The 57,373-nt window shown below is 54.3% G+C and carries 54 protein-coding genes and 1 riboswitch (1 of these 55 cut by a window edge); of the genes, 35 read left to right on the top strand and 19 right to left on the bottom strand.

Features of this window, described 5'->3' with window-relative positions; all coding sequences use genetic code 11:
* The 5 genes from pflB to ACLTX1_RS03250 form a co-directional block, all read right to left on the bottom strand.
* On the bottom strand, positions 1-1,731 hold the 5' portion of the coding sequence (gene pflB, locus ACLTX1_RS03270) for a formate C-acetyltransferase (RefSeq protein ID WP_176820839.1). Its footprint begins 498 nt before the window's first position; only the first 1,731 of its 2,229 coding nucleotides appear in the window; it begins with the start codon at positions 1,729-1,731; its stop codon lies beyond the left edge, outside the window.
* Between the two features lie 84 nt (positions 1,732-1,815).
* Positions 1,816-1,900: riboswitch (ZMP/ZTP riboswitch) on the bottom strand.
* 39 nt (positions 1,901-1,939) lie between these two features.
* Positions 1,940-2,740 carry an ABC transporter ATP-binding protein gene (locus ACLTX1_RS03265; protein WP_308448657.1) on the bottom strand — a complete coding sequence of 267 codons (801 nt, stop codon included), beginning with the start codon at positions 2,738-2,740 and terminating at the stop codon, positions 1,940-1,942.
* Positions 2,737-3,720 carry a FecCD family ABC transporter permease gene (locus ACLTX1_RS03260; protein WP_412266519.1) on the bottom strand — a complete coding sequence of 328 codons (984 nt, stop codon included), beginning with the start codon at positions 3,718-3,720 and terminating at the stop codon, positions 2,737-2,739. Before ACLTX1_RS03260 ends, ACLTX1_RS03265 begins: the two co-directional genes overlap by 4 nt.
* The gene (locus ACLTX1_RS03255) at positions 3,713-4,696 is read right to left on the bottom strand and encodes an ABC transporter substrate-binding protein (protein WP_412330458.1); all 984 of its coding nucleotides are present in this window, start codon (positions 4,694-4,696) and stop codon (positions 3,713-3,715) included. Before ACLTX1_RS03255 ends, ACLTX1_RS03260 begins: the two co-directional genes overlap by 8 nt.
* A gap of 17 nt (positions 4,697-4,713) precedes the next feature.
* On the bottom strand, positions 4,714-5,622 hold the full coding sequence (locus ACLTX1_RS03250; protein ID WP_316519514.1) for a (4Fe-4S)-binding protein: 909 nt from the start codon (positions 5,620-5,622) through the stop codon (positions 4,714-4,716).
* 220 nt (positions 5,623-5,842) lie between these two features.
* Here ACLTX1_RS03250 and ACLTX1_RS03245 point away from each other — a divergent pair, with 220 nt between their 5' ends.
* The 3 genes from ACLTX1_RS03245 to ACLTX1_RS03235 are packed head-to-tail and all read left to right on the top strand — an operon-like array spanning position 5,843 to position 7,797.
* Complete coding sequence (locus ACLTX1_RS03245) at positions 5,843-6,478, top strand: SH3 domain-containing protein (protein ID WP_412330457.1); 636 nt, start codon at positions 5,843-5,845, stop codon at positions 6,476-6,478.
* 8 nt (positions 6,479-6,486) lie between these two features.
* Complete coding sequence (locus tag ACLTX1_RS03240) at positions 6,487-7,107, top strand: potassium channel family protein (RefSeq protein ID WP_412330456.1); 621 nt, start codon at positions 6,487-6,489, stop codon at positions 7,105-7,107.
* Positions 7,108-7,119: 12 nt separating this feature from the next.
* Positions 7,120-7,797: a potassium channel family protein gene (locus ACLTX1_RS03235; RefSeq protein WP_308448663.1), complete on the top strand. Its 678-nt coding sequence runs from the start codon at positions 7,120-7,122 to the stop codon at positions 7,795-7,797.
* Positions 7,798-8,073: 276 nt separating this feature from the next.
* Here the strand turns inward: ACLTX1_RS03235 and ACLTX1_RS03230 are convergent, their stop codons facing one another.
* Complete coding sequence (locus ACLTX1_RS03230) at positions 8,074-10,251, bottom strand: alpha-galactosidase (RefSeq protein ID WP_412330455.1); 2,178 nt, start codon at positions 10,249-10,251, stop codon at positions 8,074-8,076.
* A gap of 339 nt (positions 10,252-10,590) precedes the next feature.
* On the opposite strand from ACLTX1_RS03230, the gene ACLTX1_RS03225 reads away from it, so the two are divergent.
* The 4 genes from ACLTX1_RS03225 (at position 10,591) to ACLTX1_RS03210 (ending at position 14,788) form a co-directional block, all read left to right on the top strand.
* Positions 10,591-11,589 carry a glycoside hydrolase family 130 protein gene (locus ACLTX1_RS03225; protein ID WP_176820830.1) on the top strand — a complete coding sequence of 333 codons (999 nt, stop codon included), beginning with the start codon at positions 10,591-10,593 and terminating at the stop codon, positions 11,587-11,589.
* Between the two features lie 199 nt (positions 11,590-11,788).
* Positions 11,789-12,397 carry a carbohydrate-binding family 9-like protein gene (locus tag ACLTX1_RS03220; RefSeq protein ID WP_176820829.1) on the top strand — a complete coding sequence of 203 codons (609 nt, stop codon included), beginning with the start codon at positions 11,789-11,791 and terminating at the stop codon, positions 12,395-12,397.
* 218 nt (positions 12,398-12,615) lie between these two features.
* Positions 12,616-13,275, top strand: coding sequence for a class I SAM-dependent methyltransferase (locus ACLTX1_RS03215; protein WP_176820828.1), 660 nt, complete (start codon positions 12,616-12,618; stop codon positions 13,273-13,275).
* 121 nt (positions 13,276-13,396) lie between these two features.
* Positions 13,397-14,788: an MATE family efflux transporter gene (locus tag ACLTX1_RS03210; RefSeq protein ID WP_308448667.1), complete on the top strand. Its 1,392-nt coding sequence runs from the start codon at positions 13,397-13,399 to the stop codon at positions 14,786-14,788.
* A 320-nt stretch (positions 14,789-15,108) separates the two neighbouring features.
* Here ACLTX1_RS03210 and ACLTX1_RS03205 read toward each other — a convergent pair whose 3' ends face one another.
* The 4 genes from ACLTX1_RS03205 to ACLTX1_RS03190 all read right to left on the bottom strand — a co-directional run bounded on the left by ACLTX1_RS03205 (position 15,109) and on the right by ACLTX1_RS03190 (position 19,533).
* Entirely contained in the window at positions 15,109-16,443 is a 1,335-nt protein-coding gene (locus ACLTX1_RS03205) for an aminotransferase class V-fold PLP-dependent enzyme (protein WP_308448668.1), read from the bottom strand.
* Positions 16,440-17,825 (bottom strand): thioether cross-link-forming SCIFF peptide maturase, encoded by a 1,386-nt coding sequence (scfB, locus tag ACLTX1_RS03200; RefSeq protein ID WP_412330454.1) that lies wholly within the window; start codon positions 17,823-17,825, stop codon positions 16,440-16,442. The genes ACLTX1_RS03205 and scfB overlap by 4 nt, the downstream gene beginning before the upstream one ends.
* Before the next feature lie 70 nt (positions 17,826-17,895).
* Positions 17,896-18,051 carry a six-cysteine ranthipeptide SCIFF gene (gene scfA / locus ACLTX1_RS03195; RefSeq protein WP_176820824.1) on the bottom strand — a complete coding sequence of 52 codons (156 nt, stop codon included), beginning with the start codon at positions 18,049-18,051 and terminating at the stop codon, positions 17,896-17,898.
* Positions 18,052-18,240: 189 nt separating this feature from the next.
* A complete protein-coding gene (locus ACLTX1_RS03190; RefSeq protein ID WP_412264110.1) occupies positions 18,241-19,533 on the bottom strand; it encodes an O-acetylhomoserine aminocarboxypropyltransferase/cysteine synthase family protein in 1,293 nt (430 codons plus the stop codon).
* Between the two features lie 587 nt (positions 19,534-20,120).
* Here ACLTX1_RS03190 and cysK point away from each other — a divergent pair.
* Positions 20,121-21,050 carry a cysteine synthase A gene (gene cysK, locus ACLTX1_RS03185; RefSeq protein WP_395506766.1) on the top strand — a complete coding sequence of 310 codons (930 nt, stop codon included), beginning with the start codon at positions 20,121-20,123 and terminating at the stop codon, positions 21,048-21,050.
* A gap of 257 nt (positions 21,051-21,307) precedes the next feature.
* Positions 21,308-21,745 (top strand): Rrf2 family transcriptional regulator, encoded by a 438-nt coding sequence (locus ACLTX1_RS03180; RefSeq protein ID WP_308448671.1) that lies wholly within the window; start codon positions 21,308-21,310, stop codon positions 21,743-21,745.
* Positions 21,746-21,805: 60 nt separating this feature from the next.
* On the opposite strand, the gene ACLTX1_RS03175 is transcribed toward ACLTX1_RS03180, so the two are convergent.
* From ACLTX1_RS03175 to ACLTX1_RS03140, 8 genes are all read right to left on the bottom strand, one after another.
* Positions 21,806-23,005 carry a DNA recombination protein RmuC gene (locus ACLTX1_RS03175; protein WP_308448698.1) on the bottom strand — a complete coding sequence of 400 codons (1,200 nt, stop codon included), beginning with the start codon at positions 23,003-23,005 and terminating at the stop codon, positions 21,806-21,808.
* 330 nt (positions 23,006-23,335) lie between these two features.
* Entirely contained in the window at positions 23,336-23,521 is a 186-nt protein-coding gene (locus ACLTX1_RS03170) for a DUF6472 family protein (protein ID WP_308448672.1), read from the bottom strand.
* A gap of 9 nt (positions 23,522-23,530) precedes the next feature.
* On the bottom strand, positions 23,531-24,289 hold the full coding sequence (locus ACLTX1_RS03165; protein WP_308448673.1) for an amino acid ABC transporter ATP-binding protein: 759 nt from the start codon (positions 24,287-24,289) through the stop codon (positions 23,531-23,533).
* Positions 24,290-24,303: 14 nt separating this feature from the next.
* The gene (locus ACLTX1_RS03160) at positions 24,304-24,963 is read right to left on the bottom strand and encodes an amino acid ABC transporter permease (protein WP_176820818.1); all 660 of its coding nucleotides are present in this window, start codon (positions 24,961-24,963) and stop codon (positions 24,304-24,306) included.
* An 82-nt stretch (positions 24,964-25,045) separates the two neighbouring features.
* Positions 25,046-25,879 carry a transporter substrate-binding domain-containing protein gene (locus tag ACLTX1_RS03155; RefSeq protein ID WP_316519502.1) on the bottom strand — a complete coding sequence of 278 codons (834 nt, stop codon included), beginning with the start codon at positions 25,877-25,879 and terminating at the stop codon, positions 25,046-25,048.
* 189 nt (positions 25,880-26,068) lie between these two features.
* Positions 26,069-26,896 carry a transporter substrate-binding domain-containing protein gene (locus ACLTX1_RS03150; protein WP_412330453.1) on the bottom strand — a complete coding sequence of 276 codons (828 nt, stop codon included), beginning with the start codon at positions 26,894-26,896 and terminating at the stop codon, positions 26,069-26,071.
* Positions 26,897-27,114: 218 nt separating this feature from the next.
* Entirely contained in the window at positions 27,115-28,830 is a 1,716-nt protein-coding gene (ilvD, locus tag ACLTX1_RS03145; RefSeq protein ID WP_412330515.1) for a dihydroxy-acid dehydratase, read from the bottom strand.
* A 28-nt stretch (positions 28,831-28,858) separates the two neighbouring features.
* A complete protein-coding gene (locus tag ACLTX1_RS03140) occupies positions 28,859-29,626 on the bottom strand; it encodes a hypothetical protein (RefSeq protein WP_412330452.1) in 768 nt (255 codons plus the stop codon).
* Between the two features lie 166 nt (positions 29,627-29,792).
* On the opposite strand from ACLTX1_RS03140, the gene aroD reads away from it, so the two are divergent.
* Positions 29,793-30,527: a type I 3-dehydroquinate dehydratase gene (gene aroD, locus ACLTX1_RS03135; RefSeq protein WP_308448678.1), complete on the top strand. Its 735-nt coding sequence runs from the start codon at positions 29,793-29,795 to the stop codon at positions 30,525-30,527.
* A 3-nt stretch (positions 30,528-30,530) separates the two neighbouring features.
* On the opposite strand, the gene ACLTX1_RS03130 is transcribed toward aroD, so the two are convergent.
* Positions 30,531-31,544 (bottom strand): asparaginase, encoded by a 1,014-nt coding sequence (locus ACLTX1_RS03130; protein ID WP_412330451.1) that lies wholly within the window; start codon positions 31,542-31,544, stop codon positions 30,531-30,533.
* Positions 31,545-31,719: 175 nt separating this feature from the next.
* Between ACLTX1_RS03130 and ACLTX1_RS03125 the strand changes: the two genes are divergently transcribed.
* The 25 genes from ACLTX1_RS03125 to purM form a co-directional block, all read left to right on the top strand.
* On the top strand, positions 31,720-32,493 hold the full coding sequence (locus ACLTX1_RS03125; protein ID WP_308448680.1) for a copper homeostasis protein CutC: 774 nt from the start codon (positions 31,720-31,722) through the stop codon (positions 32,491-32,493).
* Positions 32,494-32,520: 27 nt separating this feature from the next.
* Positions 32,521-34,608, top strand: coding sequence for an AAA family ATPase (locus ACLTX1_RS03120; protein ID WP_412330450.1), 2,088 nt, complete (start codon positions 32,521-32,523; stop codon positions 34,606-34,608).
* A gap of 290 nt (positions 34,609-34,898) precedes the next feature.
* Positions 34,899-36,083, top strand: coding sequence for a GTP-binding protein (locus tag ACLTX1_RS03115; RefSeq protein ID WP_412330449.1), 1,185 nt, complete (start codon positions 34,899-34,901; stop codon positions 36,081-36,083).
* A 34-nt stretch (positions 36,084-36,117) separates the two neighbouring features.
* Entirely contained in the window at positions 36,118-37,062 is a 945-nt protein-coding gene (locus ACLTX1_RS03110; RefSeq protein ID WP_308448683.1) for a GTP-binding protein, read from the top strand.
* Between the two features lie 128 nt (positions 37,063-37,190).
* Positions 37,191-38,324: a THUMP domain-containing protein gene (locus ACLTX1_RS03105; RefSeq protein ID WP_176820807.1), complete on the top strand. Its 1,134-nt coding sequence runs from the start codon at positions 37,191-37,193 to the stop codon at positions 38,322-38,324.
* A gap of 24 nt (positions 38,325-38,348) precedes the next feature.
* Entirely contained in the window at positions 38,349-39,299 is a 951-nt protein-coding gene (locus ACLTX1_RS03100; RefSeq protein ID WP_412330448.1) for a diacylglycerol/lipid kinase family protein, read from the top strand.
* The gene (locus ACLTX1_RS03095; RefSeq protein ID WP_412330447.1) at positions 39,289-39,870 is read left to right on the top strand and encodes a GNAT family N-acetyltransferase; all 582 of its coding nucleotides are present in this window, start codon (positions 39,289-39,291) and stop codon (positions 39,868-39,870) included. The genes ACLTX1_RS03100 and ACLTX1_RS03095 overlap by 11 nt, the downstream gene beginning before the upstream one ends.
* A 178-nt stretch (positions 39,871-40,048) precedes the next feature.
* Positions 40,049-41,395, top strand: a complete 1,347-nt coding sequence (rsxC, locus tag ACLTX1_RS03090) for an electron transport complex subunit RsxC (protein WP_412266558.1) — start codon at positions 40,049-40,051, stop codon at positions 41,393-41,395.
* Positions 41,392-42,348, top strand: coding sequence for an RnfABCDGE type electron transport complex subunit D (locus tag ACLTX1_RS03085; protein ID WP_176820803.1), 957 nt, complete (start codon positions 41,392-41,394; stop codon positions 42,346-42,348). The genes rsxC and ACLTX1_RS03085 overlap by 4 nt, the downstream gene beginning before the upstream one ends.
* On the top strand, positions 42,345-42,893 hold the full coding sequence (locus tag ACLTX1_RS03080; RefSeq protein WP_308448687.1) for an RnfABCDGE type electron transport complex subunit G: 549 nt from the start codon (positions 42,345-42,347) through the stop codon (positions 42,891-42,893). Before ACLTX1_RS03085 ends, ACLTX1_RS03080 begins: the two co-directional genes overlap by 4 nt.
* A 1-nt stretch (position 42,894) precedes the next feature.
* Positions 42,895-43,584, top strand: a complete 690-nt coding sequence (gene rsxE, locus ACLTX1_RS03075) for an electron transport complex subunit RsxE (protein ID WP_176820801.1) — start codon at positions 42,895-42,897, stop codon at positions 43,582-43,584.
* Complete coding sequence (locus tag ACLTX1_RS03070) at positions 43,581-44,192, top strand: electron transport complex protein RnfA (protein ID WP_176820800.1); 612 nt, start codon at positions 43,581-43,583, stop codon at positions 44,190-44,192. Before rsxE ends, ACLTX1_RS03070 begins: the two co-directional genes overlap by 4 nt.
* Before the next feature lie 22 nt (positions 44,193-44,214).
* Positions 44,215-45,009 carry an RnfABCDGE type electron transport complex subunit B gene (locus ACLTX1_RS03065; RefSeq protein ID WP_176820799.1) on the top strand — a complete coding sequence of 265 codons (795 nt, stop codon included), beginning with the start codon at positions 44,215-44,217 and terminating at the stop codon, positions 45,007-45,009.
* Positions 45,010-45,308: 299 nt separating this feature from the next.
* Positions 45,309-45,584, top strand: coding sequence for a TM1266 family iron-only hydrogenase system putative regulator (locus tag ACLTX1_RS03060; RefSeq protein ID WP_176820798.1), 276 nt, complete (start codon positions 45,309-45,311; stop codon positions 45,582-45,584).
* A gap of 58 nt (positions 45,585-45,642) precedes the next feature.
* A complete protein-coding gene (gene hydG, locus ACLTX1_RS03055) occupies positions 45,643-47,058 on the top strand; it encodes a [FeFe] hydrogenase H-cluster radical SAM maturase HydG (RefSeq protein ID WP_308448690.1) in 1,416 nt (471 codons plus the stop codon).
* A gap of 36 nt (positions 47,059-47,094) precedes the next feature.
* Positions 47,095-48,294 (top strand): [FeFe] hydrogenase H-cluster maturation GTPase HydF, encoded by a 1,200-nt coding sequence (gene hydF, locus ACLTX1_RS03050; RefSeq protein ID WP_308448691.1) that lies wholly within the window; start codon positions 47,095-47,097, stop codon positions 48,292-48,294.
* Positions 48,295-48,672: 378 nt separating this feature from the next.
* On the top strand, positions 48,673-48,957 hold the full coding sequence (gene groES / locus ACLTX1_RS03045) for a co-chaperone GroES (protein ID WP_176820795.1): 285 nt from the start codon (positions 48,673-48,675) through the stop codon (positions 48,955-48,957).
* Positions 48,958-49,008: 51 nt separating this feature from the next.
* Positions 49,009-50,637, top strand: a complete 1,629-nt coding sequence (gene groL / locus ACLTX1_RS03040) for a chaperonin GroEL (protein ID WP_308448692.1) — start codon at positions 49,009-49,011, stop codon at positions 50,635-50,637.
* 138 nt (positions 50,638-50,775) lie between these two features.
* A complete protein-coding gene (locus tag ACLTX1_RS03035; RefSeq protein WP_395507467.1) occupies positions 50,776-51,063 on the top strand; it encodes an imidazolonepropionase in 288 nt (95 codons plus the stop codon).
* On the top strand, positions 51,060-51,911 hold the full coding sequence (locus ACLTX1_RS03030; RefSeq protein ID WP_395507468.1) for an IS3 family transposase: 852 nt from the start codon (positions 51,060-51,062) through the stop codon (positions 51,909-51,911). Before ACLTX1_RS03035 ends, ACLTX1_RS03030 begins: the two co-directional genes overlap by 4 nt.
* Before the next feature lie 551 nt (positions 51,912-52,462).
* Complete coding sequence (locus ACLTX1_RS03025; RefSeq protein ID WP_308449026.1) at positions 52,463-52,885, top strand: NfeD family protein; 423 nt, start codon at positions 52,463-52,465, stop codon at positions 52,883-52,885.
* 21 nt (positions 52,886-52,906) lie between these two features.
* Entirely contained in the window at positions 52,907-53,833 is a 927-nt protein-coding gene (locus ACLTX1_RS03020) for an SPFH domain-containing protein (protein ID WP_343284924.1), read from the top strand.
* A gap of 794 nt (positions 53,834-54,627) precedes the next feature.
* Positions 54,628-55,128, top strand: a complete 501-nt coding sequence (purE, locus tag ACLTX1_RS03015) for a 5-(carboxyamino)imidazole ribonucleotide mutase (RefSeq protein WP_176820790.1) — start codon at positions 54,628-54,630, stop codon at positions 55,126-55,128.
* 17 nt (positions 55,129-55,145) lie between these two features.
* Positions 55,146-56,384 (top strand): aminopeptidase, encoded by a 1,239-nt coding sequence (locus ACLTX1_RS03010; protein WP_412330446.1) that lies wholly within the window; start codon positions 55,146-55,148, stop codon positions 56,382-56,384.
* Positions 56,385-56,425: 41 nt separating this feature from the next.
* The coding region (gene purM / locus ACLTX1_RS03005) for a phosphoribosylformylglycinamidine cyclo-ligase (RefSeq protein WP_412330445.1) at positions 56,426-57,373 on the top strand (948 nt) is incomplete at its 3' end.

Raw genomic sequence — 57,373 nt, 5'->3', positions numbered from 1 at the left:
GCGCAGGGCATCGTAGAAGCGGCGCACCTGCTCGCAGGCGATGGAATCGACACGCGGGTCGTCATTGCCAAAGCACGGGAACTCACCCTCGGTCTCGAAGTCGGTGACGAGGCCGGTCTCGGGGTCGCGGATGCAGCGCACCTTGGCGTATTTAATGGCGGAAAGGGAGTCTGCCATGCAGCTCATGCCGGCGATGCCGAACGCCATCAAACGGCGGACGTTCGTATCGTGCAGCGCCATCTGGCTCTTTTCGTAGGCGTATTTGTCGTGCATGTAGTGGATGGTGTTCATGGCATCGACGTAAGTTTTTGCGAGCCAATCGCGGTAGAAATCGAGGCGGTTGAGGAGGCCGTCGAAATCGACGTATTCGTCCGGCCAGACAGGCATTTCAGGCGCGACGCGGGTCTTTTTCACTTCGTCCATGCCGCCGTTGATGGCGAGCAGGACGAGCTTTGCAAGGTTTGCGCGCGCACCGAAGAACTGCATATCTTTGCCGACGCGCATGGCGGAGACACAGCAGGCAATGGCGTAATCATCACCGAATGCGGGGCGCATAACGGTGTCGCTCTCGTACTGGATGGCATCGGTATCGCAGGAGACCTTCGCGACGAAGCGCTTCCAGTTTTCCGGCAGGTGCTTCGACCACAGCACGGTGAGGTTCGGCTCCGGGGACGGGTGGAGGTTATAGAGCGTATGGAGCATGCGGTAAGAGTTTTTGGTGACGAGCGTGCGGCCGTCCTCGCCGGTGCCGCCGAGGGACTCGGTGATCCACATGGGGTCGCCGCCGAAAAGCTCGTTGTATTCAGGTGTGCGCAGGTGGCGCGCCATGCGGAGCTTTAAGACGAAATCGTCCATGATCTCCTGTGCGCCGGATTCATCGAGTACGCCTTCTTTGAGGTCACGTTCAAAATAAATGTCAAGGAATGTGGAGGTGCGGCCGAGGCTCATGGCGGCACCGTTCTGCTCTTTGATGGCGGCGAGATATGCGAAATAGAGCCACTGCACAGCCTCGCGGGCGTTTTCTGCCGGGCGGGTGATGTCGTAACCGTACATGGCGGCCATTTTCACCATGTCCTTGAGCGCGGTGATCTGGTCGGTGACTTCTTCGGAAAGGCGAATGGTATCGGCCGTGAGGGGATTTTTGCCGAGATCGGCTTTATCTTTCTGCTTTTGGAGAATCAAACGGTTTACGCCGTAGAGCGGAACGCGGCGGTAATCGCCGATGATGCGGCCGCGGCCGTAGGCATCCGGCAGGCCGGTGATGATGCCGGCGTGGCGTGCGGCGCGCACGTCATCCGTATAGGCAGAGAACACGCCGTCGTTGTGGGTCTTGTGGTATTTAAACTCCTCTTCAATTTTATCGGAGACCTTGTAGCCGTAGGCTTCGCAGGCGGAGCGCACCATACGCATGCCGCCGAACGGGTTGCAAGCGCGCTTTAACGGCTCATCGGTCTGGAGGCCGACGATGATCTCGTTTTCCTTATCAAGGTAGCCGGGGCCGAAAGACGTGGCGGTGATGACGGTTTCGGTATCGATGTTCAAAACGCCGCCGTTTTGCTGCTCGGCGCGGCAGAGAGCCTCGTACTTTTCGAGCATTTTTTCGGTGCGAGCGGTCGGGGGCTGCAAAAAGCTTTCGTCGCCCGTGTAGGGGGTGTAGTTTTTCTGGATGAAGTCGCGGACATCGATGCGATCCTGCCACTTACCGCCTTTAAAATCTCTCCAAGCGTTCATAGTTTCCCATTCCTTTCCGGCGTTTTGCCGTGCAAATTTCCTTGTTTTGGAAGCTGCTGACATAAAAACAGGGCAGTGCTTTCAAAACACTGCCCAGACGGTCGGCTCATTTTCATACTTTTGCTCCACGATGTCCCCATCTTGTATTCCGTCAGTTACAAAAGTACTTTAACTTGTGGTCTTATTGTACACGCAAAAGTGCGAAATGTCAACTGTGAATTTTACGTTCGATGTACTCCACCTCTTTGTCGAGCATAACGGGGGTGAGGGAAACGCCGAACAGGTGCTCGATAAGGCCGGTTTTTAATAGCTCCTCCGGCGTGCCGCTTTGCATGATTTGGCCGTTTTTCATGAGAAGCAGGCGGTCACAGAACTTGAACGCGAGGGGGAGCTCGTGCAGGACGATACCGACGGCTTTGTTTTGCACTTTGAGCGTAGAGAGGAGCGCCATGAGCTCGAATTTATGGTGCGCATCAAGGTAAGTAGTGGGCTCATCGAGCAGGACGACGTCGGTGTTTTGCGCTAAAAGCATGGCGAGGAACACGCGCTGGCGCTCGCCGCCCGAAAGCATGGGCAGGCGGCGGTCGGCAAAGGCCGACACACCGGCAGTTTTAAGCGCGTTTTGAATGACGGTGCGGTCTTTATTGGACAGCGTGCGCGAAAAGCCGAGATAGGGATAGCGCCCATGGGAGACGAGCGTTTTGGCGGTGATATCCGGCACGGCCCTTTGCTGCGGCAGGAACGAGACGCGCCGCGCGAGAGCTTTGGGGGCAAGGGCGGCAATGTCGGTTTCCGCGGTACCGCCGCACAGGGTGATGCTGCCGGAATCCGCTTTAATAAGGCGGCAGAGCGCGCGGAGCAGCGTCGTTTTGCCGCAGCCGTTTGGGCCGAGGATGCCGGTGACTTCGCCGCGGCGGAGTTCGCCCGAGACTCCGCGGAGAATTTCGGCGTGATTTAACGTGACGCAAAGGTCAGCGAATTTTAAGGCGGTGGAAAGGTTTCGGTTCATTCGAGTTTTCCTCCTTTTTTGCGCACGATGAGGAAAAGGAAGAACGGGCCGCCGAGCAGCGACAGTACGATGCCGACGGGAATCTCATACGGGGAAAACAGCGTGCGGCTGAGGGTATCGCACAATAAGACGAACGACGCGCCGAAGAGGGCCGAAAGCGGCACTAAGATGCGGTGGCGCGCGCCGATGAAGTGGCGCAGGATGTGCGGTACGATGAGCCCCACGAAGCCGAGAAGCCCCGAAAAGCTGACTGCGCCGCCAGCAAGCAGGCTGGCCGTCATGAGCAGGAGAAAGCGTGTTCCTTGCACACGCATGCCGAGCGACTGCGCGGTCTCATCGCCGAGGGAGAGAACGTCCATTTCGCCGGAAAACAGCACAGCAAGGAGCAGACCAAGCAGGATGGCAATCCACGCGGGGGTGAGATTTTTGTACGCGATGCCGGAAAATCCGCCGATGAAAAAGGAGCTGGAATTATAGATGGTATCCGGGAAAAAGGTCTTTATGGCGTTGCTGCCGGCGGTGAAAACACTGCTTAAGGCCACGCCCGCGAGGGTGATCGTTGTGCGGGAAGCACCGCTTTTTGCTGCGACGGCATAAATGAGCAGCGACGCGAAAAGAGCGCCAAGGAATGCTGCAAACGGCAAAAACGCGGTGGCTGTGGGGAAGACGGCGAGCAAAAACAGCACGGCAAAGCCCGCCCCGGCGTTGACACCGATGATGTTCGGTGCGGCAAGGGCGTTATTTAAGACATTCTGCAAGAGCACACCGGAGACCGCAAGTGCTGCGCCCGAGAGCACGGCGGCAAGGGCGCGCGGCAGGCGCACGTAGAACAGGATGCGGCTGTCGGGCGTTAAACTGCCGTTTTGCAGGGCAGAGACAGCTTCGCGAATAGAAATTTGTGCCGAGCCGACACAGAGGCTCAGCACAAAGGAGAAAACGAGCAGCAAAAGCGCTGCGGGAAATAAAATTTTCTTACGCATCTTCGTTCAAAAGGAGCTTTGCAATGTATGCGTAGCTCTCGTCCCAGCGGTTTAAGGGCTTATAGTGGAAAAGGTCTTTCGGCAGATAGATGTAGCGGCCGTTTTTCACGGCGGAGAGTTCGCTCCACGCGGGGTTATTTTCGATGTTCTCTGCCATGTAGGTCTTGGCGTTTTCTTCGCTGCCCATCGTCATGACGAGGATGTAGTCCGGGTCGGCTTCGATGACGGATTCCAAGCTGAGGTCTTCGAGCAGGCTTTCGTTATCGTCTGCGATGTTGTGCGCACCGAGCTCTTTTAAAATGGCGCCCGCAACGGTGTCTTCGCCTTTGGCCTTGACGCTGGTGGAATAAGCGCGCAAAAGCAGGACGGTGGGAGCTTTCTGTCCGGAGAGCTTTTCGGCTGTCTCCTGCTTTATAGATTCAATGCGCTTTAAAACCTGCGTGACGTTTTCGTCGTATTTTTCACCGTCCGGGTCGTTGACGGCGCAGAAATTCAGCATGATCTTTGCATAATCCATGACGTTATCCATGTGAAAATAGCCGTGGGGAATCTGCATATCGGTGAGGGCGGAATCGAGCTCCGCGTGGGCGGGCAGGTCGGCGGATAAAATCACGTAATCCGGGGAGAGTGCCGCGACGCTCTCAAGATTCGGCTCCGTGACGGTGCCGACGAGCGCGGTGCCGTCATCGATTTCGATGCCGTGCTCGTCTACGGCATCTTCGGTAATACCGGCGAGCTTACCGCTGGAGAGCAGCCAACATTCGGCAAACGAGCCGTAAAGGGAGACGACGCACGGATCATCGGGGAGCTCCGTTTTGGTGCCGTAGGAATCCGTAATGACGCGCTCAGAGACGGCGGTCGTTTCGGAAGCGGCGGAGGAGCTTTCAGGGGTGGTTTCGTTTTGCGCCGGGGCGGCGCAGCCGGAAAGGAGCAGCACGGCGGAAAGCGCGAGCGCTGCGAGGGACTTGAGTTTCATAGGGTATCCTTTCGGAATTATTTTGCGAGGATCTCCTCACGGCGGTTCAGAAGATCATCAGAGAAGACGTCGTGCTCGAATTTTTCGATGCCAAGACGGTCAATAGCTTTGCCGAGGCGTTCTTTGGGCATGGCGTTTTCCTTGAACCAGAGCATGGTCTTCTCGAGCAGAGGCTCAATCTCCGCGCGGGTGACGAAGCGGCTGAGCGGCGTGCCCATGCGTGTTTGCTTGCCCCACGTGCCGCCGACATAAATGCGGTAAACGACCGGGCTTTCGTGGCGGACAGCCTTAAACGGACATTTGCCGGTGCAGACGCCGCAGGCGAGGCACTTTTCATCGATATGTAATTTGCCGTTTTCGACGTGTGCAGCTTTGGAGGGACATGACTTTTCTACCATGCAGACCTTGCAGCCGCGGCAGGTGTCTTCGTCGAAGATCGGCACGCGGTGGCCCTCGATGCCGAAATCGTTTAGAGAAGGCTTCATGCAGCTATTCGGGCAGCCGCCGATGCCGATTTTGAACTTGTGCGGCAGTTTGACATTTGCCCAGCCGACGTAGTATTTTTCGTGCAGCTCTTTGGCGAGCGCCTGTGTATCGTAATTGCCGTAGACGCACGTGGTGCCCTTACATGCGGTGACGGGACGTATTTTAGCGCCGGTGCCGCCGAAGTAGAGGCCACGCTCGGCAGCGTAATCGCAGGCGGCGTCAATCTGCTCGAAGGGGATGCCGACGATCTCGGCGGACAGGCGGGAGGTGAACGTCACCTTGCCGCTGCCGAATTTTTCGGCAATCTCGGAGATGGTGCGCAGGTCGGCGGCGGTGAAGACCGCGCCGGCGCAGACGAGACGGCCGGAGAAGCACTCTGTGCCGCGATTGATGAGGAAGCCGCGGCCCTTGACGGACGCGATCTGTTCGGGTTTTAACATGATGAACACTCCAATATCCAAGCAAAATATTCCCTGTAATTATAGCCCCTTTTCGGAGTAATGGCAAGAAATGCGGGTGATTTTTGCAAAAGAAATGAAAAAACCGGGCGAAGTATTGGATTTTCCTTTAAACTGTGTTAGAATAGCTAATAACAAATCATCTTCTGTTCCGGCGGCGTTTTGAATGCGCGCCGAAAAAAGAAAGGCGAAGTGAGCTTTTATGAAACGAAGCATCCATTATAAAAACATTTTGAAAACGGCGGTCACGGCGGCACTGTGCGCCATGATAATCCTTGGCACCGCGGCGTGCGGCAATGGCAGCGCCAAGGCGAAGCCCTCCCCCTCCCCGAGCGTGGAGCCTACCGCAACGCCCGTGCCGGTCGAAAAAGTGAAGGTGGCGACCATCAACGACATCGACGATTCATTGAATGTGCGCAGCGAGGCTTCGACGGATTCCGAAATTCTCGGCACGGCAGAGGCCGGCGAGGTGTTCGAGGTTGTGGCACAGGACGATACCTCCGAGTGGGTGGAAATCTCTTACTTTGGACAGAATGCGTATGTGTTCGCGGAATTTGTGACGATCAGTGAGAAAGAGAAGACCGCACTTGCGACCGCGATGCCCTCGCCGACCCCGAATGCGGAAGACGGCACGACCGATGACAACGGGGACAGCGGTGACGCGCAAAATGGCAGCGAGGCATCGCCGACACCCGCTCCCACCGCAGAGCCGACGCCGAATGCGAATAATCCTATCATCGTAAACGGCGGTAACCGAGAGAATACGAGCTCCGGCAGCACATCAGACGGCATGACGGCAGAGACCATTCGCGATACGGAAGATCCGGAGCGACGCTGAGGTAAACTATGAATGTGTTAGTTATAGGCTGCGGCCTGCTTGGGCGAAAAATCGCCCGCACCATGGACGAAATGGGTTGGGACGTTTCTGTTTTAAGCAACATTGAAAGCGACTTGGAGCTTTTGGAAAACGATTTCGAGGGCGTGACATTCCGCGGGTTCCCGATGGATATTCGCAACCTGCGCGAAGCGGGCATTGAAAGCTGCGACGCGGTGGCGGTGACAACGGCGGACGATAACCTCAATATCACGGTGGCGCAGATTGCGCGCGATTACTTCGGTATCCAAAACGTGGTGGCGCGTGTATCCGACCCCGCGCGTGAATTGATTTTTGAGCATATGGGATTGCATACCATTTGCCCCACAAACCACGCCGGCGACCGCATTGTGCGGATGCTGAGCGGCGAAAAAATGAACAAGAAAATCGAGTTCGGTCTGCATACGGTCGACTTTGACGTGCGGCCGGCGGAGCGGCATCAGATCGGCAAGAATGTGGACGAACTGCGCGGCAACCCGGGCGAAGTGGTGTTCGGCATCATCCGCAAAAGCGGCGCGTTCGTTTTAGCGGGGCTTGCACCCTTGAAGCCCGAGGCAGGCGACGAGATTGTGTACAGCCGCGCAATTGATTAAGGGGGATGTGCCATGAACATTGTCATTATGGGCGGCGGCAAGGTGGGCGAAAGCCTTGCGCGCCGCATTTTGGAGGGCCGCCGCCACGAGGTGCGTATCATCGAGAGCGACCGCGCGCGCAGCTTACAGCTTGCAAACGCGCTGGACGTGGAGATCATCTGCGGCGACGGCACGAACATTGACATGCTGGAAAACGCCGGTGTACGTGACGCCGACTGCTTTATTGCGATATCTGGTGACGATGCGAATAATCTCGTTGCGTCGCAGCTTGCAAAGCAGTATTTCGGCGCGAAAAAAGTGATTGCCCGCGCAAACGACCCGCGCAATTTGGAGACAATGCGTGTGCTTGGCGTGGATTATGCGGTGAGCAGCACGGAAATCATTGCGCAGATGATTGAGCAGGAAGCGAACCTGATGGAGTTTCATCTTGTGGCATCGCTGAACAAGGGCCGCGGTCAGATTTGCTCCGTGACGCTTGGAGAGAATTCGGTTTTGCACGGCAAGTCGGTGCGTGAGGTGGTGTTCCCGAAGGGGGCGCTGCTGATTTCCATTGTGCGAAATAACAAACTCATCATTCCGGGCGGCGACACGGTGCTGCAAGCGGGCGATGAGATTATTGCGGTATGCGAGGAACGCGCACAGAAGGCACTTATCCGCCTGATGAACAGCACGCATGCGGATGAGAAATAAGTCGATTTTTTTATGATTTATATAGCAGGAACCCCGTTGGCACGTTGTGTGTTTACGGGGTTCCTGCTTTGTTCATTTAATTCTAATGATTTGCGGGGCAAATCATGCAGGGAACCCATGCAACTGGGTTTCCTACGGTTCTGGTTTTGTGGAGGCAAAAAGTGTTTCGCGCTCTGCGGAGCGCGACTTGGGGCGTTGCCCCGAGACCCCATAAACTTTCTGAAGAAAGTTTAATCAAAGACTTTTAACGTTGCGGTATTATGGATTTCGGCGGCTTTATTTTACAGCTTTAAAGTGCTTTGTGACGCTGGTGCCGTCTTCGTAGACGTCTCTTGTCAAATTAAGGCCTGCGTTCATCAGCATGGCGCCGGAATAGACGGTGCCGGTCTCCTCGTCCTGATAGTACGTTTTGGGGTCGAGGCCGCGCAGGCGCTGCACGCAGTAACGGGTCTCGGGCTGACGCATGACGACGGCAGTCATCATGGCTTCCGTTTTATCCGGCGAAACGAACTCCCACGCGCAGTAGAAGTCGTTCTCGGTCGGGGAGACGAGGCGGTAGAAATCGCCCTCGCGGACAAGGCGGTGATATTTGCGGTAGTCGGCGATCTGCTGCTTTACTTCGGCTTTTTCGTCGTCGGTGAGCTTTCTGGGGTCTAACTCGTAGCCGAATGTGCCGCACATGGCGACGTTGCCGCGGGTTTTAAGCGAGGTGCGCGGGCGGGCTGCGACGTGTGCGCCAAACGAGGAGATAGGGTAGCACATGGACGTGCCGAACTGAATGGTGAGGCGCTCGATGGCGTCGGTGTTGTCGCTGCACCAGATCTGCGGGGAATAATACAGCATGCCGGCATCGAAACGTCCGCCGCCGCCGGAGCAGTTTTCAAAGAGGATATTCGGAAACGCTTTGACAAAACGATCCATGAGGTCGTATGTACCGAGCACGAAGCGGTGCATGACCTCCTTCTGGCGCTCCGGCGGGAGCAGCGCAGAGCCGACCTCGGTCAGATTGCGGTTGAAGTCCCATTTGACGTAATCAATCTTATTTTCACTGAGGACTTTATACATCTGCGCGAAGATATTATCGCGCACGTCTTTTCTCGTCATATCGAGGACGTACTGCAAGCGTGCGGGGGAATTTTCACGGTTCGGCACGTGCAGGCACCAATCCGGGTGGGCGCGGTAGAGGTCGCTGTCCGGAGAAATCATCTCCGGCTCATACCAGATGCCAAACTTTAAGCCCTCTGCGTTGACGCGCTCGATGAGGGAACTGAGGCCGCCTTTGAGCTTCTTTTCGTTGACATACCAGTCGCCGAGGGAGGAATCGTCGCTTTCGCGGCGGCCGAACCAACCGTCGTCCATGACAAGCATATCGACGCCCATTTTGGCGGCTTCGTGTGCGAACGCGACAAGCTTATCATCGTCAAAATCGAAATATGCGGCCTCCCAGCTGTTGATGAGCACGGGGCGTTCCACATCGCGCCACGGACTTTTGATGAGGTGCTTCATGTAGGTGCGGTGGAAAATGCGGCTCATCTCGCCGAGACCCTTATCGGTGTAGACCATGACGGCTTCCGGCGCGGTGAAAGATTCGTTTGGCTCCAGGCACCAGGTGAAATCGGTGGGGTTGATGCCCGCGAGAAGGCGCGTGGTATTCAAACAATCTACCTCGGCTTCAATGGAGAAGTTGCCGCTGTAAATGAGGTTGATGCCGTAGACTTCGCCGTTTTCTTCGGTGGCGTCGTGGGCTTTCAGTGCGACGAACGGGTTGTGGTTGTGTGAGGAAGAGCCGCGCTTGCTCTGGATGGATTGAATGCCGTGGCAGAGCGGGCGCTCTGTAACGGTGCGCTCCTTTGCCCACTTGCCGTAAAGGTGCACCATGTCGTAATCCATCGTGTTGAAGTCGAGGCAGGCGCTGAACACACGCTCAAGCTCCATGGCGCGGTCGGACGTGTTCGTCACGACGGCGTGACGCGTCATGACGGGCAGATCTTTGTAAACGGTGTAGTAGAGCTTCACTTCGGCGTTCGTCGTTTGGTCGAGCGTGGTGACCTCGAGCGTTTCGCTGTCACCGTTTTCGTCGCGCAGAGACGGCATGCCGGGCAGCGCAGGTTTTTCGCTTAAAATGCGGTGCGAAACGTAGCGGATGTCGGTCGCGATATTGCCGTCCGCGTTGCGGATTTGGAGTGCGGAGATGCGGAAATCGCCGGTGCCGTTGCAGGAATATTCGCTCGGCTGTGTATCCGGGGAAAACTCCGTGCCGACGTAGCCTGCGGCGTCGGGCGTGAAGGAGACGAAGTAGCCGCGGTCCAATAAATAGCGCATGTCGCAGTCCGGCAGGTATGCGCCGTAGTAGAGGTGCAGCAGGCGGCCGCTGTCATGCACGGCAAAAACGTAACTGGAGGAAGCGGTATCCAGCTTGAAAATTTTCTTTTCGGCATCAAATAAAATCGCCATAAGATCGGTCCTTTCGGGAAAACATAAAAATTCGGGCAGAGAAATATCCGTTTATAACAACAGTATATCGTTTATGCGGCTTTTGCGCAATAGGCATTTGTTGCATAAAGTTGGCGGTTTGTGATGCTGCGTACGGCGCGGGCTTCGGCATTTTGCTAAAGGCGGCGATGAAATTTGGTGGAATTGTGATAGAAACGGCTTTTTCGGAAAAAATAGCTTTACTTTTCTCTTGGTTTGTATTATAGTTAATGTGATGTGGAAGCGGTTACACATTGTAAAGGACTGTATGTGTTCGCTTTCGAATGTCTTTTGAAAAAATATAAAATGGAGGAAACTACAATGGCTAAAATTATCGGCAATGCACTCCCGAACATCCCGTGGCAGGATAAGCCGCAGGGCTACGATAAGCCGGTTTGGCGTTATGACCACAACCCGATCATTCCGCGTGATCTCATCCCCACTTCCAACAGCATCTTCAACTCCGCAGTTGTCCCGTTTGAGGGCAAGTTCGCTGGCGTTTTCCGCTGCGACAACCGCTCTGTTGAGATGGACATCTTCGCAGGCTTCTCCGATGACGGCATCAACTGGAAGATCAACCACGAGCCGATCGACTTCCAGCCGGCTCCCGGCTGCGACCCGTGCGTAACCCGCAAGGAATATCGCTATGACCCGCGCGTTTGCTGGATTGAGGACCGTTACTACATCACTTGGTGCAACGGTTTCCACGGCCCGACGATCGGCGTAGGCTATACCTATGACTTTAAGACCTTCTATCAGATGGAGAACGCTTACCTGCCGTATAACCGCAACGGCGTTATGTTCCCGAAGAAGATCAACGGCAACTTCGCAATGCTGAGCCGTCCGTCCGACACCGGTCACACTCCGTTCGGCGACATCTTCTACAGCGAGAGCCCGGACATGACGTATTGGGGCAAGCACCGCTATGTCTTCGGCACGAGCAGTCACTCCGGCTGGCAGTCCAAGAAGGTCGGCCCCGGCCCGATTCCGATCGAGACCGATGAAGGCTGGCTGATGATTTATCACGGCGTTCTGAACTCCTGCAACGGCTTCGTTTATCGCTTCGGCGTAGCGCTTCTTGACCACGAGAAGCCGTGGATCGTGAAGGAAAGAGGCAACTTCTATGTCTTCGGTCCGGAAGAGAGCTATGAGCTCACCGGTGACGTGCCGAACGTTACGTTCCCGTGCGCTACCCTGACCGATGCCGACACCGGCCGCATCACCATCTACTATGGTGCTGCCGACACCGTCACCGGCATGGCCTTCACCACCGTTGACGAGCTGCTTTCCTACATGAGAAAGTACCCGCACGAAGTATAAGACACCATTGTACAAAGACCGCCTGACGGCTTAGCACACTGTTGTCTTGATCGCTTTGTTTAAATTAGAATAGCTTTTTCGCAGGCGCTTCCGTTTTTCGGGAGCGCCTGTTTTTTATGGAATTGTTGTATTTTACGGCAAAATCTGGTATGATGAAGCTATGGAAAACCGCGATGGGCGGAAAACGGTTAGGAGCTGTATGAATATGAAAGAGTATGTCATTGAGAAAACGGTGGGTGCGCCGGACTGGACAAAGGTGCCGGAGCTGCAGGTGGACAATGTTTGTTGGTTGCCGGACGCGGGTGTGCGCATGGAGCAGCAGATCTGCCACGACGACGAGAAAATCTACGTGCACCAAGTGGCGCACGAAAAGAACATCCGCGCGGAGCTGACCGATAAGCTCGGCAGTATCTGCACGGACAGCTGCATGGAGTTTTTCTTCTCCCCGGTGCCGGAGGACGGGCGGTATTTTAACATTGAGCTGAACTTGAACGGCGCGATTTTCCTTGGCTTCGGCCACGGCAGAGCAGACAGCATCCGTTTGATCCCGGAAGACCACAAGAAGCTTTTTAACATCCGCACGAACAAAACGGCGGATGGGTGGGAAATCTTTTATGAAATTCCGCTCGAATTTCTGCATGTATTTTACCCCGATTACGACTTCAAAAGCGGGCGTGTGATCCGCGCGAACTGCTTTAAATGCGGCGACCTCACCGTGCAGCCGCACTATATGATGTGGAATGAGACGACGAGCGAAACGCCGGATTTCCATCGTCCGCAGGACTTTGGCCGCATGATCTTCGCGTAAACCGCGGTATTCAGCGGGATATTCATGGATTAGTCCAATATCTTTTGCCGAAGCCCGCGCAGAATTGTCGTTTTTCCAAGTTGCAAGGTGAGCGAATTTCCAGTAAAATAGTAATAATGGGTAAATGAAAAATATCGCAAAAGTTTTGCATAGCTTATGCGCCTGACGCAAAACTATCGTTTAGAGTATTGCGTCGGCAGGAAAGGATTGGTGTGCATATGCCACTGGAAAGGATCGACAGTTATTTTAACGGCGCGGTGGAGTCTTATGACGAGCGCTTGAAACGCAGCGCAGAGGATGAAGACGGCTACATTCGCCGCACGGCGGAGTTTTTCCCGAAGAAGGAGCACCTGCACATTCTGGACATCGGTATCGGCACGGGCACGGGTCTTACGGCAATTTTAGAGCAGAACCCGACGATTTATGTGGACGGCATTGACTGCGCGGATAAAATGCTCTCGGAAATTCCGAAAAATCTGCCGGAGCACAAGGAGCGCATCCGCACAATTTGTGGTGATTTCTTTAAATATGAGTTGGAGCCGGAAAGCTATGACGGTGCGGTTTCCATGATGGCGCTGCATTATTACAGCCGCGAAGAGAATTTGGAGCTGTTTCACCGCGTGTGCCGCAGCATTAAAAAGGGCGGGTTCTTTCTGTTGAGCGACAAATTCGCGCCGACGCAGATGTATGAGGACTTCTGCCGTTCCGAGTTTGAGCAGAAGCGCAAGGAGCAGCACTTGTCGGCAGACGAGCATTACTATTGCTTTACGCCGCAGTATGTGGCGGGCGAAGCGGCGCTGCTTTTCAAAGCGGGCTTTGCAGAGGTACGCGTGTGCTGGGCGAAATCCAACACGGCAGTGCTTCTTGCCACAAAATAAACAAATAACGGTTGAAAAGCCGGTCGAACTGCGTACAAATAAACGGTACGCGTCTTGACCGGCTTCTTTTTTAATGCTATAATGTTTCAAAAGCAACTATTTTGGGAATGGGTGAATACTTTTGGAACTCTTTAACGCACAGCATGTTTTGCACGGCGAGCCTGTGACGGGCGAGCTGCCGTCTACGAACTCGCTTTTCAAAACGACCGTCAACATGGCGTGGCCTTCGATGGTGGAATCGTTTTTGGTGGCGCTCGTCGGCTTTATCGATACCATCATGGTGAGCACGCTGGGCTCTTACGCCATTGCAGCGGTGGGCCTGACGCAGCAGCCGAAGTTCATCGGTTTGGCGCTGTTTATGTCGATGAGCACGGCCATCTCGGCGCTGGTTGCACGGCGTAGGGGCGAGCAGAACCGCGAAAGCGCGGTGCGCATTTTGAAAACATGCATTCTGGTCGCCGTGATTTTGACGGCGATCATCAGCGTTACGTTTACGGCGTTTGCAGACCCCATTATCCGCTTTGCGGGCTCGGCGGACGATACGCATGAAGCGGCGGTGGAGTATTTCCAAATCATCATGGGCGGCATCGGGTTTACGACCGTGATGATGATCGTGAACGCGGCACAGCGCGGCGCGGGCAACACAAAGATCGCGCTGCGCACGAACATGGTCTCTAACCTTGTGAACGTGGTGTTCAACTATCTTTTGATCGGCGGCAACTTCGGGTTTCCGGCGCTCGGCACGCGCGGCGCGGCGCTTGCGACCGTCATCGGCTCTGTGCTCGGCTGCGCGATGAGCTTGCATTCCATGTTCGCGAAGTCCTCGTTTGTGTATATCCGCGGCGTGAAAGGCTTTTTTACCTCGAGGTTTGACGTGCGCTCACTGCTTAACGTCGGTTCCAGCGCGTTTGTGGAGCAGATTTTCCTACGCATCGGCTTTTTGCTGTTCGCCATCACCGTTGCGAACCTCGGCACCACTGCGTATGCTGCGCACCAGATTGGCATGAATATGATGAGTTTGACGTTCTCACTCGGTGATGGGCTTTCGGTGGCGTCTGTGGCGCTGATCGGCAGGAGTCTCGGCGAAGAACGGCGCGACCTTGCAAAGCTGTACGCCTCCATGTGTCAGCGAATCGGACTTTTCTGCGCGTTTGTGATGTCGATGGTTTTCCTGTTCTTCGGCAGGAATCTCTATGGCCTGTTTTCGAGTGAGCAGGAAATTCTCGATATGGGTGTGATGATTATGCGCATGCTGTGCGTTATCATTTATCTCCAGATCACGCAGGTTATTTTCTTCGGTTGCCTGAGAGGCGCGGGCGATACGAAGTATACCGCGTTTGCGTCTATGATCAGCGTCGCCATTATCCGACCGGGCTTAAGCTGGCTGCTGTGCTACCCGCTGGGACTGGGACTGCTTGGCGTGTGGCTTGGGTTGTTCGGTGACCAATTTATGCGATTCTGCCTTGGGTATTTCAGAATGAAGCAGGGCAAATGGCTGAAAATTAAGATTTGACGCGTTTACGACAACGATAGCGGAGCGACGAATAAAGTCTTTGTCCAACTTCCTTCGAGAAAGTTGGTGGGGTCTTGGGGCAACACCCTAAGTCGTCGTTCGCAAACGACGAAACACCTTTTGCCTAACCCAAAATGAGAAAGGTAGCTTGAAACATCCGGTGGACGCTTCAAGCGTAGGGAACACAGTTGCATGGGTTCCCTGAAAGGCGGTCTGCGACTGTCTTTAGAAATTCAAACAAGATAAAATAGAAGCAAAAAGTCTCCGCCTTTCTCTGAATCAAAGAGGAAAACGGAGACTTTTATATTTTAAAATAGTGATTATTCCACAACGACCGTGCAGTGCTCGGTGCCGTAGTATTCCATCGCGGAGATGACCTCAGGGGTCAGGCGCTCACCGCATACAGCAAGCGGCACCGCGGGTGGGCAGCTCACGTTGGCGTCTGCCAAAATGCGGTTTTTGCACTCGGAAAGCGGTAACGTTTCACTCGGCGAGAAGAGCGCCTCGCGCGGGGAAAGTACACGCTCGGCATGCGGCGGCACAGGCGGCTTTGAAAGGATCGCCGGGGCGGGCAGAACGGAGAGCAGCGCGCGCTCGAGACGGGCAAAATCTGCGGGTGTGGTCTCCGGCGTGAACATCATCACAAGGTGGTCTGCGTCGGAAAACTCGCAGTAAATATTGCTGTGCGTCAAAATTTCCGCCAGAGCTGTGCCCGTGTAGCCGAAGGACTTCGGCAATAAGCAGAGCTTTGTGCGCTCCTCGCCGCAAAGAGCATAGCCGTGCGCACGGAGTTTTGCTTTCAGCGTGTCAAGACGCTCCGCACAGGCTTTGAGCTGTGCGGGAAAAGATGTTGCTAAAAGCGGATTCGTTGCGTCGAGCGACTGCAAAATGAGGTAGGACGGGCTCGTGGACGCAAAGAGCGCCATGGCGCTTTCCGCACGCTGCGCGAACATGTCCGGCGTGCCGTGCGCGATGTGCAGATACGCGCCGCCCGTTAAGACCGGCAGTGTTTTGTGTGCGGAATCACAGCAGATGTCTGCGCCGAGCTGCATGGGGTGCATGGGCTCGGGCAGAAAATGCAGGTACGCGCCGTGGGCGTTATCGACGAGCAATAATACGCCGTGTTTTTTGCAGACGGTGGACAGGGACTTGATGTCCGCGATGTTGCCGAGATAATCCGGGCTTGTGATGTACACGGCGGCAGGGTTTTCCGATACGATCACGTCTTCGAGCTGCGCGGGGGTGATGGCGCAGGAAATGACGCTTTCCGTGCCGTAGATCCAGCGAATGTCAAGGTCGAGCAGCGCTGCGGCCGTCATGAAGACCTTGTGTGCGTTACGGCCTGCCGCAATGACGGGCTTTTTGTGATTTGCGCGGGCATGCAGCAGCGCAAGATACAGCATGGCGCGGATGCACAGGGACGAGCCCTCGGCGGAATAGACCGTCTTTTTGGTGCCGAATAACGCGGCGGCGTTCGCTTCGCTTTCGCGGATGATGCCCTCGGCGTGGTAGAGCACGTCTGCGTCCTCAATCTCGGTGAGGTCGAGCGGCTCGGGGCCGAGCAGCGCGGTGCCCTTGTGGCCCGGCATGTGCATGCGCAAAGCGCCGCTATATCGGTAGCGGCGCACAAATTCGCAGATTGGCGCGGTTATCATGCGTTGTTATCCAATGCCTTGGAGGCTTCGAGCATGATGGCGCATTCCATGCGTTTTTTAAAGAGCTCGCAGCCCTCTTTGTAAACGCCGCGGACGGAGCCGGTGGCGTGGTAGGCGTTTGCGGCGCAGCCGCCGGAGCAGTACAGTCTTGCCCAGCAATCGCGGCACTCGGGGTGAGCGTACACGTTGCAGGAGGCGAAATCCGCCTGAATTTCCGTGTTCGTCACGCCTGTCCAAACATCGCCGAGGCGGAATTTTTCGTCGCCGACGAACTGGTGGCAGGGGTAGAGGTCGCCCCACGGGGTGACGGCCATGTACTCTGTGCCGGAGCCGCAGCCCGAAATGCGCTTGTAAATGCACGGGCCGCCGGTGAGATCAATCATATAGTGGTAGAACGTGAACGGTTTGCCGGCGCGGCGGCGCTCCAGCATGAGCTCAGCAAGCTTTTCGTACTGCTCCATGACGATGACGCGGTCTTCGTCGGTCAGCGCGGAGGGGTCTCCCGGTGCGCAGACGACCGGTTCCATGCTCAGTTCCGTAAAGCCGAGGTCGAGCATCTGCTGAATGTCTTTGAGAAAATCCGGGTTTGCGTGCGTGAATGTGCCGCGCATGTAATACGCCTTGTTGCCGCGCGCCTTGACGAGCTTCTGGAATTTCGGAACGATGCGCTCCCAACTGCCGTTGCCGGCGTAGTCTACGCGGTAGCGGTCGTGCACTTCCTTGCGGCCGTCGAGGCTTAAAACGACATTGCTCATCTCGCGGTTTGCAAAATCGATGACGCCGTCGTCGATCAAAACGCCGTTTGTCGTCAACGTGAAGCGGAAGTGCTTACCGCATTCCTTTTCGCGGGAACGGGCATACGCGACAAGCTGCTTTACGACGTCGAAATTCATCAGCGGTTCGCCGCCGAAGAAGTCGACTTCCAAATTGTGGCGCGTGCCGGAGTGTTCGAGCAGGAAATCAAGCGCCTGCTTGCCGACCTCAAAGGACATGAGAGCGCGGTCGCCGTGGTACTTGCCTTGGCTTGCAAAGCAGTAGGAGCAGTTTAAATTGCAGGTGTGCGCCACGTGCAAGCACAGCGCCTTGACGACGTTGGCGCTTTTCGCTTTCAGGGCACCTGCCATCGACTCGAACGTATCGGGGGTGAAGAGCTTACCGGCGTCGCGCAACTCTTCAATCTGCTCGTAGCACTCGTTGATGTCGGCTTCGGTCACGTCTTCACGGTCGCCGTATTTTTCCAGCATAGCGGCGGTAATCGCCTCGCGGCTTTCGGTCTCGAACAGGCCAATCATGTCATAGGCAACTTCATCGACAAGGTGGACGGAGCCGGAACAGATATCGAGCACGATGTTCATGCCGCCGAGTTTATAACGGTGTATCATCTAAAAAATCCTTTCGCATCTATACATGAAAAAAGCCGCCAAAAAAGGCGGCGTTTTCTGAACCTTTGAATTACTTCGCGTTCTTCTCCGTGTTCTCGCACTGCTGGTTTGCAATGCCGCAGCTCGTCTTGCAAGCGGACTGGCAGGAAGTCTGGCACTCGCCGCAGCCGCCGTTCTTTGCGCTTTCGCACAGGTTGCGGGTCTCAAGCGTCTGAATGTGTTTCATATCATTTCGCCTCCGAATTGTTACTTTATAAGCTAACTTTATTAGCCTTAAAATTCTAACACAGATAGGGCGGGATGTCAAGATGCAAAGCCGCCGGATTTCGGGAAAAAGCATGTCCCCACGCCATTTCTGACGTGGGGACACGGAAAATAGGATATCGGAGAAGTCAGTTTTAAGGAGTGTTTTGAATCAGTCACCGAAAGCCTGGGAAAGATCGGCGATGATGTCATCGATGTGCTCGGTGCCGATGGAGAGGCGAATGGTGTTCGGCTGGATGCCCTGCTCTGCGAGCTCTTCTTCGTTGAGCTGCGAGTGCGTGGTGGAAGCCGGGTGGATAACGAGGGACTTCACGTCTGCGACGTTTGCGAGCAAAGAGAAAATTTTGAGTCTATCGATGAACGCCTGTGCTTCCTTAGCGCCGCCCTTGATGTTGAACGTGAAGATGGAAGCGCCGCCGTTCGGGAAATACTTCTTATAAAGCTCGTGGTACGGGCTGTCCGGCAGAGACGGATGGTTGACACTTTCGACCTTCGGGTGTTTGGAGAGGAAATCGACAACCTTCAGCGCGTTCTCAACATGGCGTTCAACGCGCAGAGAGAGCGTTTCAAGACCCTGCAGGAACAGGAATGCGTGCAGCGGAGCGAGCGTTGCGCCGGTATCACGCAGGAGGATTGCACGGATCTTCGTGACAAAGGCTGCCGCGCCGACGTCCTTTGTGAAGCTGATGCCGTGGTAGCTGGGGTTCGGCTCTACGAGGGACGGGAACTTGCCGCTGCCCTCCCAGTCAAACTTACCGCTGTCTACGATAACGCCGCCGATCGCCGTGCCGTGACCGCCGATGAACTTTGTAGCGGAATGGACAACAATGTCTGCGCCGTACTCGAACGGACGGAGGAGGTAAGGCGTTGCGAATGTAGAGTCTACAACAAGCGGAATCTTATGTGCATGTGCAATGGCTGCGACCTTTTCAATGTCAATCAGCGTTGCGTTCGGGTTGCCGATGGTCTCGATGAAGACAGCTTTTGTCTTATCGTTAATCGCGTTTTCAAAAGCGCCTTCTTCGTCCGGGTCTACGAACGTTGCGGTGATGCCGTACTGCGGGAGCGTGTGCTCAAGCAGATTGTAGGTGCCGCCGTAGATGGTCTTCGCGGAAACGATGTTGTCACCTGCGCTTGCGAGGTTGAGAAACGTATAGTTGATGGCTGCTGCACCGGAAGCGACGCCAAGCGCCGCCACGCCGCCCTCAAGGGCTGCAATGCGCTGCTCAAATGCGTCCACGGTGGAGTTCGTCAGACGGCCGTAGATGTTGCCTACATCTGCGAGCGCGAAGCGGGCTGCTGCGTGTGCAGAGTTCTTGAAGACGAAGGAAGTCGTCTGATAGATCGGCACTGCGCGGGCATCGGTAGCGGGGTCCGGGTTCTCCTGACCTGCGTGCAGCTGGATGGTTTCAAAATGGTAGTTGTTATCATATGTATAGCTCATGGTAATACCTCTTTCATAATTTCAGAATTTAATTCTTGTTTTAACGGATTTTGAGAAGTTGACGAAAAGCTGAGCTTCACATTCGTCCGTTTCTGAAATTGTGGCGAAGCATTTGCCGGAAAAGGGATCGCATCATCGGGGTGCGCCTCCTTTGAGATTTACTTCAATTTTTATGTTTGAAGATTTCATAACACTCAAAACATATTGACTTGGTATGTTTTGTATGATACACGCTGGATTGCAATTTGTCAACCCCTAAAATGCAAAAATTGAAGAAAATTTTCGGAAACCCTACTATTATATGGGGGAAACTGCATTTTGCATTGCAAATCGGCGGATCGTTTCAACGAGTTTTAAAGGTAAAAGGAAAAGTGAAAAAAGATGTTGACAAATTTACCCTGTGGTGATAGGATATAAGCAAGTTAAATAACCTATAAAATAAGTAGGTTTAATAAGCTTAGCAAAACAAGGCAAAGGAGAGACGCGATATGAACCCGTTTCCGTACAGTCGGCGATGTTGCGCCGCAGCCTGAAACGATACAAGAATGCAAACTCATTTATATAAAGTATTTTAAGGAGACTTTACCATGCGTGTATATCGCAAAATCACAGACCTCATCGGCGGCACTCCGCTTCTTGAACTCACCAACTACGAAAAAGCAAATGAATTGAACGCGAAAATCTACGCGAAGCTTGAGTATTTCAACCCGGCAGGCAGCGTAAAGGACCGTATCGCGAAAGCGATGTTGGACGACGCCGAGGAAAAGGGCCTCTTGAAGCCCGGCGCAGTTATCATTGAACCGACAAGCGGCAACACGGGCATCGGCCTTGCTTCCGTTGCGGCTTCCCGCGGTTATAAGGTAATCCTTACCATGCCGGAGACGATGAGTGTGGAGCGCCGCAACCTTTTGAAGGCTTACGGTGCGGAGCTTGTCCTCACCGAAGGCGCAAAGGGTATGCCGGGCGCTATCGCAAAGGCGAAGGAGCTCGCCGAGCAGACCCCAAACAGCTACATTCCGAGCCAGTTCACGAACCCGGCAAACCCGGCGGTGCACCTGAAGACGACCGGCCCGGAAATCTGGGCAGACACGGACGGCAAGGTCGATATTTTCGTTACAGGCGTCGGCACGGGCGGCACGCTCTCCGGTGTAGGCGCGTACCTCAAGTCGCAGAACCCCAATGTTAAGGTTGTCGCGGTGGAACCGGCTACCTCCCCTGTCCTCTCCGGCGGCAAGGCGGGCCCACATAAAATTCAGGGCATCGGCGCGGGCTTTGTGCCGGATACGCTGAACACCGACATTTACGATGAGATTCTCCCCGTGCAGAATGAGGACGCGTTTGCGACCGGCCGCGCGCTGGCACGCAGCGAGGGCGTTTTGGTGGGCATTTCCTCCGGCGCGGCAGTCTTTGCGGCAGCACAGCTTGCAAAGCGCCCGGAAAACGCAGGCAAGGTCATCGTGGCGCTTCTGCCCGATACCGGCGAACGGTACCTCTCCACGCCGATGTTTGCAGACTGATACAGCATACAAGAATCCAAACACATATTTTTGGGATAGAAAAATGAATGAGGGAAAGGGGCAAGGTTTTCGGGCTTTGCCCTTTTTCGCGAGTTTAAAGGAGTTTATAGAGGGCGTTTTTACAGTAAATTACCGGCAAAAATAAAACTCTTGAAAACCTACTAAAAACATGTTATTATGGTATAAAGTTTGCGGCGGACAGTGAGCCCGCTTGTTTTATTCCGGAAACGCTATTTTACATAAAGGATGGATACCGCATGAAAATTTCCACCAAAGGGCGCTATGCGCTGCGCATGCTGCTGGATCTCGCACAGCACCAGAATGACGGCTACGTCGCGCTGAAGGACATTGCCCGCCGTCAGAATGTCTCCAAAAAATATCTGGAGCAGATCGTGCCGATGCTCAATAAATCCGATATTCTTCTTGCAAGCCGCGGTTTTCAGGGTGGATATCGTCTGGCGCAATCGCCGGATAAATACACTGTGGGCATGATTCTGCGCATCACGGAGGGCAGTCTCGCGCCCGTCGCGTGTCTCGATCACGACCCCGTTCTGTGCGACCGCAGTGCAGACTGCATCACGCTGCCTGTGTGGCAGGGGCTCAGCCGCGCCATCAACGAATATCTCGACAGCATCACCCTGCAGGATATATTGGATCAGCAGCAGGCGACTTTCGTCAACGATTACAGCATTTGATAAAAAGATACCGCATTCGGTTTGTAGGCTGAATGCGGTATCTTTCTATTTGATTTGAAATCACTCGCCGGAATTTAACAGTGCTTCGGCTTCATCTGCGTCCATTTTGTCTACGTTATGCAGTTTCCTTTGAATTGTCGTATTTCTCTTTTGCGCAGCCTCGATACTTGAACCGGCTTCATCGATTTTCTTCTTTGCTTTAGCAAGGAGAGATTCAAACAAATCATATTGTGAGCTTACGGCACTGAGCGTCTTTTGAATTTCTGTTGTCTTTTTGTTTAGTGCGATAGTGCGGAAACCGACATTCAACGTGTTGAGAAACGCGGTGATTGTGGTCGGACCGCAGATCATGATGCGATACTTGTTTTGGATTTCCTCGCACAAGCCGGGGCGGCGCAGCACCTCTGAGTAAAGCCCCTCGGTAGCAAGGAACATAATGGCAAAATCCGTCGTTTTTGGGACATTGATGTACAGCTCGGCAATCGTTTTTGCCTGATTTTTAATGTTCTGCTCCAGAGCCTTTTGCGCGGCTTCCAGAGCCTCTTTATCGGCTTTTTCGGCAGCCTCGCAAATGCGTATGTAGTCTTCCTGCGGGAACTTGGAGTCGATGGGGAGCCATACGGTCTCGCCGTCTTTTTCACGGGAGGGGATCTTAACGGCGAACTCGACGCGCTTTGTATCATTTTTCGTAGATACGTTGCAGTCGTACTGGTCTTTGGTGAGTGTTTGCTCCAGTATATTGCCGAGTTGCACCTCTGCCCATGTTCCGCGCGCTTTTACATTTGTCAGCACGCGCTGGAGCGCTGTCACATCGCCGGTGATCTTACGCATTTCGCCGAGTGACTCGTAAACACTTTTAAGCTGCTCGCCGACGACTTTAAAGCTGCTGTCCAGACGTTTGGAAAGCGTATCTGTCAACTTTTCATCGACGGTCATGCGCATCTGTTCAAGCTTCTTTTCGTTGTTTTCTTGTAGAGCAGTTAAGCTTTTTGTAAGCGTTTCATTGATATGTTCATTTTGCCGTGCGCTGACCTCGCGCATTTGCTCAAGTTTTTTCTCAGTGCTTTCCTGCAAAGCTTTTAGGTTTTGTGTTAAGGCGCTGCTTATTTTTTCATTCTGCTCCATATTGGCTTGACGCATTTGGTCGAGCTTCTTTTCATTGCTCTCGAGTAGTGAATCGATATTCTTCGTCAAGGTTGTGCTGAGCTTTTCGCTTTGCTGCGTGTTGATTTGCTGAATTTCGCGTATCAGGGCGTTCATTTCGCTCAAACGGCTGTTTAAGCTTTCGGATGTTTCTTTTCGACTACGTGAAAACTCATCGGCAATATAGGTTTCAATATGCTGAAAATTGCTTTCGTAATTCGTATTTGTTGCAGTATTTTCACTTTTTGGCTTCTTGAGAAGAAAGACAATCTGCAAAATAAGAACAATTGTAATGAGTCCAATCAAAATATATAGCTCCATTTTCATTCTCCTTTGTTTTTTCTCATGTTATCACAAGTGATTTGAAAAGTAAACAACCGATCTATAGTTATATGTAGAAAAGCTCTCCCGAAACGAATTCGGGAGAGCTTTTGTCATACAATGTTATTATATTTGCTTGCGGACGATGGTGTATTCGTCGCCGGGGCGGTAGTACGGGCAGTTTTGAAAGCGGCCGCCGATGAACTGGGCGGTCTCATCCTCGTCTAAGTCCATATCGCAGACATAGAAGCCGTACTCATCGTCGTACTCGTAATACAGGCAGTCTTCGCATTTTGAGGTATTTTCAAACATGCTATCGCCTTACAGAACGCTTTGCAGGAACTGGCGCGTGCGGTCGTGCTTCGGATTTGTGAAGATCTCCTTCGGGGAGCCTTCCTCCAAAATCGCGCCATCATACATGAACACCACGCGGTCTGCCACTTCGCGGGCAAAGCCCATTTCGTGCGTGACAACAAGCATCGTCATGCCTTCTTCCGCAAGCTCCTTCATGACGTTCAGAACGTCGCCGACAAGCTCCGGGTCAAGGGCGCTGGTGGGCTCATCGAACAGCATCATTTTCGGTTCCATGGCGAGCGCACGGGCGATGGCCACACGCTGCTGCTGGCCGCCGGAAAGCTTTGCGGGGTAGGAATCGAGCTTATCGCCGAGGCCGACCTGATTTAAAAGCTTCACGGCCTTTTCTTTGGCTTCCTTTTCCGGCACGCCCTTCACGTTCATCGGGGCGAGCATGACGTTTTGCAGTGCCGTTTTGTGCGGGAAGAGGTTGAAGCGCTGAAACACCATACCCATCTCAAGCAAAATAGCGGCGCGCTCTTTATGCGGCAGCTTTACCTGATTGTGGCCGTTCACGCGGTCTTCGATGAGCTTGTCGTCGATCCAGATCTTGCCGCTCGTAGGCTTTTCAAGGTGGTTTAAAGAGCGCAGATACGTCGACTTGCCGGCGCCGGACGGTCCGATGATGACGACCACTTCGCCCGGCTCTACGGTGAGGCTGACGTTTTTCAGCACATCTACGGAGCCGAAGGACTTACAGATATTTTCCGTTTTAATGATAGACATAGCCGTATTCCTCCTTATTCGTAGATGGACAGGCGCTTTTCAAGGCGATTGAAAATAACGGTGAACACGCCGGTGATGATGAGGTAGATGATCATAGCCGGGATATAAACGAGAGCGCTCGCCTTGTTGGAAGCGATAATCTTCGTCTGGTAGGTCAAATCGGTCAGCGCGATGATGGACACAAGAGAGGTATCCTTCAGCACCATGACGAACTCGTTGCAGATCGGCGGAATCATGCGGCGGTAGGCCTGCGGGATGATGACAAGGCGCATCGCCTGCGAGTGGGTGAGACCGAGCGCCGTGGAGGCTTCAAGCTGGCCTTTATCGATGGACTGAATAGCTGCGCGGATGATCTCCGCGAGGTAGGCCGCGACGTTCAGCGAGAACGCGATCCAAGCGGCCAAAAAGCGGCTCTGAATATTGAACGCCGGAACGAGCTGCGGCAGCGTGTAATAGAGGAAAAACAGCTGCATCAGAAGCGGCGTGCCGCGGAAGAAGAAGATGTACGCACCGCACACGGAGCGGAGTACGGTGTTTTTGGAGATCTTGCCGAGGGCAAGAAACACGGCGAGCACGAGTGCCGTCAGCACGGAGGTGACGGAAAGCGCAAGCGTTACGCCGGTGGCCTGGAGCAGCGCCGGCATCCAGCCGATGATTTGTTGAATGGCGTTCATGGTGATATCCTTTCCGATATAAATGGGGCAAGAGACCTCAAAACGGGGCCTCCTGCCGAATTTTCATTTTACGTTATTGCGCTTATGCGTCCTTCTTTGTGACGATGACGAGCTGGTTGGAGAGGTACGGCTCGGTCATTTCATACGCTTCCTGACGCTCCGGGGTGATGGAAACGCCGGCGATGATCATATCGTACTGGCCCTTATCGAGGCCTGCGAAAACGCCGTCGAAGGAGGTGTTGACAAACTCGACCTCAAGGCCGAACAGCTTACCAATCTCTTCTGCCATATCAACATCAAAGCCCTGATACACAAGGCCGCTGTCGTCGGTGTACTCAAGCGGCGGATAACCGGCCTCAAAGCCAATAGTCAAAACGCCGTCCTTAACGGTCTTGACCTTGCTCGGGTCAACGGTCGGTTCCTCGGTGACGTTGCGCACGCCCTCGGTGACATCGGTGCCGAAATGCTTCATGGCGAGCTCGGAGATTTTGCCGTTATAATAAAGCGTGTTGATGGCGTTTTCGGTCTGCTCCAAAAGGTCTGTGTTGCCTTTCTTGATGCAGACGCCCATCGGTTCGCCTTCGTCGCTTTTCCAAACGCTCTGGAATTTAGAGTCGTCGTCTGCGAGGTAATACGCCGCGACAACGCTGTCTACGTACACGGCATCTGCACGGCCGAGCGAAACGTCATCAAAGCACTGCGTAATCTTTTCATACGGGAGAATCTCGACGTCAACGCCCTCTTCCTGCATTTTCTGCAGAGCGTCGTGGGCGGTGGTGCCGGTCTGCACGCTGACTTTGGCGCCGGCGAAATCGTCCGGGCTTTCAATCTTCTTTGTACTGGAGCTGCTGCATGCGGTGGCGGAGAGTGCCATTACGCCGGCGAGCACGGCAGCAAGGATTTTCTTCATTTTCATGTGTTTTGTCCTTCTTTCTCAATTTTCCCCGATAATAGAGATACAGTCGTTTCACTGTACCAATCGATTAGAATACTTGTATTCTACCCCCAAAACCCGTTTGGGTCAATAGCGAAACTGCCAAATTAATGTATATTTATACATATATACATAGGTATTTTTCAAGATTTGTGGGTAAAATCGGCGTTTTTACTTCAACGTGACAATGACAAGCTGATTCGAGACATACGGTTCCGTAAGGTCATACGCGGCCTGACGTTCCGGCGTAATGGACACGGACGAGATAATGACGTCGTACTGCTCTTTATCAAGGCCCGCAAAAATGCCGTCCCACGCAGTGTTGACAAACTCGATGTCTACGCCCAGCACCTCGCCGAGCGCTTTTGCAAAGTCGATGTCGAAGCCCTGATATTCAAGCCCTGCGTCATCGGTGTACTCCATCGGCGGGTAGCCGACTTCCACGCCGACGGTTAAGGTGCCGTCCTTGAGCGTTTTAAGCTTAGAAAGGTCAAGCACCGGCTTTTCCGTCACATTGCGCACACCGTCCACATCGGCGGCGGAGCCGAAGTGCTTTTCGGAAAGCTGCGCCATGGTGCCGTCATAATATAAGGTATCAATCGCACCTTCGATGAGCTCTTTCAAATCGTCGTTACCCTTTTTAAGACATACGCCGATTGGCTCGCCGGTTTCGCTCGTCCATGTTTTCTGGTATTTCGTATCGTCCTCCGCGAGGTAGTAACCCGCAACGACGCTGTCCACGTACACGGCATCCACGCGGCCGAGTGCGAGGTCGTCAAAGCACTGCGTCACCTTTTCGTACGGCAGCACGTTGATGTTCATGCCCTCGTCCTGCATATCCTGAATGCTTTCGTGCGCGGAGGTCGCCGTCTGCACGGAAATTTTCGCGCCCTCAAAGTCCGCCGGGCTTTCAATCTTCTTCGTACTGCCCGAACATGCCGCAAGTGAGAGCATCATAGCGCCAACTAAAAATGAAGCGCAAACCTTTTTAATTTTCATTTTACATTCACCCTTCCGCAATATACCTTTAAGCTTTGGTTTGTATAATTTTGAAGATGAATGTATTTTACGCCGATTTCATTCAAAAATCAAGCGGAATAATGCACAAATTAATGTATATTTATACGTATATACATGGTGAATTTTGAAAAAGAAAAGCCTGCGTTGTGCAGGGACTCAAAATGAGAGTTGCATAACGCAGGCTTTTAGGATTCGGTTTAGTCCATGTAACCGCCTTGCATGGGGGAGTGTGCCGTTTGCGTGAAGCGCTTTAAAACGCCATGCGTGTAGCGGCTTTTAAACGGTGGCAGCGCTTTGCGGCGCTCGTTAAACACGCGCTGCACTTCTTCCTCGCTGCATTTTTCGCCGTTGATACCGACGACGCGCAGAATACGCTGCGGAATGTCGATCTCGATAAGGTCGTTTTCTTCGATTAAAGCGATGGGGCCGCCCTGTGCGGCTTCCGGCGAAATATGGCCGATGGCGGGACCCTTGCTTGCGCCGGAGAAGCGACCGTCCGTCAGCAGCGCAATGCTGGCAGAAAGCTCCGGGTCGCTCGAAATGGCTTCGGTGGTGTAGAACATTTCCGGCATACCGCTGCCGCGCGGGCCTTCATAGCGGATGATGACGGCATCGCCCGGCTGAATTTGGTGCGTTAAAATGGCGTGGATGGCATCTTCCTCGCAGTTGAACGGGCGCGCCTTCAGAAGCGCCTTGTGCATTTCCTTCGGCACGGCGCTGTGTTTTACGACCGCGCCGTCCGGGGCGATGTTGCCGCGCAGAATGGCAATGGCGCCGTTCGTGCCGATGGGATCATCGAACGAGCGGATGATATCCGTGCGCTTGAGACCGGTTTTCTTTAAATAGGTATCACACTTCTCGTAGAAGCCGTTTTTCTTTAAATCTTCCAGATTTTCGCCGAGCGTTTTACCCGTGACGGTCATTACATCGAGATGCAGGTGGTCTTTGATTTCCTCCATGATGCGCGGTACGCCGCCTGCATAATAGAAGTACTGCGCGGGCCACTCGCCTGCGGGACGGATATTCAAAAGATAATGCGCGCCGCGGTGCATGCGGTCGAACGTATCCGCGTCGAGCGGAATGCCGAACTCATGCGCGATGGCGGGCAGGTGCATCAGCGTGTTTGTGGAGCCGGAGATGGCCGCGTGTACCATGATGGCATTTTCGAACGATTTCAGCGTGACGATATCGGACGCTTTCACGCCCTTTTTCGCGAGTGCCACGGCGGTTTTGCCGGCTTCCTCCGCTGCAACGGAAAGATCTTCGCAAGTGGCGGGCATCAGCGCCGTGCCGGGCAGCATGAGGCCGAGCGATTCCGCCATAATCTGCATGGTGGACGCGGTACCCATGAACGAGCATGCACCGCAGGAGGGGCACGCGTGGTGCTTGTAATACGTGAACTGCTCCTCGGTGATCTCGCCGCGCTCAAACATGGCGCTGTATTTGCCGATCTGCTCCAGCGTTAAAAGGTCGGGACCCGCGTCCATCACACCGCCCGTCACGAACACGGCCGGAATGTTGATGCGGCCGATAGCCATGAGCAGCGCAGGCACAGATTTATCGCAGCTTGCGAGGAAAACGCCGCCGTCAAACGTTGTCGCGTTGGCGTGAATTTCCACAAGGTCGGCGATGATGTCGCGCGAGGGCAGGGAATAATTGATGCCATCGTGCCCCTGTGCCATGCCGTCGCAAATGTCGGTCGCAAAGTAAAGCGCACCCTTGCCGCCCGATTCGTATGCGCCCCGGCTTGCTTTCTGCGCCAAATTTAAAAGGTGCACGGAGCCGGGGTGGCTCTGCCCGTAGGTGCTTTCAATTAAAATCTGCGGCTTTGTGAGGTCCTCCTCTTTCCAGCCCATGCCCATGCGCAGCGGGTCCATTTCCGGCGCAAGCTTGCGAACTTCCTGACTTTTCAACATGTTGATTCCCTCTTTGATGATAACTTTATGCGGCAGCAAATGCGCCGATCTCAAAATCGGCATAGGTGCCGTCTTTCTTCTGTTTTGCGGTGCAGTCTAAAAAGTAAGAGGCACCGTCCCCGGCACGCCATTTTTCGGCGTCAAACGTCAGTGTGCCGTTTTCGTCGTTTTTCTCCGTGATCTTGAATAAGCAACCGTCTTCCCACAAAAGCTCGTCCGTTTTTAAGTAGCCCTCGTCTTGCAGCTCCTTAAACGTGAACGTGAGCGGGCGGCGCTCGGTAAGCTCGCCGAACCGCCATGCGATCGCCTGTATCTCGCCTTTCGTCAACGGTGTCTCGGTCAGGTCAACGGAGACATATTCGGTGTCGCTTTGCAGCGCTTCGTCCGTGTTGAATAATTCCTGCAGCACGGACAAATACAGCGCGCACCGCCCATCCGTTTCGCCTTCGCGCACGGTGATCTTTTGCACGTCATCGGGTTCGCTTGGGTAAATGGCTTTGATATAGCCGCCGTAGGTGACGTCTACCGTCATGCCGGGGATGAGGTCATCCGGCGCGTCCTCCGGCCTTGCGCAGCGGTATACGCCGTCGTCTTCCCCGGCGAGTAAAAGCTGGTTGCCCGAAATATCGACGAGGCGTGCGGTGAGCGTTGCAATCTCGGCAGCGCTCGGTTCCGATGCGATGCTTTGCGGTTTATCTGCACCGCCCGAGGATGCCGGTGCGCTTTGGCACGCGGTGAAAAGCAGAATGATGCACAAAAGAAAAGCGAATAAAGAATTTTGTAAACGGGTCATAAGGCCAACTCCTTTCACTTTATAGGTAGGAAAAAGGGATCACGCGGTTACAAAATCATCATAGCAGATTTAGAAGTCTGTTACAAGATATAAATACTTTTTGTTTTGACTTTTGTGCTTAAATTGTCTATACTGTGTACAAGTTGACAAAAAGGGAGCGAAAGCTATGCGGCAGGTAGTTGTAAATGATTTGGTATTCGGCAGCGGCAGAATGAAAATTTGTGTGCCGGTGTGCGAGAAGACAACGGAAGCGGTTTTAGACGCCGTAAAAGAGATCAAGACCACCCCGGCGGATCTTATCGAATGGCGCATCGATTATTTTGATGAGGACATGTTTGCGGCAGCGCCGGAAATTCTTAAAGCAGCCGCGCCGTTGCCCGTGCTATGCACATTCCGCACAAAAGCGGAGGGCGGCGAAAAAGCGATAGATCCCATGGACTATTTTGCGATGAACGCGCAGCTGAGCGCCTTGGGTGCGCCGCTTGTCGATTTAGAGCTTTTCCTTTGCGAGCAGTACGACGACATTGCAAAGGAGACCGTTCAGGCCATGCACGATATGGGTACAAAGCTTATCATCTCGAACCACGATTTTTCCAAAACGCCTGCACGCGAGGAAATCGCCGACCGCTATAAGCGCATGATGGCGTTAAATGCCGACCTGCCGAAAATCGCCGTGATGCCGCAGAATGAGCGCGATGTGATGGTGATGCTGGCGGCGATGAATGAATCCACTGCGTTCTGCGGGCCGCTCATCGGCATTTCCATGGGCGAGCTCGGCAAGGTGACGCGCGTGCGCGGCGGGGCGTTCGGCTCTGTGATGACGTTTGCGTCAAAAGGAAAAGCCTCCGCACCGGGACAAATCGATGCAGAGACTTTATCTAAAATGCTGAATGAAAATTAAGGTTTAGAAGTGCTTTTCAAGCGTGAATACGGTCTTCACTTCGCCGACGGGCGTGTCGTTGTCGTTAACGGTAACGCCGTTGTTAAGCGAGACGAGCATCTTATCGGTATCGGCGTTATAGTAGCCGATCTGGCGGAAGATCTCGCGGATGATGAGCGGCCAGACCGCCTCGGTGCCGTCCTTAATCTTGAAGGAGATGCCGATGCGCTCCTTTTTAAGGCCGATGCCGTACACGCCGTTCGCGCCGCCCTTTGCGATGATGTTCGCATCATGGTTGATGAGGGAGCACAGGTAGCCCGTGCCGCGCATCATGTGCGGATATTCATGGATACGCGGGACAAAGCGGCGGGCAGCGTCCTGCAGAACGTCGTCCTGAATGGTATCGATGCACGCGAGGTTCTTATATGCCGTCGCGATGTTCTTCATCGGGTAAGCGAACACCGGCACGCCGCAGCCGTCGATGCCGATGACGACCTTTTCTTCCGGGTACTCGGAGAGCACGCTCATGGTGCGCAGCACTTCGTTCTGTCCGACGGAGCCGACCTTCCAGTAATCCTTCACGTCGCCGCCCATTTCACGCTGGGTGAGCATGAGCGCCGCGTGCTTGCCGCTGCAGTTGTGGTAGAGCTTCGACTTCGGCAGACCCTGACGGATGCGCTCTTCGTTTGCTTCCGTAGAGCCCGGCACGGTCGGCTTCATGATGAGGTCTTCCGGGTTTAAGTCGGCCTTTTTCATGATGGATTTCAAGGCGTTGACGTGGAAGCTTTCGCCGAGATGCGAGCCTGCGAACAGCACGGTTTCTTCATCGGTAAAACCGTATTTTTCGTCGAGGCGATGCGCGATAACGGGCAGCGCCTGTACGGGCTTCGAAGCGGAGCGGTAGAAAACCATGGCCTCCGGGTCGCCTGCGGAGTAGATGACCTTACCCTTTTCATCTACAATGCTGATGTAGCCGTAATGCGTCAGGTCCAAAAGCCCGCCGCGGAATTCTTCTGTTAAACGAACGGTATCTGACATAATCTCGTCCCCTGTCTTTAGAATTTAACGATTTATCTTTCTTTTTACGTTCAAAGCTATTATAATCTTTTTTAGAGGATTGTAAAGGCATTTGTGTGAGAATAGTCGAAAGTGCAAAAAGCGGTGTGTTTTAAAGCGCCGCAGATAGGACAAATAAACGAAAGTTGGTATAAATATGAAAGAAAAAGTATTGTTTGAGGTTTGCTGCGGTTGCTTTGAAGACGCCGTACAGGCCGAAAAAGGCGGCGCAGACCGCATTGAACTCAACTCCGCGCTGTTTTTGGGCGGCCTTACGCCGAGCATCGGCACGGTGCAGGCCGTGAAAAATACACTGAAAATTCCCGTGATGTGCATGGTGCGCCCGCGCGAGGGCGGCTTTTGCTACACGGATTTCGATTACATGACTTGCTGCCGCGATATGGAAGCACTGTTAAATGCAGGCGCGGACGGCATCGTCTTCGGCTTTTTGAAGCCGGACGGCACGGTTGACACCGACCGTTGCGCCGATTTTATCGGGAAAATCAAGAAAATCAACCCGAACGCCGAGATTGTGTTCCACCGCGCCATTGACGTGGTGCCGGACGTATCTAAAGCGCTCGATGATCTTATTGCCCTCGGTGTAACGCGCGTTTTGACGAGCGGCCAGCGTGAAAGCGCGATAAAGGGCGCAAAGACTGTGAAAAAGATGATCGAATACGCAAGTGACCGCATCGATATTCTGCCCGGCGGCGGCATCAACACGCAGAATGTCGGGGAATTTATCAACGAGACCGGCACGCACAGTGTACACGCCTCGGCGCGCTCCCTGCGGCACGACACAAGCGTCTGTGGCAACCCGGAGATCTTTTTCGGCGGTAAATTGAACGGCGTGGGTATCCCGGAGAACGAATATAAAGTGACGGACAGCGCTTTGGTGCAAAACGTCGTTGCAGCAATCGAAGCGCGGTGAGCTTTACCCGGAGAAAGGGGATTTTAGGTGAAAAACGATATTGACAGCATTTTGGACGCACTGTTTTCCGGCGGCAAGCTGAATGTGGGCAGCGGCACGAAAAGCCGCGCCGCAAAAGACGCCGAGGATTTTTTGAACAGCATCGAAAAAACGAATGCCAACATGCAGAGCAGCCTGAATCGGCAGATCAGCGACCTCGATAAGCTGACGAGCGACGCGCAGCGCAGCATGGACGAAATGCGCCGTCTGCTGGACGCCGAGGGCCTGACCGGCACGCCCGAAATGGAAGCGCCGAAAGCGGAGACCGCAGAAAAAAAGCCGAAGGCAAAGGGCGCGGAGGAGCCGCCGCAGGACCCCGCGCAGTCGTTCCGCGAGGCGAGGGAAGCGACGGGCAGAACGGTCATTGGGCAGGACGCATTTTTGGACAGCCTGTTCACCGCATTTCGCCGCCCGAGCGTGACGGGGCGCGAAAACGGCAAGCCCGCAGCGGTCGTCGTGATCTCCGGCAAAGAGGGCACAGGCAGGCACAGTGCGCTTGCGGCTTCGGCTGCGGCGCTCTGCAAAGAGGGCGTTTTGAAAAACGGCGAGGTCACGAACATCGACCTTTCCCGCTACCCGAACGCCGAAGACGGTAAATTACTCACACAGGATCTTTTTTCCGCGCTGCACAGCGAAAACGATATTGTGCTGTTTGAAAATTTTGAGCAGTGCCACAAATCTTTGCTGCCCATGGTGGCGGCGCTGTGCGAGACGGGCGTTTTAAAATTAGCTTCGCGTTATGCTTTGCAGAAAGGCATGCTCATCGATGTCGGCACGGCGCTTGTGCCCGATGCCGTCAGCGAAATTTCCGTAAACGGGAAGTACCTCGTCTTTTTGACGAGCCAAAAGGACAGCGCGTTCACCGATGCGTTCGGCGCGGCATTTTTGTCCTCCGTCACGGATTTCTGCCGCACGGCGGAATTCACGCGCGAGAGCCTGCTCAGGATCGGCGAAGCGGCGCTCGGTGCATTAAACGACAGCACAAAGGCTAAGCTAAACTACGCGTTCACGTTCGGTGAGGATGCCTCGGCGTTTTTGGCGGATAAATTCAGTCGCCGCGACGGCGTGGAGAGCATGGCGCGGCTGACGGAACGTTGCTTCCGCCTTTTGAGCGAAGAAAAGCTGCGCCGCGCGGAAAAGGACGGTGAAAAGACCGTTTCCGGCACACTCGGCGTAAAAGACGGTGTGCTCGCGTTCACATTCCCGGATTTTGCCGTCACGGTGGAAGAAGAGAAAAAGCATGCGGCAGACCCGAAAGCCGCCGAGGAAGTGAAATCGGAGCTTAACGAGATCATCGGACTTAGTGAAGTGAAGGACTACGTGCTGTCGCTTGAGCAGAACTATATCATTCAGCGGCTGCGCGAAGCGCGCGGCATGAAGGCCGATGTGCCCACCATGCACATGATCTTTACCGGCAATCCCGGCACGGGCAAAACGACCATTGCAAGGCTCGTTTCACGCTATTTAAAAGCCATGGGCGTACTGAGCGGCGGGCAGCTGATTGAAGTCACGCGCGCCGACCTTGTAGGCAAATACGTCGGTCACACCGCACCGCTCACGCAGCAGGTCATTCGCTCTGCGCTCGGCGGCGTGCTGTTCATCGATGAGGCATATTCGCTGTACCGCGGCGCAGACGACAGTTTCGGACTGGAAGCCATCGATACCATCGTCAAGGGGATGGAGGACCACAGAGAAGACCTTATCGTTATTTTGGCGGGCTATACAAAAGAAATGGAGGAGTTTCTCACGGCGAACTCCGGCCTGCGCTCGAGATTCCCGAATATCATCGAGTTTCCGAATTATACGGCGGAGGAGCTGCTGGCCATTACAAAGCTGACCGCAAAGAAAAAGGGCTATACGATCGATGAAACATGCGAAACGCCGCTGCTTCAATATTACGAAAAGCGGCAGGCAACGGACGCCAGAACGGCGGGCAACGGACGCTTGGTGCGCAATTTGGTTGAGGACGCGATCTTAAACCAGTCTCGCAGATTGACGGGCGGAGACGTGACAAGGCTGACGGAAGCGGAGCTTGCGGCGCTTTTAAGCGAGGATTTTGACCTAAGCGAAGGATAGAAACGGTGTGAAACCGCATGAAAATGATGAAAGTGTAAACATTTATCGATTTCTCTTGCAACTTTTAAAAGAAAGATTTACAATACAAGATTGGAGAGACCGAAAGTTTCAGTAAACTTCCATTCTGTGATAAGCGAAAGACAACCGAGCGAATAAAGTTTCGCCCGCCTTTTCAAAGGCGGCGGATCCCAAGGGCAGCGCCTTTGGTCACTTTCCGCAGAAAGCGAATTGCGCGGTCCCTCCAAGAGCGTTTATCCAAACCGTAAATTATTGCGAAAGGGCATGAGAATATGACGAAAATCGATATTTTTTCCGGCTTCCTCGGCGCAGGCAAAACCACGCTGATCCGCAAGCTGATCTCCGAAGCTTTTAAGGGCGAAAAGCTCGTCCTCATCGAAAACGAGTTCGGCGAGATTGCCATTGACGGCGGCTTTTTGCAGGACGCCGGCATTGAAATCACCGAGATGAGCCAGGGCTGCATCTGCTGCAGCCTTGTGGGCGACTTCGGCAAGGCGCTGCGTCAGGTGCTGGAGACCTACCACCCGGACCGCATTTTGATCGAGCCGTCCGGCGTAGGCAAGCTGAGCGATGTGATCCGTGCCGTGCAGAACCTGCACATGGAAGACGTTACGCTGAATAGCTTCACCACCGTTGCCGATGCAAACAAGTGCAAAATGTACATGAAAAACTTCGGCGAGTTCTATAACGACCAGATCGAGCACGCAAACTCCATCATTCTGAGCCGCACGGACGGTATCAAGCCCGAAAAGCTTGAAGCCTGCGTCGCTCTGTTGCGCGAGCACAACCAGAACGCCACCATCATTACCACCCCGTGGGATCAGCTCACCGGCGCACAGATTCTCGAGACGATGGAGCACAAGAATACCCTTGAAGAAGAGCTGAAGCTCCTTGCCGAGGAGACCGAGCACGAGCACCACCATCACCACGATCATGACCACGATGAGCATGACGAGCACTGCACCTGCGGCTGCCACGACCACCATGACGACGATGAAGACGAGCACCACCATCACCACCATGACCATGATGAGCATGACGAGCACTGCACCTGCGGCTGCCACGACCACCATGACGATGATGACGAGCACGAACATCACCACCATGACCATGATGAGCATGACGAGCACTGCACCTGCGGCTGCCATGACCACGATCACGAGCATCACCACCATCATCATGCCGACGAGGTGTTCACAAGCTGGGGCACCGAGACGACCCGCAAGTTCACGAAGGACGAGATCGAGCACATCCTCGAGGAGCTCGACAACAGCGAAAAGTACGGCATGATCCTGCGTGCAAAGGGCATCGTCGCAGGCCGGGACGGCGAGTGGATCCACTTCGACTATGTGCCGGAGGAGACCTCTGTGCGCAACGGCAGCGCCGGTGTCATCGGCCGCCTGTGCGTCATCGGTTCTCACATCAACGAGGCCGCGATCGAAGCGTTGTTCGCGTAATGCGGGCTGAACCTTACAGAAAGGCGGAATATTGATGGATGATATGCCGGTTTACCTGTTTACGGGCTTTCTCGAATCAGGCAAGACCTCTTTTATAGACGAAACGCTTGCGGATAAGCGTTTCAATAACGGGCAGCGTACCTTGCTGCTCGTCTGCGAGGAAGGCGAGGCGGAGTACGACGAGTCCCGCCCCTACATGAAGAACATCTATGTGGAAAACATTGAGGACGAAGACGAGCTGACGAGCGAAACGCTTGACATCCTCGCGAAAAAGCATCGCGCTTCCCGTGTGCTCATCGAGTACAACGGCATGTGGCAGCTGAAAACGCTGTACGACAACATGCCGGAAAACTGGGCGGTCTATCAGGAATTCATGTTCGCGGATGCGACGACATTCCTCACTTACAACGCCAACATGCGCGGCCTTGTTGTGGATAAGCTCTCCGGCTGCGAGTTGGTCGTGTTCAACCGCTTCACGAAGGACATGGACAAAATGGCGTTCCACAAGATTGTGCGCGGCATCAGCCGCCGCCCGGACATCGCCTACGAGTACACGAACGGCGACGTCGAATACGATGAGATCGAAGATCCGCTGCCGTTTGACATCAATGCGCCGGTCGTAAAGATTGAAGACGGCGATTACGCGCTGTGGTACCGTGACCTTTCCGAAGATCCGAAGAAGTACGACGGCAAGGTCGTCGAGTATAAGGGCCTTGCAGCCGTGAACCCGCGCATGAAGCCGGGCATGTTCTTCTTCGGCCGCCAGCTGATGACCTGCTGCGTGGAGGATATCCAGTTTGCGGGTCTGCTTACGCTGTGCGACGCGGACAAAATGCCGGAAAACGGGAAGTGGTACACCATGCGCCTTTCCGTTGCGTATAAGTGGCACAAGCTCTACGGCCGCAAGGGTCCGGTTCTGACGCTTCAGAACATCGAGCCTGCCGAAGCGCCCGCGCAGCCCGTTGCAACGTTCTATTAAGCTTAAATTCATTGCCCGTTGGCTTTTCAAAAGTCGGCGGGTAATTTTTTTATTTATTTTTCTGTATACGGTGTCGAAAGTGCGCGATTTATGGTATACTAAAAATTACTTAAATATATGAAATGAAAATGGTGATAACTTTGCATACATATCAGCTTGTTTTGCCCTGCCTTTTGGGTGTTGAGGGTCTTGTAGCGGAGGAGCTCCGCGATATGGGCGCGGAAAATGTCGCGCCGGAAAACGGACGTGTGCTGTGCGCAGGCTCCCCGGAGATGATCGCCCGCGCGAATATCCGCTCCCGCTTTGCGGAGCGCGTGCTCGTTCTGCTCGGTACATTTGAAGCGAAAAGCTTTGAAAGCCTGTTTCGCGGCGTGAAGGCCCTGCCGTGGACGGAGTGGATCGGCCGCGACGACGCGTTTCCGGTCAAGGGGCGGTGCTTATCGAGTCAGCTCATGAGCGTGCCGGACTGTCAGGCCATTATCAAAAAAGCTGTGGTGGAAAGCCTCAAGGAGGCGTATAAGCTGGAGCATTTCCCGGAGACGGGCGCGAACTACCAGATTCAGTTTTTAATTATGAAAGACAAGGTCAGCATTATGCTGGATACGAGCGGCGCGGGGCTGCACAAGCGCGGTTACCGAAAAAATTCCAACGAAGCGCCCATCAAAGAGACGCTTGCGGCGGTCATGGCAAAGCTTTCCCGTGTGCGCACGGACGGCACGCTCATCGACCCTTTCTGCGGTTCGGGTACGATTTTAATCGAGGGCGCCATGCTCGCCATGCACATTGCGCCCGGCCTGCGCCGCCACTTTGCGGCGGAAAAGTGGAAAGCTGTCCCCGGAAATATCTGGGACAACGAGCGCATTGCCGCAAAGGCACTTGAACGTCGCGATGAGGGCTTTTTGGCGTTCGGCTATGACATTGACCCCGAAGCCGTGCGCCTGACGCTTGAAAACGCGAAGAAAGCGGGCGTTGCGCAGTATATCTCCGCAGAAGTGCGCGACATCAAGGATTTCAGCAACGACGGCCCGTTTGGCTGCGTCATCTGCAACCCGCCGTACGGCGAGCGGCTTTTAGACGTGAAAACGGCGGAGGACATCTACAAAACGATGGGGCGCGTCTTTACGCCGAAGCGCGGCTGGAGCTATGCTGCCATCAGTCCGGACGAGCGGTTTGAGACATGCTTCGGTAAAAAAGCCGACCGCCGCCGCAAGCTCTACAACGGCATGATCCGCTGCCAGTATTACATGTATTTTAAGGCATAAAAGATGCTTTAGGGGAGGGTACATATGCGGAATGTTTATATCATCAACCCAAAAGCCGGCAAGCACGACCATACCGTGCAGTTTATGGAGCGCATCCGCGCCGTGCATGCCACGCACGGGGAAGAACCGGAAATTTATCTCACACAGCGTGCGGGCCATGGCGAGGAGCTGGCAAGAGCGGCCGCCGAAAAGGACGATGCGGTGCGCATTTGGGCTGTCGGTGGCGACGGCACGGTGCTGGAGGTTGTGCGCGGTGCGGAGTTTCACAAAAACGTCGCCGTGGGCGTATACCCGTGCGGCAGCGGCAATGACTTCGTGCGCTCATTCGGCAAGCGCGAAGTGTTTTTGAATCCGGAAAATCAGCTGGCGGGCAAGACTGTGTCCATCGATATGATCCGCACGCAGCACGGCGATGCCGTGAACATCTGCTCTGTGGGTTTTGACGCCAAGGTGGCGGCGGAGATGAATTATTATAAGCACCTGCCGTTCGTTTCGGGCGAGCTTGCGTACACCATTTCGCTTGCAAAGTGCTTTTTGGGGCACCTTGCGGACAAAATGACCGTAATGTTTTACTATGCGGACGGCACAAAAGAGACCGTTACGGGCGAATTTCTGTTCACGCTTGCGGGCAACGGTCGCTGGTATGGCGGCGGGTACTGCGGCGCGCCGAACGCGGTGATAGACGACGGTCTGCTCGATTTTGTGCTGATCCGAAAGCCCGCCTATTTCCGCATTCCGGGCCTTGTGCCGAAGTATAAGCGCGGTGAGCATTTAAGCAACCCGGCGTTTTCCGACCTGCTCGTTTACCGCCGCGGCGTGAAGATCGAAATTCAAAGCGAAAATGAAGTCGTCAGCAATATGGACGGCTTGTGCATCAAGGTGAAAAGCGAGGAATACAACATTCTGCCGCACGCACTGAATTTCATTTTGCCGCGCGGCGCGGCATTGCCGAAGGAGCCGAAAAATGCGCGGTGATACACTCGGAAAAGCGGAAATCTTAACGCCGCGCCTGCGCCTTAGACGCTTTTCCATGCAGGACATGAGCGGCTTTCTGCTGTTTGCCGCCGATGCGGATACCATGCTGCGGGCGGGCTCAAAGCCGGTTTCTACACCGGCGGAGGCGGAGAGTGAATTGAGGCGCGCCGCAGACGACCCGTATGCCTTTGCCATCACCCTGCGTGAAACGGGCGAAGTGATGGGCAAGATCAAGTATCAGCGCGATTACTGCCGCTATAATACGGACAGTATTTCGATTGGCTACGAGCTTTCGCGCCGCTACCGCCATAACGGCTACATGACGGAAGCGCTGCGCGCCATGGTGCAGAACGCGTTTGAAGTGATGAACGTCGAGGTTGTCGCCATCAGCCACTTTGTGGGCAACGAGCCGTCAAGAAAGGTCATTGAGCGCGCGGGATTCATCTTTGAGGGCGTTGTGCCGTGCGGCTTTAAGCGGTTTGACGGCGAAATTTTTGACAATGTGTGTTACTCCATCCTGCGTTCGGAGTACGATACGGGGCTCATTTCGTCCGTGCGACGCATGCGGTAAAGCTTACAAATCAATGTGCATGCCCATATTCCGTCAGAAAATTGTGGAAATACCGCTTTTTTCTATTGCCAATGTACAAAAGCAGTGCTAAAATTGAATAAACTTAAAAACTGTGACTTTGTTGTGTCTTGCACCGGCAAAGTCTGTTTTTTAACGCGAAAGAAAGGAAGGAATAAAGATGGAACAGTCTTTTCCGAAGCGCCCGTTCCGCACGCACGGCGGCGCGCATGTGCCGCACCACAAGAACACGGCGCATACCGAAACGCACGTGATGCCGCCGCCCGATGAGATCACGCTGCCTATGACGCAGCACATCGGCGCACCGTGTGTGCCCTGTGTGAAAAAGGGCGACCACGTGTATGTCGGCACCAAGGTCGCGGACAGCGACGCATACGTTTCCGTGCCGATCCATTCCTCGGTTTCCGGCACCGTGAAGGAGATCAAAAAAGTCATTATGCCCGGCGGGCAGGCGGTGGACGCCGTCATCATCACGTCGGACGGGTTAATGGAGCACGACCCTGCGGTATGTCCCCCGCCGGAAATCAAAACGAAGCAGCAGCTGGCCGATGCGGCGCGCGCTTCGGGTCTCGTCGGTCTCGGCGGCGCAGGCTTCCCGGCGCACGTGAAATTAAACGTCCCCCCGGACAAAAAAATCGATACGCTCATCGTCAACGTTGCGGAGTGTGAGCCCTATATTACCTCCGACCACCGCGAGGCGCTCGAAAACGGCAAAAACGTGCTTGCCGGTATTTATAAGATCAAAGAGATTCTAGACGTGCACCGCGTCATCATCGCGATTGAAGACAATAAGCCCGACGCCATCGAAGCGCTGACGCGCATTGCGGATGACCCGAAAATGGACCCGAACGACGAAGTGCGCGTGTTAAAGCTGCATGCAAGCTACCCGCAGGGCGCGGAAAAGGTGCTGGTGCAGGCGGCAACGGGCAGAAAAGTCCCGGCGGGCGGTCTGCCGGCAGACGTGGGTTGCCTTGTCATGAACATCGGCTCCGTCTCGTTCCTTGCAAGCTACATGCGCACCGGCATGCCGCTGACGATGAAGCGCGTCACGGTGGACGGCAGCGCCGTGCAGAACCCGCAGAATGTCATTGTGCCCATCGGCACAAAAATTCGCGAGGTCATGGAATTCTGCGGCGGCTATAAGGAAGAACCGCAGAAGCTCATCATGGGCGGCCCGATGATGGGCGTCGCCGTGACAACCGACGAGCTGCCGGTCTTAAAGCAGAATAACGGGTTACTCGCGTTCGGTGCGGAAGAAGCACATCTGTTAGAACCGACCGACTGCATCCGCTGCGGCCGCTGCGTTGCGGCATGTCCCATGAACCTTGTGCCCGCAAAGCTTGAAAAATACGCGGAGCGCAAGGACGTGGAAATGCTGAAAAAACTCGACATCATGACGTGCATGGAATGCGGCTGCTGCGCATTCTCCTGCCCGGCGAAACGCCGCATCGTGCAGGCCATTCGCCTCGGCAAATACTATGTAAAGAAGGAGGCGGCTAAAAAGTGAACAAATTCATCGTTTCCTCCTCGCCGCACTTTCAGTCGAAAGACACCACCCAGACTTTGATGCTGGACGTCATTTTGGCGCTGACCCCGGCGATGATTGCGTCCGTCATTATTTTCGGCTTCCGCGCGGCGGTTATTATCCTGACGACGGTCGCGTCCTGCATTTTGAGCGAATACATATCCCGCCGCGTCATGAAGCGCCGCCAGACGGTCGGTGACCTTTCCTGCGTTGTGACGGGCGTTTTACTCGCGATGAACCTGCCCGTTTCCATCAGCCCCATCATTGCGGCGTTCGGCGGCGTCATCGCCATTGTTGTCGTAAAGCAGATGTTCGGCGGCATCGGCCAGAACTTCGTGAACCCCGCGCTGACGGCGCGTATCATTCTGATGAACTCGTTCCCGGCGAAAATGACCGCGTGGACGGCGCCGATGGACCACAGCTTCTCCGACGCCATGACGACCGCAACGCCGCTCGGCGTTCTCTCCGAGGGCACGGGTGCGGCGCTGCCGAGCTACCTCGATATGTTTCTCGGCAACACGGGCGGCTGTCTCGGCGAGACCTGTGCACTCGCACTCATTCTCGGCGGCATTTACCTTGTTGCACGCCGCGTTATCAGCCCGGTTATCCCGGTCACGTACCTTGCAACGGCAGCGGTGCTTTCCGCACTGCTCGGCCGCGACCCGCTGATGGATATTCTTTCCGGCGGCCTCTTGCTCGGCGCGATTTTCATGGCGACCGATTACACCACAAGCCCCATCAACTTCAGCGCACGCGTGATCTATGCCGTCGGCTGCGGCGTGCTGACGATTTTAATCCGCCAGTTCGCGTCTCTGCCGGAGGGCGTATCGTACTCCATTGTACTGATGAATATTTTAGTGCCGCTCATTGAGCGCGTTGCGAAGCCGCAGACGTTCGGCAAAATGAAGGCAAAGAAAGCGGGTGACGCAAAATGAAGATCACCGCGAAAGATATTTTAAAACCGGCGCTCATTCTGTTTGTCATCTGCCTTGTCGTCACGGCGCTTCTGGCAGGCACAAATCTGCTGACGAAGGATAAAATTGCCGAGCAGTCCGCACTGGAAGCGGAGCAGTCGAGAAAAGTCGTTTTGAGCGACGCGGACAGCTTTGAAGAAGCGGACGGCTATTACATCGGCAAAGCGAATAACGAAACGGTTGGCTACGTTTTCCAGACGGAGGCGAAGGGCTACGGCGGTGCGGTGAAGGTCATGACCGGCATCAGCGCCGACGGGCAGATCACCGGCGTTGTCATTCTGGAGCACAGCGAAACACCGGGTCTTGGCGCGAACGCGGAAAAGGCTTCCTTTACGGATCAGTTTAAGCAGACTGCGCCGGAAAAGGGCATCACGCTTGTGAAGAATAAGGCGCCGTCGGACGGCGAGATCGAAGCCATGACCGGCGCGTCCATCACGAGCCGCGCGGTGACGAACGCCGTCAACGAAGCCATCACAAAGTACAACACGGTAAAGGAGGGCGCATAACATGGCAAAAAGCCTCAAAGAAGAATTTACAAAAGGCATTATCAAAGAGAACCCCGTGCTGCGCCTGATGCTCGGCACCTGCGCGACGCTCGCCGTCACAACGGCAGCTTCGAACGCCATCGGCATGGGCCTTGCGACGACATTCGTACTCGTATGTTCCAACGCCGTTATTTCTCTTCTCAAAAAAATCATCCCGGATAAAGTCCGCATCCCGGCGTATATCACCATTGTTGCGGGTTTTGTTACCATTGTGCAGCTGCTCATCAAGGCCTACGTGCCGGCGCTTAACAAGTCGCTCGGCGTGTTCCTGCCGCTCATCGTTGTCAACTGCATCATTTTGGGTCGTGCGGAAATGTTCGCCAGCAAAAATCCCGTGCTGCCGAGCATCGTAGACGGTCTTGGAATGGGCGTGGGCTTCACCGCCGCGCTGCTCGCCATGGGCATCATCCGTGAATTGCTCGGCGCGGGTACCGTGTTCGGCATTCCGCTCCTCTCGAATTTCATGGATCCCATCATCATTTTCCTGCTCCCGCCGGGCGGCTTCTTCGTGTTCGGTATTCTCATCGCCATTGCGGGCAAGCTTTCCGCGGAGGGCAAAGCGCCGGAGACCATGGGCTGCGCTGCATGCCCGTTGGCGGCTTCCTGCTCCAAGGTACAGGAAAAATGTGAAAAGGAGGGCGGCAAAGCATGAGTCTTAAATTTTTAGTCGGCATTTTCCTTGCCGCAATCCTCACGGAGAACTATATTCTCAATAAGTTTCTCGGCATCTGTCCGTTCCTCGGTGTTTCCAAAAAGCTCAATACGGCGTTCGGCATGAGCTGCGCCGTAACGGTTGTCATGGTTATCGCGACGGCGGTCACATGGCCGGTGTATACGTATGTACTTGTCCCGCTGAACCTCGATTATTTGCAGACCGTGGTGTTCATCCTCATCATCGCGGCGCTCGTGCAGCTTTTGGAGACCGTGATGCACAAGTATATGCCGCCGCTGTATAACGCGCTCGGTATTTATCTGCCGCTCATCACGACAAACTGCGCCGTGCTGGGCGTGACGATGCTCGTGCTCGAAAAAGGCGCGGAAAACCCGAGCTTCGGCTATTTGGCATCGCTTGTCAACGCGTTCGGCGCAGGCATCGGCTTCATGGTTGCAATGGTCATTTTCGCCGGTGTGCGTGAGCGCCTCGAGCTGTGCGACGTGCCGAATTTCCTCAAAGGTCTGCCGATCACGCTGATCGCCGCGTCGCTTGTGGCGGTTTCGTTCCTCGGCTTTAACGGCATTATAGACCGTCTGCTCGCCTGAGCAAAACGAAAGGGGTTTCTATATGGATAAAATTTTGATCCCGGTTCTGATCGTCGCGGGCATCGGTCTTCTGGCGGGTATTATTCTGGCGGTCGCCTCCGCCATCATGGCCGTGCCGAAGGACGAGAAAGCGGAAGCGATTTTAGAGGTGCTTCCGGGCGCGAACTGCGGCGCGTGCGGTTTTTCCGGCTGCTCCGGCTATGCGGCGGCGCTCTCTAAGGGCGAAGCGCAGCCCGGGCTGTGTTCTCCCGGCGGCGAAGCGTGCGCCAAAGCGTGCGCAGAGCTGCTTGGCACGGGCGACGTTGCCGTCGAGAAAAAGACGGCGCTTGTCCACTGTATGGGCAGCTATGACTGCACCAGCGACAAAATGCGCTACGACGGCATCGATAGCTGCGCCGCATCTACCCTGCTCGCCGGCGGTATCTCCAGCTGCCGCTACGGCTGCATGGGCATGGGCGACTGCGCCGCCGTGTGCGAATACGGCGCAATCAACGTCTGCAACGGTATGGCGTCAATCGACCCCGCAAAGTGCCGCGGCTGCGCAAAATGCACCGCTGCATGTCCGAAGGGGCTCATCAGCTTTGTGCCGCTGAAAAAGCAGGCGGTCGTGCGCTGCTCCAACTGTGATAAGGGCGCAGAAACGATGAAGGTTTGCAAGGTGGGCTGTATCGGCTGCGGCAAGTGCATGAAGGCATGCGAAGTGGGCGCCGTAAAGGTAACGAACTTCTGCGCGAAGGTCGATCCCGCAAAGTGCATCGGCTGCGGCAAATGTGCCGAGGTCTGCCCGAGGCACGTCATTACCATGCTGGACGCGTAATTTTTGAAACAAACAGAGCCTCGGCTGTACGCCGGGGCTTTTTCGTTGTCAAAATTTGCAATCCGCTCTTTACAAACTTCTGAAAATCCGTTATACTATACAAAACACGGTTCACCAAAGTTTTTTCTGCGGTGCGCCGCAAAACAGCTTTTTCGTTCTGAGCACAAGGCATCGCCGCGTGTAAGCCGAAAATGGATAGAGGTATATTCCGCAGATAGATTCTGCGCTTTTTGTGCTTCCTGCATTTTCGGCAGGGAGCATTTTTGTTTTGCTTGTTTTATAAAAACGGGAGGTGTTTTATGCAGACACGCGTAGCCGTGATGAGCATTATTTTAGAAGATAACGCCCACGCGGAAGAAATCAACGACATTCTGCACCTGTACGGCCGGTACATCATCGGACGTATGGGGCTGCCGTACAGACAGAAAAATATCAACATCATCTGTGTGGCGGTGGATGCCCCACAGGATGTCATCAGTGCCATGGCGGGAAAGCTCGGGCGCGTGCGCGGCGCCAACATCAAAACGGCGTATTCCAATTTCACGAGCACAGAGCCGGAAATCAAAACGGAGTGATCCGAAAAAATGACTAACGGGAAAGTGAACTGACCCGAAAGAAAGGAAAATTCAAATTATGTACGATCCGAAATCCTTAAAAGCAGAGGAATTTATCTGCCACGAAGAAATTGAAGACACCTTAAAATACGCGGACGAGAACAAAGATAACCTGCCGCTCATCCGCGAAATTCTCGATAAAGCCCGTCTGTGTAAGGGACTTTCACACCGCGAAGCATCCGTTTTGCTCGCCTGCGAAGACCCGGAGATTCTGGACGAAATCTATAAGCTTGCAAACGAGATCAAGCACAAGTTTTACGGTAACCGCATTGTCATGTTCGCGCCGCTGTACCTTTCCAACTACTGCGTGAACGGCTGCACCTACTGCCCGTATCACCGCCAGAACCACCACATCCCGCGCCGCAAGCTGACGCAGGAGGAGGTCGCAAAGGAAGTCATTGCGCTGCAGGACATGGGTCATAAGCGCCTTGCCATTGAAGCCGGCGAAGACCCGGTGAATAACCCCATCGAGTACATTCTCGACTGCATCAAGACCATTTACAGCATTCAGCATAAGAACGGCGCCATCCGCCGCGTAAACGTCAACATCGCCGCGACGACCGTGGAAAACTACCGCAAATTAAAGGAAGCCGGCATCGGCACGTACATTCTGTTCCAGGAGACCTACCACAAGGAAAGCTACGAAAAGCTGCATCCCACGGGCCCGAAGCATAACTACGCCTACCACACCGAGGCGATGGACCGCGCCATGGAGGGCGGTATCGATGACGTGGGTCTCGGCGTTCTGTACGGCCTTGAAATGTACCGTTACGAGTTCTGTGGCCAGCTGATGCACGCGGAGCACCTTGAAGCCGTGCACGGCGTAGGCCCGCATACCATCAGTGTGCCGCGCCTTAAAAAAGCCGACGACATTGACCCGACGAAGTTTGATAACGGCATCAGCGACGAAACATTCGCGAAAATCTGCGCACTTATTCGTATCGCCGTGCCGTACACCGGCATGATCATCTCCACGCGTGAGAGTCAGAAGGTACGCGCGCAGGTTATCAATCTCGGCGTTTCGCAGATCAGCGGCGCATCCCGTACCTCCGTCGGCGGCTATGCCGAAGAGGAGCGCCCCACCGACACCGAGCAGTTCGACGTTTCCGATCAGCGCTCCCTTGACGAGGTCGTCCGCTGGCTGATGGAGACCGACCACATTCCGTCCTTCTGCACGGCATGCTACCGCGAGGGCCGCACCGGCGACCGCTTCATGAGCCTGTGTAAGAGCGGACAGATCCAGAACTGCTGCCACCCGAACGCACTCATCACCTTAAAAGAATTCCTCGAGGACTACGCTTCCCCGGAGACGAAGGCCATCGGCGAAAAGATGATCGCGCAGGAGCTTGAAAATATCCCGAACGAGAAGACCCGCAGCATCGCAAAGGGCTACGTTGAAAAGGTCGCCCACGGCGAGCGCGACTTCCGTTTCTAAAACTTTCGGTTATTCTTTAAAAGGCAGGCGACTTCTATGGCAGACCTCAACCAGACCCCCTCGGCAAACCGTGTGCACATCGCCTTTTTCGGCAAGCGCAACGCCGGTAAATCCAGCGTGGTGAACGCCGTTACGGGGCAGAATATCTCCATTGTGTCCGATGTCAAGGGCACCACGACCGACCCCGTGCAGAAAGCCATGGAGCTTTTGCCGCTTGGCCCGGTCGTCATCATCGACACGCCCGGCATGGACGACGAGGGCACCGTGGGCGAGCTGCGTGTGCAGCGCGCCCGGCAGGTACTCAATAAAGCTGATATTGCGGTGCTCGTCATCGACGGCACGGTCGGCAAAAGTGCGGAAGACCTCGCACTGCAAAAGCTCATCGAGAAAAAAGGCGTGCCGTATATCATCGTATTGAATAAAGCCGACCTCGGCGGCTTCAAAGATGAAAATGACAACGAAATCGCGGTCAGCGCGAAGACGGGCGAGCATATTTTTGAGCTCAAGGAAAAGCTTGCCGCCATCGCTGCAAAGGGGCAGAACACCAAAGTTATTTTGGGTGACTTACTTGAGCGCGGCGACCACGTGGTGCTCGTCACGCCCATCGATTCCTCCGCGCCGAAAGGCCGCATGATTTTGCCGCAGGTGCAGGCCATCCGCGACATTCTGGACGCGGGTGCAACATGCTCTGTCACGCAGGTGGAAGAGCTTGCGGGCGTGCTGAACGGCCTCAAAACGCCGCCGAAGCTCGTTGTTACGGACAGCCAGGCATTCGGCAAAGTAAAGCAGATCGTGCCCGAGCGCATTAAGCTCACGTCATTCTCCATCTTATTTGCGCGCTACAAGGGCGTTTTAGAGACGGCCGTGCGCGGCGCGGCGGCTATTGAGAATCTGAAAGCGGGCGACCGTATTTTGATCTCCGAAGGCTGCACGCATCACCGCCAGTGCGGCGATATCGGCACCGTGAAGCTGCCCGCATGGATCCGCAAACACACCGGCAAGGACTTTGAATTCGAGTTTACCTCCGGCGGCGGATTTCCCGAAGATCTTTCGCCGTATGCCCTTATTGTGCACTGCGGCGGCTGTATGCTGAATGAACGCGAAATGCAGTTCAGACAGTCTTCCGCCGAAGAAAAAGGCGTGCCGTACACGAACTACGGCATTCTCATTGCATATATCAATGGCATTTTAAAGCGGAGCTTAGCCCCGTTTGACGAATATGCCTCCATGATTTAAGCTGTATTTGCAAAAGACAGTCCCGGTTTCAAACGAGCGCGGGGCTGTTTTTTTGTCGTTTTGTGGGTGGTTTTGTATGAAAAAAGCGGACATCAGAGGACATCGGAGGACAAAATTATTACGGAACTGTTAAAAGTCAAAAAAATCGCGATTTTCCTATTGACTTTTCTTGACCAAGTGATTAGAATAAGTTTAGCACTCGGGGATAAGGAGTGCTAAAGCGTAAGCGGCACAGTTCCCCGAGACCTAAACTTGTATTTCTTTACCGACCGGGCCGCACCCCGGCGGGTTTCGCGGCGCACCCCGCTGTACGCGAAAAATTTATTTATGAACTGCGGGGAGAAAGGATACGGCGCATTAGGCGCCGAGGTGGAAGTTATGACCATTAAGCCTTTGACAGACAGAGTACTCATTCAGGCCGAGAAAGCGGAGGAGACCACAAAGAGCGGCATCGTGCTGACAAGCGCGGCACAGGAGAAGCCGCAGATCTCCCGTGTTATCGCAGTAGGCCCCGGCGGCATGGTAGACGGCAAGGAAGTTGTTATGCAGCTTAAGGCCGGCGACCGCGTCATCACCGGCAAGTACACCGGCACGGAAGTGAAGATCGACGGCGAGGAATACACCATCGTTCGTCAGTCCGATGTTCTGGCAGTCGTTGAGTAATTTGAGTTTCAGTCTTTATTTTTGATATTTGGAATTGTGAGGTAATTTATTATGGCAAAGCAGATCATTTACGGCGAAGAAGCCAGAAAAGCATTGCTCGGCGGTATCAACAAGCTTGCAGATACCGTTAAGATCACCCTTGGCCCGAAGGGCAGAAACGTTGTGCTCGATAAGAAGTTCGGCGCACCGCTCATCACGAACGACGGCGTGACAATCGCTAAGGAAGTTGAGCTTGAAGATCCGTTTGAGAACATGGGCGCACAGCTCGTGAAGGAAGTTGCAACCAAGACGAACGACGTTGCAGGTGACGGCACCACGACCGCAACACTGCTTGCACAGGCACTCATCCGTGAGGGCATGAAGAACGTTACCGCAGGCGCAAACCCGATGGTTCTGAGAAAGGGCATTCAGAAGGCGACCGAGACCGCTGTTGAGGCGATTGAGAAGAACGCCAAGAAGGTCTCCGGCACGAAGGACATTGCCCGTGTTGCAGCTGTTTCCTCTGCAAGTGAGCAGATCGGCAACCTCATCGCCGACGCGATGGAAAAGGTCACGTCCGACGGCGTTATCACCGTTGAAGAATCCAAGACGGCTGAGACGTACAGCGAGGTCGTAGAAGGCATGATGTTCGACCGCGGCTACATTACGCCGTACATGGTCACCGATACCGACAAGATGGTCGCTGTCATCGACGACGCGTACATCCTCATCACCGATAAGAAGATCTCCAACATTCAGGAGATTCTGCCGCTGCTCGAGCAGATCGTACAGTCCGGCAAGAAGCTCGTCATCATCGCGGAGGACATTGAGGGCGAGGCGCTGACCACCCTGATCCTCAACAAGCTCCGCGGCACGTTCACCTGCGTGGGCGTTAAGGCTCCGGGCTTCGGCGACAGAAGAAAAGAAATGCTCACCGATATTGCAACGCTCACCGGCGGTCAGGTCATCTCCAGCGAGCTTGGCCTTGAGCTGAAGGATACCACCGTTGATCAGCTCGGCCGTGCACGTCAGGTCAAGATCGACAAGGAAAACACCATCATTGTTGACGGTGCAGGCGACAGCGAGGCTATCAAGAGCCGTGTCAGCCAGATCAGAAGCCAGATCGAGACCACCACGTCCGATTTCGACCGTGAGAAGCTGCAGGAGCGTCTTGCAAAGCTCGCAGGCGGCGTAGCGGTTATCAAGGTCGGTGCGGCTACCGAGGTCGAAATGAAAGAGCAGAAGATGCGCATTGAGGACGCTCTGGCTGCAACGAAGGCTGCTGTTGAAGAGGGCATCGTCGCAGGCGGCGGCACCGCACTCATCGATGCGATTCCGGCTGTTAAGGCCTATGTCGATTCCGTTGACGGCGACGAGAAGACCGGCGCTGCCATCGTTCTGAAGGCTCTTGAGGAGCCGGTTCGCCAGATTGCTGCGAACGCAGGTCTGGAGGGCTCCATCATCATTGAGCACCTGAAGGCAAAGAACACCGTCGGCTACGGCTACAATGCTCTGACCGATACCTACGGCGACATGATCGACGAAGGCATCGTTGACCCGACGAAGGTCACCCGTTCCGCTCTGCAGAACGCTTCCTCTGTGGCTTCCACCGTTCTGACCACCGAGTCTCTCGTGGCAGACATCAAGGAGCCGGCTGCACCCGCAGCTCCGGCAGCACCGGACATGGGCGGCATGTACTAATGAAGAGCGCTTAAACCGCATGAAAACGTCATAAAACGTTGATCCCCCGCACAGGAATTTGAACAGAACCAGTAAAACAGGACAATAGACAAAATCCCCCCTGATGTAGGATAATAAGTACATCAGGGGGGATTCATTATGAGCAAACGAAGATACACCAATATGCAGGTTCTACTACCGACCATAGAAAAGATGTTAGAATCAGGGAAGAACCACAGGGAAATCGAAGCGGAACTTGGCTTGGAGGGAGACCGTCCGGTTCACAATCTGCTGAAGCGGCAACGCAAAAAAGCCGCCAAGGGTGCGCCGAAGTTTCGTGGCAGGAAGCCTGCAAAGACGCTGCAGGAATATAAGTATGAGAATAAGCGGCTCAAGATGGAAGTGAAATTACTGCAGGATTTTCTGCAGTCCACAGAAAGGAAGTGAGGCCAAAGGCAAAGTACGCCGTCATTCACCGTCACCGGGGAGAATACCCAATATCTGTTATGTGCAAATTCTTCGGGGTATCCAGAAGTGGTTACTACTGCTTTAAAAAGCGTCTGGGAGAGACGGATCGCGATGCTGTTGTGGCAAAGGAAATCGAGGAATGTCAGCGCAGGACAGATAAGACCTATGGCTATCGACGTGTATGGAAGTGGTTAAAAGGCAGAAATATTCAAAGAGATCCGAAGACTGTGCTCAGAATCATGAAAAAATATGGATTATTGTCTGAGGTTCGCCGACGCCGCCAATGGGTAAATCTTGGTCAGCAGGTACACAAATACGAAAATCTGTTGAACAGACAGTTCCGGGCGGTCAGGCCAAACGAGAAATGGGTCACGGACATTTCTTACATCCACACAAAAGAAGGCATTTTATATCTGTCCATGATCCGAGATCTGTATGACAACAGTATTGTGGCCTACAAGACTGCAAGTCGGCAGACTGTGAATCTTGTTCTGGACACGATTCGTCTGGCAATGAAGAAAGAGAAAGTCGCTGCGGAGTTGCAGCTCCACAGCGACCAAGGCTTTCAATACACATCGCAAGCATACTTCAAGCTAACACAATCTTACGGCATAACGCCGTCCATGTCAAGGAAAGGAAATCCTTATGACAATGCCATGGCAGAAAATTTCTTCTCCATTCTGAAAACAGAGTGCATCTACCGCCACAAGCCAAAGACGTTCCAAGAAGCAAACGAACTGATCGACAGGTATATTTACTTCTATAACCACGAACGCATCCAAACAAAAACGGGAGTGGCACCGCTGTCGCTGCGCCACTCCGCTTAAAACTCAATATCCTACATGGGGGCTTTTAGTGCTGTCCGCATAATCTGGTGCGGTTCAATTTCCTGTGCGGGGGATTTTTGTAGGAAAACACAAGTTTGTGCGATGAAATATGGGATTCCGCCGATTGACAATGCGGTACGGTTTTGATACTATTACAGTAGATAAATATTTAACAATACCGAGGCGGGTACGATTTCGGTACGTTCAAAAAGCCTTGGTACGGCGGTTTTTTAAGCCGAAAAAAGGAAAGGTGATCGTATGAAAAAGTATGTCAGCTTGGTGTTGTGTCTGCTGCTTGCAGCGCTGCTTTTTACGGGCTGCGCGTGAAGCTCAGCATGGAGCATGTGAATCGATAAGAATATTGAAGCCGCGCTCGGCAGAATCGGGCGCGGTATTTTATAATCTGTGTAAAATATTTTTCCGGGGAAGAAAACCTCTTGCATATTTTATGAAAATCCGATATGATGAGGATAGGGAGTGCGGGCGCCTGAACGGGTCGGGCGCGTGTATGCGGCTTCCGCTTTGAGAAAGGGGGAATGATTTTGGAAACCATGATCTGGGTGGCGGTCATTGTGATTGCTGCAATACTGGAGGGCATGAGCGCGCAGCTTATTTCCATCTGGTTTGTGGGCGGCGGCATCGCCGGCATGATCGCGCAGCTGTGCGGCGCGCCGGTTTGGCTGCAAGTGATGATTGCCGCTGTGGTGACGCTCGTTCTGCTTTTGGCAACGCGTCCGCTCGTGAAAAAGTTCCTGCAAAACAAGGAAACGCACACGAACGCCGACCGCGTGGTGGGGCAGACCGCCGTTGTGACGGAGGATATCGATAACCTTGCGGCGCATGGGCGCGTGGAAGTGCTCGGCAACGACTGGGCAGCACGCAGCACAGAAAATGTCCGTATTCAAAAAGGCACAAAGGTGCAGGTGGTGCGTATTGAGGGCGTAAAGCTTATCGTGACACCGACTGTATCTTAAATTGAAGTTGGAGGTAAAAACATGGATTTTGAACTGTACATCAACTGGGGCGTTGTGGGCATTATCATTCTCATCGCTCTTGTCATCGCACTGCTTGCGGCGAATATTAAGGTGGTACCGCAGGCGCACGCATTCGTCATTGAAAGACTCGGCGCGTACCACGCCACGTGGAGCACGGGCCTGCATTTAAAAATTCCGTTTATCGACCGCATTGCGAAGAAGGTCTCGCTGAAAGAGCAGGTCATCGATTTCCCGCCGCAGCCCGTTATCACGAAGGATAACGTCACGATGCAGATTGACACGGTGGTGTATTTCCAGATCACGGACTCGAAGTTGTATGCTTACGGCGTGGAGCGCCCGATCTCCGCGATTGAAAACCTTTCCGCAACGACGCTGAGAAACATCATCGGTGAGATGGAGCTTGACCACACGCTGACCTCGCGCGATGTTATCAACTCGAAAATTCGTGTCATTCTGGACGAGGCGACCGATGCGTGGGGCATTAAGGTCAACCGCGTGGAGCTGAAAAACATCATTCCGCCGAAGGAAATTCAGGATTCGATGGAGAAGCAGATGAAGGCGGAGCGCGAGCGCCGTGCGAAGATTTTGGACGCAGAGGGCGAAAAGCGCAGCGCCATCCTCATTGCGGAAGGCCAGAAGGAATCTGCCGTCCTGCGTGCGGAGGCTGTGCGCGAGACGAAAATCAGAGAAGCACAGGGCGAAGCGGAGGCAATCCTCTCCGTGCAACGTGCGTTGGCGGATTCCATTAAGCTTCTCAACGAAGCCGATCCGAATAAAGCTGTGCTGACCTTGAAGAGCTTTGAAGCGCTTGAGAAAGTAGCGGACGGCAAGGCGACGAAGATTATCATTCCGTCCGAGATTCAGGGTATGGCAGGTTTAGCCGCAAGCGCGAAGGAGATTTTTGCGACGGAAACGCCGAAGGAGTAAAGTAGAGTTTACGGCGAGCAAGGCGTAAAAGTCTTTAGTCAAGTTTTCTTCGGAAAACTTACGGGTTCTTAGGGCAGCGCCTTGAGTCGCCATTCGCAAATGTCGAAATACTTTTGCCGCTAATATAATTTATCCTCTCCCGGCGCAGCCGGGAGAGGATTTTTTTATTGAGCTTGCGTTTTATGCGTTTTCAAGGTGATTTGAGCGACTTGTGTATATAAAAGCTCTCTATATATCTCCCTCAGTCAGAGGGAACTTGGAAAGCTGCCTTTTTTGACGAATAGAGGGAGATAATGTACGTAGGTAAAGTGAAAATGCCCTTTTGCATTTCAAGGTGTGTTGTTATGTATTTGATATATGGTGAGACGGAAGCGGAGAAAGGGGACATATCGAGGTATACAACGCATGTCCACGAGCAGGGGAGAATTTTGGATTTTTTTCTAAAAACGGCAAAAACTATTGAAAAACAAGCAAAAATCCCGTAAAATGATAAAGGCAACAACGTATAAAGCACGCCTACGGCTTGGCACACAATTTTATACATTGCTGCCTTAAAGGTCTGCTTAATGGATTGATTTATCAGTCGCTTGAGACAGACTAAGGACAGAAAATTCAAGGCTGCAAGTGCCGGAGGTGCGATATGGCTGAACTGATGTGCATTTTTACTGTATCTGCATGGGCGTTTTGCGGTCAATTTTAGAAGCATAGGTTGTGTTTTTTGAGCACAGCCTATTTTCTTTTTTTCGCGGTGCTTTCTTTTACGCCGCAAAACTTGAAAGGATCGGTGATTTTCAATGAGCAAAAAAGTTGCAGTAATCATGGGCAGTGACAGTGATTTTCCGGTGGTTTCCCCGGCGATTCGCAGATTGAAGCAGTTCGGCATCCCGGTGGAGGCGCGCGTGATGAGCGCACACCGCACGCCGGAGGCCGCGGCGGAATTCTCTAAGAACGCGGAAAAGGACGGCTTTGGCGTTATCATTGCGGCGGCGGGCAAGGCTGCGCATCTTGCGGGCGTGCTGGCTGCGCACACGACGCTGCCGGTCATCGGCATTCCGGTGAAGTCCTCCACGCTCGACGGCCTTGACGCACTGCTTGCAACCGTGCAGATGCCCTCCGGCATTCCGGTGGCGACGGTGGCGATTGACGGCGCGGACAATGCTGCGATTTTGGCGGCGCAGATGCTGGCGCTTTCCGACGAGAGCATCGCAAAGCAGCTGCACCAGATGAAGGTGGATATGGAGCAGGGTGTTGCGAAAAAGAACGAAGCCTTGCAGCAGAAAGTTGCCGAGCTATAATTCGGGAGGGATAAACGATGACAAAATCGATTTTGCGAAAGTACGCAAAGCTCATCGTTCAGATGGGCGTGAACATCAAAAAGGGGCAGGGCGCTGTAATCTTGGCAGATACGGCGCAGTCTGAAATCGCACTGATGGTGGCGGAGGAAGCCTACCGCGCCGGTGCGAAGTGGGTGGACATCCGCTGGACGAACCAGGACCTTGACAAGATGCGCTATAAGAAAGAAAGTGTAAAGGTGCTTTCCGCTACGCAGGAGTGGGAAAAGGCGCGTATGCAGTATGAGCTTGACGAGCTGCCGGTGCGCATTTGGATCGACTCTGACGACCCGGACGGCCTGAAGGGCGTGAACGTTGAGAAAATGCAGAAGGCGAACCTTGCCCGTATGAAGGTGAGAAAGCCGTACCGCGACGCGATGGAAAACAAGTACCAGTGGACGATTGTCGCCGTGCCGAGTGCAAAGTGGGCGAAGAAGGTGTTCCCGAACGACCGCACGAGCGTGGCGGTGAAGAAGCTGTGGGACGCAATCCTTCAGACGGTGCGTGTTTCTAAGGATAACGACCCGGTTGAAGCGTGGAAAGCACACAACGCTTCCCTCAAAGCACGCTATGAGAAGCTGAACGCATGTCACTTTGAGAGCCTGCACTATTTTAGCGAGAACGGCACCGATTTCACCTGCGGCCTGATCCCGGACGCACAGTGGATGGGCGGCGGCGAAACGCTGCTGGACGGTACATTCTTCAACCCGAATATGCCGACCGAAGAGATTTTCACCTCCCCGATGAAGGGCAAGGCAGAGGGTACGGTCGTTTCTACGATGCCGCTGTCTTACCAGGGCAATTTGATTGAAAACTTCTCCATTACGTTTAAGGACGGCCGCGCGGTCTCCTGCAAGGCGGAAAAGAACCAGGAGCTTTTGGAGCACATGATTGCGATGGACGAGGGCGCGGCGCAGATCGGCGAGCTGGCGCTTATCCCGAACGACTCTCCCATCTCGAACCTCGGCATTCTGTTCTACAACACGCTGTTTGACGAGAACGCTTCCTGCCACATTGCGCTTGGCTTGGGCTTCCCGAATGTCATCAAGGATTACGACAAGTATACGCTTGATGAGATTCACGACAAGGGCGTGAACGATTCCGTCATCCATGTGGACTTCATGGTGGGCGACGCGACGATGAACATTGACGGCATCACGCCGGACGGCGAGGTTATCCCGGTGTTCAGAAACGGCAACTGGACAGAGAAATTCATGTAATTCATTTTATAGATAATTTAAAGAAAGAGAGAAGTTAAAGAATGAAAAGTTACAGCGATAGCTACAAGGCAGCGGGCGTTGACGTTACCGCAGGCTACAAGTCCGTAGAGCTGATGAAAGAGCACGTAAAGCGTACAAGCATTCCGGGCGTGGTTTCCGGCATCGGCGGTTTCGGCGGTCTTTTCCAGCCGGACATGACCGGTATGAAAGAACCTGTGTTTGTTTCCGGCACAGACGGCGTGGGCACGAAGCTCGTGGCGGCCATGCTGCTCGATAAGCATGACACCATCGGCATTGACTGCGTTGCCATGTGCGTGAACGACGTCGTATGCTGCGGCGCAAAACCGCTCTTTTTCCTCGATTACATCGCCTGCGGCAAGAACGTGCCGGAGAAGATTGCAGAGATCGTAAAGGGTGTTGCGGAGGGCTGCGTGCAGTCCGGCTGCGCGCTCATCGGCGGCGAGACCGCAGAGCACCCGGGCGTGATGCCGGAGGACGACTATGACCTCGCGGGCTTTACGGTGGGCATTGTAGATAAGGATAAGATCATTGACGGCTCCAAGATGCAGGCGGGCGACGTGCTTGTTGGCGTGGCATCCTCCGGCGTACATTCGAACGGCTTCTCTCTGGTGAGAAAGGTGTTCGGTCTGAATAAAGAAAAGCTTGAAACGTATTACGAAGAGCTCGGCTGCACGTTGGGCGAGGCGCTTCTGACCCCGACGCGCCTGTATGTAAAGCCTGCGCTGGCGGCCATTGAAGCGGCAGACGTGAAGGCAATCTCCCACATTACGGGAGGCGGCTTCTACGAGAACATTCCGCGTATGATGAAGAAGGGCCTCACCGCTAAGGTGGACCGTTCCGCAGTGCCGGTGCTGCCGATCTTCGACCTCATCGCGAAGACGGGCAACATTCCGGAGCGCGACATGTTCAACACGTTCAACATGGGCGTCGGCATGTGCATGGCGGTCTCCAAGGAGACGGCGGACGCG

The sequence above is a fragment of the Hominenteromicrobium sp. genome, from assembly GCF_046974225.1.
Taxonomy (GTDB): domain Bacteria; phylum Bacillota; class Clostridia; order Oscillospirales; family Acutalibacteraceae; genus Hominenteromicrobium; species Hominenteromicrobium mulieris.
The sequence above is the reverse complement of the archived record's forward strand: the minus strand, read 5'-3'. Positions and strand labels throughout refer to the sequence as shown.

Bases quoted from the DNA above. Each gene is read 5' to 3' on its own strand.
- ACLTX1_RS03020 (WP_343284924.1), top strand. From the start codon at position 52,907: ATGGATTTTGAACTGTACATCAACTGGGGCGTTGTGGGCATTATCATT.
- ACLTX1_RS03265 (WP_308448657.1), bottom strand. From the start codon at position 2,740: ATGAACCGAAACCTTTCCACCGCCTTAAAATTCGCTGACCTTTGCGTC.
- ACLTX1_RS03035 (WP_395507467.1), top strand. From the start codon at position 50,776: ATGAGCAAACGAAGATACACCAATATGCAGGTTCTACTACCGACCATA.
- ACLTX1_RS03220 (WP_176820829.1), top strand. From the start codon at position 11,789: ATGAATATGAAAGAGTATGTCATTGAGAAAACGGTGGGTGCGCCGGAC.
- aroD (WP_308448678.1), top strand. From the start codon at position 29,793: ATGCGGCAGGTAGTTGTAAATGATTTGGTATTCGGCAGCGGCAGAATG.
- ACLTX1_RS03205 (WP_308448668.1), bottom strand. From the start codon at position 16,443: ATGATAACCGCGCCAATCTGCGAATTTGTGCGCCGCTACCGATATAGC.
- ACLTX1_RS03065 (WP_176820799.1), top strand. From the start codon at position 44,215: ATGGATAAAATTTTGATCCCGGTTCTGATCGTCGCGGGCATCGGTCTT.
- ACLTX1_RS03180 (WP_308448671.1), top strand. From the start codon at position 21,308: ATGAAAATTTCCACCAAAGGGCGCTATGCGCTGCGCATGCTGCTGGAT.
- groES (WP_176820795.1), top strand. From the start codon at position 48,673: ATGACCATTAAGCCTTTGACAGACAGAGTACTCATTCAGGCCGAGAAA.
- ACLTX1_RS03170 (WP_308448672.1), bottom strand. From the start codon at position 23,521: ATGTTTGAAAATACCTCAAAATGCGAAGACTGCCTGTATTACGAGTAC.
- ACLTX1_RS03190 (WP_412264110.1), bottom strand. From the start codon at position 19,533: ATGAGCTATACATATGATAACAACTACCATTTTGAAACCATCCAGCTG.
- ACLTX1_RS03100 (WP_412330448.1), top strand. From the start codon at position 38,349: ATGCGGAATGTTTATATCATCAACCCAAAAGCCGGCAAGCACGACCAT.
- ACLTX1_RS03255 (WP_412330458.1), bottom strand. From the start codon at position 4,696: ATGAAACTCAAGTCCCTCGCAGCGCTCGCGCTTTCCGCCGTGCTGCTC.
- ACLTX1_RS03115 (WP_412330449.1), top strand. From the start codon at position 34,899: ATGACGAAAATCGATATTTTTTCCGGCTTCCTCGGCGCAGGCAAAACC.
- hydF (WP_308448691.1), top strand. From the start codon at position 47,095: ATGGCAGACCTCAACCAGACCCCCTCGGCAAACCGTGTGCACATCGCC.
- ACLTX1_RS03225 (WP_176820830.1), top strand. From the start codon at position 10,591: ATGGCTAAAATTATCGGCAATGCACTCCCGAACATCCCGTGGCAGGAT.
- ACLTX1_RS03125 (WP_308448680.1), top strand. From the start codon at position 31,720: ATGAAAGAAAAAGTATTGTTTGAGGTTTGCTGCGGTTGCTTTGAAGAC.
- ACLTX1_RS03155 (WP_316519502.1), bottom strand. From the start codon at position 25,879: ATGAAAATGAAGAAAATCCTTGCTGCCGTGCTCGCCGGCGTAATGGCA.
- ACLTX1_RS03160 (WP_176820818.1), bottom strand. From the start codon at position 24,963: ATGAACGCCATTCAACAAATCATCGGCTGGATGCCGGCGCTGCTCCAG.
- ACLTX1_RS03105 (WP_176820807.1), top strand. From the start codon at position 37,191: ATGGTGATAACTTTGCATACATATCAGCTTGTTTTGCCCTGCCTTTTG.
- cysK (WP_395506766.1), top strand. From the start codon at position 20,121: ATGCGTGTATATCGCAAAATCACAGACCTCATCGGCGGCACTCCGCTT.
- ACLTX1_RS03010 (WP_412330446.1), top strand. From the start codon at position 55,146: ATGACAAAATCGATTTTGCGAAAGTACGCAAAGCTCATCGTTCAGATG.
- ACLTX1_RS03250 (WP_316519514.1), bottom strand. From the start codon at position 5,622: ATGTTAAAACCCGAACAGATCGCGTCCGTCAAGGGCCGCGGCTTCCTC.
- ACLTX1_RS03260 (WP_412266519.1), bottom strand. From the start codon at position 3,720: ATGCGTAAGAAAATTTTATTTCCCGCAGCGCTTTTGCTGCTCGTTTTC.
- ACLTX1_RS03175 (WP_308448698.1), bottom strand. From the start codon at position 23,005: ATGAACGCCCTGATACGCGAAATTCAGCAAATCAACACGCAGCAAAGC.
- rsxE (WP_176820801.1), top strand. From the start codon at position 42,895: ATGGCAAAAAGCCTCAAAGAAGAATTTACAAAAGGCATTATCAAAGAG.
- ACLTX1_RS03080 (WP_308448687.1), top strand. From the start codon at position 42,345: ATGAAGATCACCGCGAAAGATATTTTAAAACCGGCGCTCATTCTGTTT.
- ACLTX1_RS03140 (WP_412330452.1), bottom strand. From the start codon at position 29,626: ATGACCCGTTTACAAAATTCTTTATTCGCTTTTCTTTTGTGCATCATT.
- ACLTX1_RS03025 (WP_308449026.1), top strand. From the start codon at position 52,463: ATGATCTGGGTGGCGGTCATTGTGATTGCTGCAATACTGGAGGGCATG.
- ACLTX1_RS03245 (WP_412330457.1), top strand. From the start codon at position 5,843: ATGAAACGAAGCATCCATTATAAAAACATTTTGAAAACGGCGGTCACG.
- rsxC (WP_412266558.1), top strand. From the start codon at position 40,049: ATGGAACAGTCTTTTCCGAAGCGCCCGTTCCGCACGCACGGCGGCGCG.
- ACLTX1_RS03165 (WP_308448673.1), bottom strand. From the start codon at position 24,289: ATGTCTATCATTAAAACGGAAAATATCTGTAAGTCCTTCGGCTCCGTA.
- hydG (WP_308448690.1), top strand. From the start codon at position 45,643: ATGTACGATCCGAAATCCTTAAAAGCAGAGGAATTTATCTGCCACGAA.
- ACLTX1_RS03070 (WP_176820800.1), top strand. From the start codon at position 43,581: ATGAGTCTTAAATTTTTAGTCGGCATTTTCCTTGCCGCAATCCTCACG.
- ACLTX1_RS03230 (WP_412330455.1), bottom strand. From the start codon at position 10,251: ATGGCGATTTTATTTGATGCCGAAAAGAAAATTTTCAAGCTGGATACC.
- purE (WP_176820790.1), top strand. From the start codon at position 54,628: ATGAGCAAAAAAGTTGCAGTAATCATGGGCAGTGACAGTGATTTTCCG.
- scfA (WP_176820824.1), bottom strand. From the start codon at position 18,051: ATGAAACACATTCAGACGCTTGAGACCCGCAACCTGTGCGAAAGCGCA.
- ACLTX1_RS03130 (WP_412330451.1), bottom strand. From the start codon at position 31,544: ATGTCAGATACCGTTCGTTTAACAGAAGAATTCCGCGGCGGGCTTTTG.
- ACLTX1_RS03215 (WP_176820828.1), top strand. From the start codon at position 12,616: ATGCCACTGGAAAGGATCGACAGTTATTTTAACGGCGCGGTGGAGTCT.
- scfB (WP_412330454.1), bottom strand. From the start codon at position 17,825: ATGATACACCGTTATAAACTCGGCGGCATGAACATCGTGCTCGATATC.
- ACLTX1_RS03235 (WP_308448663.1), top strand. From the start codon at position 7,120: ATGAACATTGTCATTATGGGCGGCGGCAAGGTGGGCGAAAGCCTTGCG.
- ACLTX1_RS03240 (WP_412330456.1), top strand. From the start codon at position 6,487: ATGAATGTGTTAGTTATAGGCTGCGGCCTGCTTGGGCGAAAAATCGCC.
- ACLTX1_RS03150 (WP_412330453.1), bottom strand. From the start codon at position 26,896: ATGAAAATTAAAAAGGTTTGCGCTTCATTTTTAGTTGGCGCTATGATG.
- groL (WP_308448692.1), top strand. From the start codon at position 49,009: ATGGCAAAGCAGATCATTTACGGCGAAGAAGCCAGAAAAGCATTGCTC.
- ACLTX1_RS03060 (WP_176820798.1), top strand. From the start codon at position 45,309: ATGCAGACACGCGTAGCCGTGATGAGCATTATTTTAGAAGATAACGCC.
- ACLTX1_RS03110 (WP_308448683.1), top strand. From the start codon at position 36,118: ATGGATGATATGCCGGTTTACCTGTTTACGGGCTTTCTCGAATCAGGC.
- ACLTX1_RS03095 (WP_412330447.1), top strand. From the start codon at position 39,289: ATGCGCGGTGATACACTCGGAAAAGCGGAAATCTTAACGCCGCGCCTG.